The 57,671-nt window shown below is 70.1% G+C and carries 51 protein-coding genes and 2 pseudogenes (2 of these 53 running past the window's edge); 36 read left to right on the top strand and 17 right to left on the bottom strand.

Annotation, left to right across the window (positions count from 1 at the left end):
• The 22 genes and pseudogenes from OG594_RS36250 to OG594_RS36145 all read left to right on the top strand — a co-directional run.
• Nucleotides 1-1,080, top strand: the 3' portion of a protein-coding gene (locus OG594_RS36250; protein WP_266606563.1) for an SCO6880 family protein. It extends 378 nt beyond the left edge of the window; 1,080 of the gene's 1,458 nt are visible here — the last part of the coding sequence; the start codon falls outside the window, past its left edge; the stop codon is at nt 1,078-1,080.
• A gap of 54 nt (nt 1,081-1,134) precedes the next feature.
• Nucleotides 1,135-1,557 (top strand): DUF6238 family protein, encoded by a 423-nt coding sequence (locus OG594_RS36245; RefSeq protein ID WP_252310292.1) that lies wholly within the window; start codon nt 1,135-1,137, stop codon nt 1,555-1,557.
• 25 nt (nt 1,558-1,582) lie between these two features.
• Nucleotides 1,583-3,076, top strand: coding sequence for an ATP-binding protein (locus OG594_RS36240; RefSeq protein ID WP_266606562.1), 1,494 nt, complete (start codon nt 1,583-1,585; stop codon nt 3,074-3,076).
• A 31-nt stretch (nt 3,077-3,107) separates the two neighbouring features.
• On the top strand, nt 3,108-3,326 hold the full coding sequence (locus tag OG594_RS36235; protein ID WP_266606561.1) for a hypothetical protein: 219 nt from the start codon (nt 3,108-3,110) through the stop codon (nt 3,324-3,326).
• A 303-nt stretch (nt 3,327-3,629) separates the two neighbouring features.
• Nucleotides 3,630-3,890: a hypothetical protein gene (locus OG594_RS36230; protein ID WP_266444569.1), complete on the top strand. Its 261-nt coding sequence runs from the start codon at nt 3,630-3,632 to the stop codon at nt 3,888-3,890.
• Between the two features lie 212 nt (nt 3,891-4,102).
• A complete protein-coding gene (locus tag OG594_RS36225; RefSeq protein ID WP_266444566.1) occupies nt 4,103-4,492 on the top strand; it encodes a hypothetical protein in 390 nt (129 codons plus the stop codon).
• 11 nt (nt 4,493-4,503) lie between these two features.
• A complete protein-coding gene (locus OG594_RS36220) occupies nt 4,504-5,268 on the top strand; it encodes a glycosyltransferase family 2 protein (RefSeq protein ID WP_266606560.1) in 765 nt (254 codons plus the stop codon).
• Between the two features lie 2 nt (nt 5,269-5,270).
• Entirely contained in the window at nt 5,271-6,407 is a 1,137-nt protein-coding gene (locus tag OG594_RS36215; protein ID WP_266606559.1) for a hypothetical protein, read from the top strand.
• A gap of 690 nt (nt 6,408-7,097) precedes the next feature.
• Entirely contained in the window at nt 7,098-7,595 is a 498-nt protein-coding gene (locus OG594_RS36210) for a hypothetical protein (RefSeq protein WP_266444560.1), read from the top strand.
• A 106-nt stretch (nt 7,596-7,701) separates the two neighbouring features.
• Nucleotides 7,702-8,118, top strand: coding sequence for a hypothetical protein (locus OG594_RS36205; protein WP_266354004.1), 417 nt, complete (start codon nt 7,702-7,704; stop codon nt 8,116-8,118).
• A gap of 75 nt (nt 8,119-8,193) precedes the next feature.
• Nucleotides 8,194-9,087, top strand: coding sequence for a hypothetical protein (locus OG594_RS36200; protein WP_266354003.1), 894 nt, complete (start codon nt 8,194-8,196; stop codon nt 9,085-9,087).
• A complete protein-coding gene (locus OG594_RS36195; RefSeq protein ID WP_266354002.1) occupies nt 9,084-9,737 on the top strand; it encodes a hypothetical protein in 654 nt (217 codons plus the stop codon). Before OG594_RS36200 ends, OG594_RS36195 begins: the two co-directional genes overlap by 4 nt.
• A gap of 25 nt (nt 9,738-9,762) precedes the next feature.
• Nucleotides 9,763-10,530 carry a hypothetical protein gene (locus OG594_RS36190; protein WP_266606558.1) on the top strand — a complete coding sequence of 256 codons (768 nt, stop codon included), beginning with the start codon at nt 9,763-9,765 and terminating at the stop codon, nt 10,528-10,530.
• A 277-nt stretch (nt 10,531-10,807) separates the two neighbouring features.
• Entirely contained in the window at nt 10,808-11,197 is a 390-nt protein-coding gene (locus OG594_RS36185; protein WP_033221573.1) for a hypothetical protein, read from the top strand.
• Nucleotides 11,194-11,979 carry a DUF317 domain-containing protein gene (locus tag OG594_RS36180; RefSeq protein WP_252310282.1) on the top strand — a complete coding sequence of 262 codons (786 nt, stop codon included), beginning with the start codon at nt 11,194-11,196 and terminating at the stop codon, nt 11,977-11,979. Before OG594_RS36185 ends, OG594_RS36180 begins: the two co-directional genes overlap by 4 nt.
• Nucleotides 11,980-12,135: 156 nt before the next feature.
• Nucleotides 12,136-12,501 carry a hypothetical protein gene (locus tag OG594_RS36175; protein ID WP_252310281.1) on the top strand — a complete coding sequence of 122 codons (366 nt, stop codon included), beginning with the start codon at nt 12,136-12,138 and terminating at the stop codon, nt 12,499-12,501.
• Nucleotides 12,492-13,316 (top strand): DUF317 domain-containing protein, encoded by an 825-nt coding sequence (locus tag OG594_RS36170; protein WP_266606557.1) that lies wholly within the window; start codon nt 12,492-12,494, stop codon nt 13,314-13,316. Before OG594_RS36175 ends, OG594_RS36170 begins: the two co-directional genes overlap by 10 nt.
• Nucleotides 13,317-13,387: 71 nt before the next feature.
• The gene (locus OG594_RS36165; protein WP_252310279.1) at nt 13,388-13,783 is read left to right on the top strand and encodes a hypothetical protein; all 396 of its coding nucleotides are present in this window, start codon (nt 13,388-13,390) and stop codon (nt 13,781-13,783) included.
• Nucleotides 13,784-13,946: 163 nt separating this feature from the next.
• Entirely contained in the window at nt 13,947-15,737 is a 1,791-nt protein-coding gene (locus OG594_RS36160; RefSeq protein WP_252310278.1) for a type IV secretory system conjugative DNA transfer family protein, read from the top strand.
• A 539-nt stretch (nt 15,738-16,276) separates the two neighbouring features.
• Nucleotides 16,277-16,618 (top strand): annotated as a pseudogene (locus tag OG594_RS36155) (hypothetical protein); the annotation flags it as partial.
• The gene (locus tag OG594_RS36150; RefSeq protein ID WP_266353997.1) at nt 16,615-17,853 is read left to right on the top strand and encodes a DNA cytosine methyltransferase; all 1,239 of its coding nucleotides are present in this window, start codon (nt 16,615-16,617) and stop codon (nt 17,851-17,853) included. The pseudogene OG594_RS36155 and the gene OG594_RS36150, both read left to right, overlap by 4 nt.
• Nucleotides 17,853-18,968: a DnaB-like helicase N-terminal domain-containing protein gene (locus tag OG594_RS36145; RefSeq protein ID WP_252310276.1), complete on the top strand. Its 1,116-nt coding sequence runs from the start codon at nt 17,853-17,855 to the stop codon at nt 18,966-18,968. Before OG594_RS36150 ends, OG594_RS36145 begins: the two co-directional genes overlap by 1 nt.
• Nucleotides 18,969-19,540: 572 nt before the next feature.
• On the opposite strand, the gene OG594_RS36140 is transcribed toward OG594_RS36145, so the two are convergent.
• Nucleotides 19,541-20,431: a DUF5655 domain-containing protein gene (locus OG594_RS36140; RefSeq protein WP_266606556.1), complete on the bottom strand. Its 891-nt coding sequence runs from the start codon at nt 20,429-20,431 to the stop codon at nt 19,541-19,543.
• A 543-nt stretch (nt 20,432-20,974) separates the two neighbouring features.
• Between OG594_RS36140 and OG594_RS36135 the strand changes: the two genes are divergently transcribed.
• The gene (locus OG594_RS36135; RefSeq protein ID WP_266606555.1) at nt 20,975-21,865 is read left to right on the top strand and encodes an ABC transporter ATP-binding protein; all 891 of its coding nucleotides are present in this window, start codon (nt 20,975-20,977) and stop codon (nt 21,863-21,865) included.
• The gene (locus tag OG594_RS36130; RefSeq protein ID WP_252310267.1) at nt 21,865-23,490 is read left to right on the top strand and encodes an ABC transporter permease; all 1,626 of its coding nucleotides are present in this window, start codon (nt 21,865-21,867) and stop codon (nt 23,488-23,490) included. The genes OG594_RS36135 and OG594_RS36130 overlap by 1 nt, the downstream gene beginning before the upstream one ends.
• Before the next feature lie 125 nt (nt 23,491-23,615).
• Here the strand turns inward: OG594_RS36130 and OG594_RS36125 are convergent, their stop codons facing one another.
• The 10 genes from OG594_RS36125 to kdpF (OG594_RS36080) all read right to left on the bottom strand — a co-directional run bounded on the left by OG594_RS36125 (nt 23,616) and on the right by kdpF (OG594_RS36080) (nt 34,682).
• Nucleotides 23,616-24,338, bottom strand: a complete 723-nt coding sequence (locus OG594_RS36125; protein WP_252310266.1) for a TrkA family potassium uptake protein — start codon at nt 24,336-24,338, stop codon at nt 23,616-23,618.
• Nucleotides 24,331-25,701: a TrkH family potassium uptake protein gene (locus OG594_RS36120; protein ID WP_252310265.1), complete on the bottom strand. Its 1,371-nt coding sequence runs from the start codon at nt 25,699-25,701 to the stop codon at nt 24,331-24,333. The genes OG594_RS36125 and OG594_RS36120 overlap by 8 nt, the downstream gene beginning before the upstream one ends.
• 166 nt (nt 25,702-25,867) lie before the next feature.
• Nucleotides 25,868-28,408, bottom strand: a complete 2,541-nt coding sequence (locus OG594_RS36115) for a sensor histidine kinase KdpD (RefSeq protein ID WP_252310264.1) — start codon at nt 28,406-28,408, stop codon at nt 25,868-25,870.
• Between the two features lie 5 nt (nt 28,409-28,413).
• The gene (locus OG594_RS36110; protein ID WP_252310263.1) at nt 28,414-29,097 is read right to left on the bottom strand and encodes a response regulator; all 684 of its coding nucleotides are present in this window, start codon (nt 29,095-29,097) and stop codon (nt 28,414-28,416) included.
• Between the two features lie 107 nt (nt 29,098-29,204).
• Nucleotides 29,205-29,840, bottom strand: a complete 636-nt coding sequence (gene kdpC / locus OG594_RS36105; protein ID WP_266445575.1) for a potassium-transporting ATPase subunit KdpC — start codon at nt 29,838-29,840, stop codon at nt 29,205-29,207.
• Nucleotides 29,841-29,861: 21 nt separating this feature from the next.
• Nucleotides 29,862-32,006, bottom strand: a complete 2,145-nt coding sequence (gene kdpB / locus OG594_RS36100) for a potassium-transporting ATPase subunit KdpB (RefSeq protein WP_266444525.1) — start codon at nt 32,004-32,006, stop codon at nt 29,862-29,864.
• Nucleotides 32,003-33,667 (bottom strand): potassium-transporting ATPase subunit KdpA, encoded by a 1,665-nt coding sequence (kdpA, locus tag OG594_RS36095; RefSeq protein ID WP_266606554.1) that lies wholly within the window; start codon nt 33,665-33,667, stop codon nt 32,003-32,005. Before kdpA ends, kdpB begins: the two co-directional genes overlap by 4 nt.
• A gap of 8 nt (nt 33,668-33,675) precedes the next feature.
• Nucleotides 33,676-33,765: a K(+)-transporting ATPase subunit F gene (gene kdpF / locus OG594_RS36090; RefSeq protein WP_018845955.1), complete on the bottom strand. Its 90-nt coding sequence runs from the start codon at nt 33,763-33,765 to the stop codon at nt 33,676-33,678.
• A gap of 240 nt (nt 33,766-34,005) precedes the next feature.
• On the bottom strand, nt 34,006-34,470 hold the full coding sequence (locus OG594_RS36085) for a hypothetical protein (RefSeq protein ID WP_266444522.1): 465 nt from the start codon (nt 34,468-34,470) through the stop codon (nt 34,006-34,008).
• Nucleotides 34,471-34,592: 122 nt separating this feature from the next.
• Nucleotides 34,593-34,682, bottom strand: a complete 90-nt coding sequence (kdpF, locus tag OG594_RS36080) for a K(+)-transporting ATPase subunit F (RefSeq protein ID WP_252310259.1) — start codon at nt 34,680-34,682, stop codon at nt 34,593-34,595.
• Nucleotides 34,683-35,103: 421 nt separating this feature from the next.
• Here kdpF (OG594_RS36080) and OG594_RS36075 point away from each other — a divergent pair.
• The 7 genes and pseudogenes from OG594_RS36075 to OG594_RS36045 all read left to right on the top strand — a co-directional run.
• Nucleotides 35,104-36,135: pseudogene (locus tag OG594_RS36075) on the top strand (HAD-IC family P-type ATPase); the annotation flags it as partial.
• 479 nt (nt 36,136-36,614) lie between these two features.
• On the top strand, nt 36,615-37,085 hold the full coding sequence (locus OG594_RS36070; RefSeq protein ID WP_252310258.1) for a PGPGW domain-containing protein: 471 nt from the start codon (nt 36,615-36,617) through the stop codon (nt 37,083-37,085).
• A gap of 51 nt (nt 37,086-37,136) precedes the next feature.
• Nucleotides 37,137-37,661: an ATP-binding protein gene (locus tag OG594_RS36065; RefSeq protein WP_266444519.1), complete on the top strand. Its 525-nt coding sequence runs from the start codon at nt 37,137-37,139 to the stop codon at nt 37,659-37,661.
• Between the two features lie 268 nt (nt 37,662-37,929).
• The gene (locus tag OG594_RS36060; protein WP_252310256.1) at nt 37,930-38,361 is read left to right on the top strand and encodes an NfeD family protein; all 432 of its coding nucleotides are present in this window, start codon (nt 37,930-37,932) and stop codon (nt 38,359-38,361) included.
• A gap of 3 nt (nt 38,362-38,364) precedes the next feature.
• Nucleotides 38,365-39,447: an SPFH domain-containing protein gene (locus OG594_RS36055; RefSeq protein ID WP_252310255.1), complete on the top strand. Its 1,083-nt coding sequence runs from the start codon at nt 38,365-38,367 to the stop codon at nt 39,445-39,447.
• 733 nt (nt 39,448-40,180) lie between these two features.
• The gene (locus tag OG594_RS36050) at nt 40,181-40,501 is read left to right on the top strand and encodes a hypothetical protein (RefSeq protein ID WP_266353991.1); all 321 of its coding nucleotides are present in this window, start codon (nt 40,181-40,183) and stop codon (nt 40,499-40,501) included.
• A gap of 59 nt (nt 40,502-40,560) precedes the next feature.
• On the top strand, nt 40,561-40,716 hold the full coding sequence (locus OG594_RS36045) for a hypothetical protein (RefSeq protein ID WP_266353990.1): 156 nt from the start codon (nt 40,561-40,563) through the stop codon (nt 40,714-40,716).
• A gap of 418 nt (nt 40,717-41,134) precedes the next feature.
• Here the strand turns inward: OG594_RS36045 and nhaA are convergent, their stop codons facing one another.
• Together nhaA and OG594_RS36035 are read right to left on the bottom strand one after the other, a co-directional pair.
• The gene (nhaA, locus tag OG594_RS36040) at nt 41,135-42,433 is read right to left on the bottom strand and encodes a Na+/H+ antiporter NhaA (RefSeq protein WP_266606553.1); all 1,299 of its coding nucleotides are present in this window, start codon (nt 42,431-42,433) and stop codon (nt 41,135-41,137) included.
• A gap of 250 nt (nt 42,434-42,683) precedes the next feature.
• Nucleotides 42,684-44,225, bottom strand: a complete 1,542-nt coding sequence (locus tag OG594_RS36035; RefSeq protein ID WP_266606552.1) for a sodium:alanine symporter family protein — start codon at nt 44,223-44,225, stop codon at nt 42,684-42,686.
• 635 nt (nt 44,226-44,860) lie between these two features.
• On the opposite strand from OG594_RS36035, the gene OG594_RS47200 reads away from it, so the two are divergent.
• Nucleotides 44,861-45,289, top strand: a complete 429-nt coding sequence (locus tag OG594_RS47200) for a potassium channel family protein (protein WP_323185393.1) — start codon at nt 44,861-44,863, stop codon at nt 45,287-45,289.
• A 57-nt stretch (nt 45,290-45,346) separates the two neighbouring features.
• Here the strand turns inward: OG594_RS47200 and OG594_RS36025 are convergent, their stop codons facing one another.
• The 3 genes from OG594_RS36025 to OG594_RS36015 form a co-directional block, all read right to left on the bottom strand.
• A complete protein-coding gene (locus OG594_RS36025) occupies nt 45,347-50,203 on the bottom strand; it encodes a DNA repair ATPase (protein ID WP_266606551.1) in 4,857 nt (1,618 codons plus the stop codon).
• A gap of 93 nt (nt 50,204-50,296) precedes the next feature.
• Entirely contained in the window at nt 50,297-52,342 is a 2,046-nt protein-coding gene (locus OG594_RS36020; protein ID WP_266444503.1) for a flotillin family protein, read from the bottom strand.
• A 63-nt stretch (nt 52,343-52,405) separates the two neighbouring features.
• On the bottom strand, nt 52,406-53,011 hold the full coding sequence (locus OG594_RS36015; protein WP_252310247.1) for a hypothetical protein: 606 nt from the start codon (nt 53,009-53,011) through the stop codon (nt 52,406-52,408).
• A gap of 203 nt (nt 53,012-53,214) precedes the next feature.
• Between OG594_RS36015 and OG594_RS36010 the strand changes: the two genes are divergently transcribed.
• Nucleotides 53,215-54,708: an FAD-dependent monooxygenase gene (locus tag OG594_RS36010; RefSeq protein WP_266606550.1), complete on the top strand. Its 1,494-nt coding sequence runs from the start codon at nt 53,215-53,217 to the stop codon at nt 54,706-54,708.
• 34 nt (nt 54,709-54,742) lie between these two features.
• Complete coding sequence (locus OG594_RS36005) at nt 54,743-55,333, top strand: TetR/AcrR family transcriptional regulator (RefSeq protein WP_266606549.1); 591 nt, start codon at nt 54,743-54,745, stop codon at nt 55,331-55,333.
• 205 nt (nt 55,334-55,538) lie between these two features.
• Here OG594_RS36005 and OG594_RS36000 read toward each other — a convergent pair whose 3' ends face one another.
• The gene (locus tag OG594_RS36000) at nt 55,539-56,600 is read right to left on the bottom strand and encodes a CdaR family transcriptional regulator (protein WP_266606548.1); all 1,062 of its coding nucleotides are present in this window, start codon (nt 56,598-56,600) and stop codon (nt 55,539-55,541) included.
• Between the two features lie 373 nt (nt 56,601-56,973).
• Between OG594_RS36000 and OG594_RS35995 the strand changes: the two genes are divergently transcribed.
• On the top strand, nt 56,974-57,225 hold the full coding sequence (locus OG594_RS35995) for a hypothetical protein (protein ID WP_252310243.1): 252 nt from the start codon (nt 56,974-56,976) through the stop codon (nt 57,223-57,225).
• A gap of 193 nt (nt 57,226-57,418) precedes the next feature.
• A protein-coding gene (locus tag OG594_RS35990) for a hypothetical protein (protein WP_266606547.1) crosses the window boundary here: on the top strand, nt 57,419-57,671 show its 5' portion. 212 nt of this gene lie beyond the right edge of the window; the window shows 253 of its 465 coding nt (coding positions 1-253); the start codon lies at nt 57,419-57,421; its stop codon lies off the right edge, out of view.

The following is a 57,671-nucleotide window of genomic DNA, read 5'->3' as shown; positions in this document are numbered from 1 at the left end:
TCCGCGATCCACGACCCCCACCGCCAGACCCTCACCGCCGTCGCCCGGGTCAGCTCCCGCGCCTTCGCACTTCTCGATCCGGCAACCCAGAACGCCAACGTGAGCGCCTGGGGCAGGGCGCTCGCCGGCATCGCCCGCACCGGGCACGTCGCCACCGTCCAAGTCCTGGAACGCACCGTGCCCGACTCCGGCGACAGCCTGGCCCGGCACTGGACCGAGCACGGCAACCCTCAGGCCCCCGTGGCCGGACACATCTACTCCGCGCTCGTCGACTCCGCCGGCCCCGCCGCCGCACCCCACGAGGCATACCTGGCCATCGCCCTGGACCTCAAGGCCGCAAAGCGCCTGATCGGCCAGGCAGGTGGAGGACTCCACGGCGCGTTCACCGTCATGGGGCAGACCACGGCGTCCGTCGCCCAGGCCGCCCGCGGCGCCGGGCTCACCGTCACCGGCTGGCTCGGCTCCCGCGAGATAGCCGCCGTGTTGCGCACCGCGTACGACCCCGCCGCCACCGCCCGGCTGCAGCAGTGGTCCTCCACCGGCCGCGCCGAAGCCGACCCGGCCGCCGCCGGCCCTGTCGCCCAAGTCGAGGAGACCGACCGGGTCATCACCGACAGCGCCCGGCACGCGACGTACTGGATCGAGAACTGGCCGCGGACCGAGACGAGTTCGGGCTTCCTGCACAGCATCATGTTCAGCACCGGCGTCCGCCGCAGCTTCTCCCTTGTATACGCGCCGCAGGGCATCGAGTCCGCCCTGCGGGACGTCCAGCGGCGTAAGTCCGCGATCATCTCGGACGCCTCCGAGCGCCGGCGCCGCGGCCAGGTCGAGTCCGAAGCCGACAACGTCGAGTACGCCGACGTCAAGACCCGCGAGAAGCAACTGATCTCCGGACACGCCGACGTCGCCCTGACCGGACTGCTCACCGTCTCCGCGGACACCGACCAGGCCCTGGACGCCGCCTGCGCCCAGCTGGAGACCGCCGCTGCCAGTGCCCAGGTCGACCTGCGGCGGCTGCTCTTCCAGCAGACCGACGCCTTCACCGCCTGCGCCCTCCCCCTCGCCCGCAACACCCTCTAGCCCATCCGCCAGTCCACCCGCCGCCCCCGGCGTCCCCCTCCCACGAGGAGCCCCTTGTCCCCTGACGAACACCCCGTCGGCGACGCCCACCCGTACCTCCGGGCGGCCACCGCCGGCCTTCGCCACCACACCCGCCTCCTCGCCACCCGTGCCGGTCAGCCAAGCGACCGACACCACCTCGACACCCTCCACGCCCACCTCACCGACCTGCACCGCCTCCTGGACCAGCTCGCCGGGCACACTCGGCCCGAGCGACCTGCCTCTGGACGTCACCTGGCCACGGCCCGCACCCGCCTGTGGCAGGCAGCCGACGCCGTCCACGCCGCCTTCCACTTGCTCCCCGCCGCGTCTGACGACACCGGCTGCCACCCTGAGCGGCTCCCGGACGGCCCGCCCGTGCTGACCATCTGCCAGCGGCACCTCGCCGCTTCCCATGTAGTGCGGCGCAAGACCACCCCCGCCGACCTCGCGTCCTGACCGCCACCACCCCGGAAGCATCCTCTTGTCCCACCGCCGCGAAGCCAGCGCGACCCCCCTGTTCACGCCACAAGGCATCGGCCGGGCCCAGCGCCGTGCCCTGCGCAAGCAGACCGCCCGCGCCGAGGCCCGCGCCCGCGCCGCCGCCGGCCCCAGCTCCGAGCAGCAGCCCGCCGAGGCCATCTACCCCGAGGCGGCCTACCCACCCGCAGGGCGGCCGGGCCCCTTCTCCGCCCGCGGCAGCCGCCTCAAGCTCCCCGCCCACCGCATGACCACCGCCGTCGCGAGCGCCGCCTACCCCTTCCTCGCCGAAGGCGGACTCGGCGCCGACGGCATCTACATCGGCAAAGACCTCCACGCGGAGGGCAGTTTCACGTTCGACCCCTTCGAGCTGTACGGAAAGGTCGAGGGCTTCACCAATCCCAACGTGCTGCTGGCCGGTGTGATCGGGCAGGGGAAGTCCGCGCTCGCCAAGAGCCTGGCACTGCGCTCCGTCGCCTTCGGGTACCGGGTGTACGTGCCGTGCGACCCGAAGGGGGAATGGACGGCCGTCGCCCACGCTTTGGGCGGTGCGTCCATCGCCCTCGGGCCCGGGCTCCCCGGCAGGCTGAACCCGCTGGACGCGCCGCCCCGGCCTCCCTCGGTACCGGGGGCGGAGTGGGAGGGGGAGGTACGCAAGCGCCGCCTGCTGCTGCTCGGCTCCCTGGCGCGTACGGTCCTCGGCCGCGACCTGCTGCCGATGGAGCACACCGTCCTGGACGTCGCGCTCGGCACCGCCGTCGCCCGGGCTGCCGCGTCCGGCAGGCCCCCGCTGCTCGGCGACGTCGCCCACGCCCTCGCCGACGGGCCGGGTCTCGACCTGGCCGGCGGCCTTCTCGCCGGGCGCCTCGGAGACGCAGCCCGCGACCTCGCCCACGCCATGCGCCGACTGGTCTTCGGTGACCTGGCCGGGATGTTCGACGCTCCCTCCACCACGGCCTTCGACCCGTACCGGCCCATGCTGTCCATCGACCTCTCACGCCTGGGCGGCACCGACGACGCCGCCCTCGTACTCGCCATGACCTGCGCCTCCGCCTGGATGGAGGCAGCCCTCACCGACCCGTACGGCGGCCGGAGATGGGTGGTCTACGACGAGGCGTGGAGACTGATGCGCCACCCGGCACTCCTGATGCGCATGCAGGCCCAATGGAAGCTGAGCCGCGGCCTGGGCATCGCGAACCTGATGGTGATCCACCGGCTGTCCGACCTACTCACCGCAGGCGACGCCGGCAGCCAGAGCCGGGCCCTGGCCGAAGGCCTGATGGCCGACTGCTCCACCCGCGTGATCTACCGCCAGGAGACCGACCAGCTCGCAGCCGCCGCCGGACTCCTCGGTCTGACCAACGTCGAATCCGGAGCGCTCTCCCACCTCACCCGTGGCCGTGGCCTGTGGAAGGTCGCGGGTCGAAGTTTCGTGGTTCAGCACCAGTTGCACCCCGCTGAACTGCAGCTTTTCGACACAGACGCCCGCATGCATTGACCGCAGAAACGTTCAACCAACCCGGGAACCCATGCCCTCAGCACGCACCGACCTGTCCCTCTTCGCCGCCGCGCTCGCCGCCCGTCTCCCCGGGCAGTGGACGAGCGAATACCAGCGGCATCCCACCTACCAAGACCAGTTCGACACCATCGAACGTCTCTGGGACACCGCTCACGTCGAGTACATCGTCCACCAGTACGTCCTGGGCCACGAGGCCGTACTCCACGGCCCGGACGGCCAGCACCTCTAGGTCAACGACAGGCCGCTGCGGCCCCACCAGTTCGTCGTCGCCCCCCTCAGCCCCGACGTCAAGCCGCACCACTTCGTAGGGGTCGAGGAGCCCAACGGCATCGCGGTCCCCAACGATTCCGTCCGGGCCGCCGCCCACATCGCCCGACGGCTGCTGCCCCGCTACGAGATCGCTCGTCACGCGGTACGCCGCAGCCTCATCGACCGGCCCGGAACCCCGCACCGCAAGGCCCCTCCGCAGGTCGACCAGACCCTCACCCTGACCTGGTACGAGGACGGGGCGCTCGGGACGCCGTACAAGGACGTGCCGGAGGAAGCCAGGGAAGCGCTGTACGTCCACGGATTCCAGTACGTGCCCCACCAGGCCGCGTTCCTCCTCCCCGCCTCCTACGGCGAGGCTGGCCGCGCCGTACGGATCCAGGCCGTCGCACTCCGGCTCGCCGCGCACGGGATCGGCGTGAACCTGCGTCACGCCACTCCTGCCGCCGCGCTCCCGCCTCGCCCACCGGCCGTGGCCCGGCCTGTACCCGCTCTGCCCGCAGCCCCGGCCGCCCGTGCCCGCTGACCACCTGCCCGAAGGAAACCGCCATCAGCACCCGCAGCTTCATCGCCCGTCCCACCGGTACCGGCTACGAGGGCATCTACTGCCATTACGACGGCTACCCCGACAACCAGCTCCCGCTCCTGCTCGGCGCCGCCCGCTACCGCTTCGGCGGTGACCTCGACGCTCTGCGCCGGCACCTCATCGATGGCCCCCACGACTGGAAGGACCTCGGCATGGACCTCCTGGACAGGGCCCCCGACAACGTGCGGGAGCGCCTCGACCCCCACGGCGACCGCGGCCCGAGCGCTCCCTTCGACAACGTCTTCAACGTTGACGGCACCCCCGCGAAGCCGATCCCGGTCACCGACGCCAACGCCGATGCCATGGGCCTGGAATGGGGCTACGTCCTACACGACCACGGCATCGAGGTCATCGCCCTGACCTGGTACGACAGCGGTCCCATTGTGTCCTGGGACACTGACCCCCTCTCCCGGATCTCCGGCACCCCCTCGCTGTGGGACTCGAACCGGCCCGCGCCCATCCAGGCCCCCGCCGCCCCACTGAAGATCACGAAGCCGGTCACCCCGGCACCCGCACCCGCCCGACCGCGGATCACCCGCTGAACGCCCCGCCCATGGACCGCACTCCGGAGAAATCTCTGTCCGCCCCGCAGATCACCGTCGTCATCGCCACCCAGCTCCGCCCCGAGCGCCTGCCCTACCTGCAGGAGATGCACGCCAGCCTCACCCGGCAGACCGTGCCCTGGGAGGCAGTCCTCGTCCTCGACGGCGCCGACCCCGCCCTCGTGCCTGCCCCGATCACCGCCGACCCCCGGATCCGGACCCTCGCCCTGCCTCGCCCGGTCGGCGCCGCCTGCGCCCGCAACCTCGGCCTGAACGAGGTGCGCACCGAGTTCGTGAACTGGGCCGACGACGATGACGTCTTCCCCGACTGGAGCCTGGGCGTACGTCTGGAGACCTTCACCGACGAGCTCGGGGGGGGCGCCGGATACAGCGAGGACTGGCTGCCGGACGGCTCCCGGCGCCTGTGGGAATGCCCGGCCCCGCCCGGCTATCACGCCGCCGGCGACGTGGTGACGTACTGGCCCCGGCCGCAGGACACCATCCCGGTCGGGCCGACGACCATCCTGGCCCGCACCCGCCTCGTGCGCGCGGCGGGCGGCATGGGCGGACTCGTCCAGGGCGAGGACTACATGGCAGCCGTCGGCGTCACCGCGCTGGGCCCCGGCGTGCTGCTCCCGCTGCCCGTCTACCGGTACCGCAAGCACGACGGTCAGATGACCCGCGGCGAGCAGTACGAGGAGCTGGAGCTGGCCGCCCGCCGCCATGCCCACGCGTTCGGGCACGGCCTGCGCAACGCCCTCGCCAGCCGGGCGTGAGCATGGACGACCGCACGACGCCCCGCCCCAGGGGCCTGGCACAGATCATCCTCGCCCTCAGCCCGGCCGACGGCCTGGTCGCCGTCCCCGTGGGCGAGCAGTACCGGTGGGCCAACACCGCTCTTCAGCTCACGCCCGGATTCGAGCGGCGCCCCGACGGCACGTACGCCCTGCGCGACGTGGACAGCGCAAAGCCCAACCTGCTTGCTCTCGCGGAGAACGCGCGCCGACACCGCGTGCTCCTCTTCGGCGGCGCCCGCCCGTACCTGGGCGACTACGCAACCGCGCTGGCCGACGGCCTGCCCGGGACGTGGACGGTGAAGGTCGAGGTCTACGCCCACCCGGTGTGGCAGGAAGACCTCGTCCCGCTCCTGTGGGACGCGGGCGAACTCATCGACTCTGTGGAACACGGCCGCCTCCCGTACGCCGCCCAACTTACAAACGGCGCAGGCATCGAACTCCTCCTGGTCGAACGGCTCGGCAGCGCCCACGACTACCTGCTCGGCGCCTTCGCGAGCGCCTCCTTCGACGACAACTACGCCGACCCGTACGCCCCCCGCTCAGTCGTGCTGCCCTCCGAAGCGGCCCACGCCGCCGGCCTGGTCACCGGCACATTCCTGCCCGCGTACGAGCAGGCCGTCCACGAACGACTCCTGGCCGCCGTCGAGGCAGCACACGGCAGGCTCGAGGAACTCCATGTGAAGTGGAATGCAATCCGGCAGTCCAGCCTCTACAGCGACGGCACCCGCCTGGACCCGGCCACGCCCGGACACACCGAGCAGCAGTACCTCGAAGAGAGCTCCGTGGAGTGGCGCCGCGTGCGCCCCTACGCCGCTGAACTCCTCTCCCGTGTGCGCCCCGTATCGGGCTCCGAGGACTCCGCCCCCCTGGACCGCCTCCACCAGCTCCTTCACCCGGACGCGGCGGAACCCTCGTGGCCGGCGGCACCGTCCTCGCCTGCCGCCCTGCCGCCCAGCACGGCCGAGACCCTCCGCCGATGGCGCACCGACGCGCCGGCCCTGCTGCGGCAGGCCCGCGCCACCCGACCCGGCGGCCCTGCGACCACGGTCCGGCCTGCACTTCCCGCTGCTGCCAAGGCCGCGCCCTCCGTCCCCGGACGAGCGCCCTGCAGTCGATGACCTCCCCCGACCCATCTGGACGCCCCCCATGCAACCGCACTTCCATTTCGGGCTGCACGCCGAGCACGGTGTGGTCGCCCGTCCCACCACAGCCATCACTTCCCACCTCGCGGCCTGGTACCTGGAGCGCGAGCAGTTCGAACCTGTACCGGGCCGAGCGGATCTGTTCCGGCTGACCCAGCCCGATCACGACCTGCGGCGCCGCGCCCGGCAGACCGTCCATGACCTCCGCCGACATGGGTTCACCGTGCATGCGGACCTCTCCCTCGATCCAGCCGAAACGGCCCCAGCGAACGCCCCGGTCCGAGCGAACTCCGCGTCCGAACGGCTGGCTCGCATCGCCCGGGCCGCCGCCGCCCAACCTCCGCAGCACCGCGTAAACACCCCCCAGGTTGCCTCCGCGCCCGTACCCACCCTCGGCGCCCACTCCTCGGCTGCCAGACGAACCCGGTGACCACGACGGGCCCCTCCCCGGCCTGACAGCCACACCGCACCGACACACCCCCTACCCCGATCCAAGGACACCTGCCCTGCCGCCGACCGCCACCATCACCCTCCACCGCACCACTGCCGGCACCCTGACCGGCCACGCATCCGGAGCGCGTCACCAGTGGGCCGAGACCTAACGCTGTGCGACCGGCTCACGCGACCGGTCCAGCCCTCCACCCCTTCTGTTGCAAGGAGTTCTCCGTGGCCATCCCCACGTCCTTTGAGATCGTCCACAGCTGTGGACACACCAACACCCATGACCTGTCGAGCCGTTCGGCGGACCAGCGCGCTGGATACGCCCGCTGGCTCGCCGCCCGGCAGTGCACCGACTGCTGGCGGGCCGATCAGCAGGCGGATGCCGCCAGCACGGCCGAGTGGCTGGCCGCCAAGCGCGCCGAAGAACAGACCGCCGCTGCGGACTGGGCAACCCAGTTCGACATGCCGCCCCTGGAGGGCCCCGAAAAGATCCTGGGCTGGGGCGAGCGCAGCCGCCACCAGCTGGTGACCCGCGCCTACACCGCGCTGGTCGCCGAAGGGACCTGGGACGAAGCCGACTGGGCCCAGTTGGAGGAGCAGGTCCGGCTGCTGACGAGAGCCGGGTGGTGGGTCGACCAGCGCGAGGCTGAGGGGACCGATCTGCCCGAGCTGCTGGAGGCCGCCGACGACCGCGACCGGCCCACGGAGAACCCGTTCCGGTAGGCCGGGCGGCGCGCAATATAGCCGCCGATCCCCGGTTTCGGAAACCGGGGATTCTCCGGACCCTTTGTCTTCCACCGCCGCCCAGCGTCTTCGTGGAAGGACCTCCGTGCCCGAGACCCACCCCGTGTACCTCCCGCCCGACCCGCTCACCCCGGAGCGGGACATCACCCACCAGCACTTCCGCCCAGGCGAGCACGTCGTGGTCCTCAAGGGCGCCGCCGGCGGAGAGCTGTGGGGCGACGCGATGAAGGTCGTGGCCCCCTCCTGGCACACCCCCACCGACGAGAACGGCTGGAGGCTGCTCGACCCCACCGGCGGTGACCGGTCCTACGCCACCGCCCACCCTCGCTACCTGGTGCACCTGTCCAAGCGGTGCCCGGAGTGCCTGATGCACCAAAAGGCGCTCCGGGAGTACCTGGTCAAGCGCCTCGGGGACGCCGAGGAGGCCGTGGACTGCCGCTGGTACTCCCTGACCGCCCACGCCCAGCTCGTCCACGTCGCCGACGCCCGCCCCGGCCGGTGATCACCGCCATCCTGCCACGGCGCGAAGCCGCCGGCCCGCAGCCGCCCTTCGAAAAGCCCGACCCCGAGCGAGACCATGATCATTGAAGTCCACTCCCGCGACGTGACCGCCGACGAAGCCCTCGCAGAGGCGCTCGGCCGCGAGATCAGCATGCAGGAGGGCCTGACCACCGAGCCCGGCGGCACGGTGGTGGCCCACTGGAACCGGCTGGACCACTACACCGACGACGACCGGATATGGGAGTCGGCGAGGTGGGCCGACCATCTCGCCGACCCGTCGCTGGAGCACCCACTCGTCTCCGGGCCCGGCGGCGACCGGCGCGCGATCCTCCACATCACCGCGCACCTGCACCCGCTGGACCGGGAGTTGAACCACGCCGAGTGGTCCGAGATCGGCTATCGGATCGCCCGTGCCGCCGGCATCGCGCCACCCGGCGACGACGCGGCATGCCGGTGGATCGCCGTCCAGGGCCAGCCCGGCCGCCTGGACGTGATCGCCAACCTGATCCGCGCCGACGGCACCTGGAGCACCCCTCCCCGCCGACTCCTGCAGGCCCTGGTCACCGAGGCGCGAAACATCGCGGCCGACCTCCTTCTGCACTCCATCCCCCAGCAGCGTTCCGGCCCCCAGAACCCGCCAGCCGGCCCGGCGGTCACCGCCTCCCCGCGGGTGCCGACCGCGACCAGCCCGCTCGCGGGAATCCTGCGACAGCTCGCCGCCGAGCAGTCCGGCCCGATCGCCGCCGTGCGCCAGCTCGTGGAGGAGGTCGGTCGGCAGGCCGCCGCGCTGTCCGACAACCAAACGGACGCCGCAGCAAGGGACTTGTTCTGGGCAGCCCGCCGCCTGTACGGGCTGCAGGAGCAGCTGGGCGAGATCGCCTCGCGACTCCAGCCTCCCGCGCCTCCGGCCCCCGTTGCGCCGACACTGCCCGTGCAGGCAGCCACCTCGGCCCGTGCGATGGCCCGGTGAACGAGCCTGCCGCCCCGCGCAAGGCGCCGCCCATCACAGTCACCAGGGACGCGGACACCGGACGGATCACCGCCCACGGCGGTGACGGGCTGGCCCACGGCATCCTGGAACGCACGTTCTTCCTGCGTGAGGTCCGCGGGGTCACCTGGCACCCGATGTCGCCGACCGTCGAGCCGGCGGATGAGGCGGCCGTGGCCAAGCTCGCCGTCGCCCGGCTCCAGGCCGCCGGATACCGGGTACAGGCCGACCCGCAGTTCGCGACCTCGACGACCGATCCCCGCTACGTGACGACGGGCCGGTCGATCGCGAACCTCGCAGAGTCCATCCGAGAAGCGGGCAACCCGGCCGAGGTGTCCGACCGTCTGGAGGAGGTGACCGCCGCGCACGACGGCATCCTCGCCTCTCTGGGGCAGCTTCTCCACTCCCTTGCCTCCGTCTACGACGGCCTCGGCGGACCTGCGGACCGGCACGTCGCGGCCCGGGTGCGCTACCTGGCCGAGCACCGGCTCGGTCCCATCACCGCCGACCTGCTGCACACCCGCGCCGAACTCGCCGACCGCACCACGGCCCCGGCCAGGCCAGGAACAGCCCTCCCCGCTGCCGCCCCGCCAGCCTCACCCGCCCCTACCGCCTCCGGACGGACCCAATGACCCCCGCCCCAAGTTCGAGGAGCCCATGCCCGCCCCCCGCCCCCTGCCCGACGACGACGGCCGCGACGTGGAGTCGTTCGCCACCATCCTCTCCGAGGAACTCCCCGGCCACTGGACCGTCCAGTACCACCAGCACGCTGGGCACGAGGAGCAGTTCACCCACGCCGAGAACGTATGGGACCTCAACGAGGTAGCCTCCGCGCTCGCCGAGTACGCCCTGGGCGCCGACGCCCACCTCGTCCGCGACGACGGCATGGGCCTGTACGTCACCGTCCACCCCCGGCATGAGGAGGAGTTCCTCGTCGCCGCCATCGCTCCGGCCGGCGTCGCCCCCGAGGCGTACGCCGGGGTACGCGAGCCTGACGGGATCGCCGTGCCCGCCGACGCCGAGCGCGCCGCCCGCGCCGTCACCGCAGATCTGCTGCCGCGCTACGACATCGCCCTGGCCCAGGTCCGGCACAACGCGATGAACCCCCCGCCGCCCGGGCCCGGCGCGCGGCAGGAGCAGGTGGTGATGACCTGGCTTGAGGACGGTTCGCTCGCCGCGGTCACCACCACCCGTCCCTCAGCCGAGGTCCTTCTCGCTGAAGGGTTCGTCTGGGAGAGCGCAGCGAAGGCGTACGTGCTCGGCGGGGACGACACCCAGGCTCAGGCCCACGCCGTCCGGGCCGCCGGCGCCCGCCTCGCCCGCCTCGGCATCCCCACCGTGCTGCGCGCCGCCGCCCGCCCGGCCGCGGAGGCCACGCTGCCCACGCCACAGCCCGGTGCCCGGACCACCGCCCGAACCCGGTGACCGTGCCCGACCCGCGCCAGACCAACCGCCCCCAGCCATCGGCTGACACTCCTGACGGTCGGCCCCGTGTCCCGCTGCTCAGCGCGGCCCGCCGACCGGCTCTCGCCCGCTTCCTGTTGCGCCGCTACCTGCGCGCCGTCGTCGTCAAAGCCGCAGGCACCGACCGGCCCCGGCCCGCGATGTCACCGCCGCGCCGCGTTGGCGCACCGGCCGCCTCCATCCACCGCCACACCCGCTGACCGCCGTCGTGGGTAACGCACAGCACCCTGGACCGCCCATGACCCCACCCGTCACCGCCGACGCCCTCACCGCGGGCATCACCCTGCAGCTCGACCAGCTATCCGAGCGGCTGTCCCAGGCCGGGCCGCAGCAGGCCGCCCAGATCCTCCGGCAGGTCCTGGATGCCGACAGCGGCGTCCTCGGCAGGCTGTCAGCCCTGGTCGGCACTGGTACCTACGTGACCAAGCACCATGCCCAGAGCGGCGTCTTCCCGGCGGAGATGTGGCTGGCTCTCGGGCGCACCGCCAACACGTTGTACGACCTCGCCCTCGACCTGGACGAACACCAGGAAGTCTTCGAGGAGATCGCCACGCGCCACCCCCTGACCACGTCGCCTCCGACGGCCACGCAGGCCACCGCCCTGGTGGCGCGTGGGAGGCACCGGTGAGCCGACAGCAGCAGTGGACCGGCTGGGGTCAGGCCCAGCAAGCTGAGCAGCACTACCTGATCGAACCGCGCTACCTGGCCGGCGGCGGCGACCTGCGGCATGTCAGCGAGTTCCTGCGCGCTTCGGGCTGGAAGGACATCACCCGCAAGTCCGGCACGACGCTCGCCTTCGACTCGCCCGACCAGATGGTGCGCGTCGCCTACCAGCCGCCGGGCGGCTGGCAGATCCACGGCGCCGCCCAGGGACATCAGCCGGCCTGGCAGGTCACCCTCACCCCGCAGACCCCGGTGGAGATCGTCGCGGGCCTGACCGACGCACTCACCAAGCCGCGCTCGGCGCACGCCCCGAACGTGTGGGCGCCGCTCACCGAGAAGTCGTGGAGCATGCAGCAGGACGACTACTTCGTAGCCCAGAGCCCCGACCGGCACGCCGTCGTGCAGTACGTCAAAGCCGGCGGTGACGGCAGCCAGGACCACTGGTGGGTCGGCGCCCGCAACGAGCACGGGCCTGTGTGGAACGTGCAGGCCACCGCGAGCACCCCGCTGAACCTGATGCAGTCCCTGACCACGGCCTTGGCCGACCCGGAGCCGGTGATGCGCCCGCGCGGACACGTCCCGCTCAGCAACCGGATCCGCGCGACCTCCGTGTCCGTGCGCCCCGACCAGCTCGGCGCCTGGCAGCAGGCCCGTCTCTCCGCCGCCCGCGCCGCCACCTGGGGCCGCAACTGGGTCTCATCCCGTGCCCGGACCAGCAAAGCACCCGGCTATGCAAGAACCCGATGACCGGCCCGGTCCATCGTCGCCCCTCCTCGGCCGCGCCCTTGGGCGACATCTCACCCCGACCACCAGTCCCGGCCCGGCACCCGGCGCCTCCACCGCCCGGTCACGGCCTGATACCCCCGCGCTCCTGAACCGCCTTTCCCCTCCCCGGAGCTTTCGATGACCGACGAACCCACCACCCAGCTGACCGCGGAAGAGGTCCGCGCGTCCGCCCAGACCCTGCACCGCCTCGCCGCCCACCTGCGGACCGGTCCCAGCCTGGCCGATGCCCTTCCCTTGATCGCCGCGCTCGTCGACGCCGATACAGGTACCGCAGCCCGCCTCGGCGAAGCCCTGCGCGGCATCGCCCGCTACCTCGCCCAGGAGACCACCGTTCCCCGCACCGAAATCGTCGAGGCGACCCTGGGCGAGTACATCGAGGCGGCATCCGTCCTGCAGGACCTGCGGCTGCTCGACCTCACCCTGGACCCCCTGCGGACTGCCTCCGTCCGCAGGGCACCCGCCCAGGCGGTCCCGTGGCGGTAAGCCCCACCCAGCGGGCCTCGTACGCCGAGGACCACGCCACGAAGATCCCCTTCGAGACCACGCCCCGCCCCCTCGCCGGGCCCGGCGACCCACGCCACGTCACCCACGCCCTGCTCGCCGCCGGCTGGACCCTCACCTCCGCCCCCGGCGACCTCCGGATCGCCCTGGCTGGCCCCGACGAGGCCCGGCACCAGCTGGTGATCGATCCGTTCGCCTCCGGCTCGCCGTGGCGGATCCAGTCCGTCGACTGGACGTGGAACGCCTCCTTCGACCGGATGGTGCCGGCGGAGATCATCGCCGGATTCACCGACGGCCTTCTCCACGGACCGCGCCGAGGCGACAGCAGTCCGTGGGAGCACATGCAGATGGCCGGCTGGGCCCTGGAGCGCCAGCCGGACGGCACCGGCCAGGCCCGCTCGCCTGCACCGGAGCTGCCGATCAGCGCCGAACTGCGTCCGATCTTCAACGACTGCTCCGACCAAATGGCTTGGCGGATCGTCCAGCCCGACCACACCGGTGCGCCGATCTGGAAGATGTGGATCAGCGGCCCGGTCCCGGACCACCTCATGGCCGGCCTGGCCGAACAGCTCGTCTCGGCCGCCCCCGTCCTGCGCGGCATGTACGACCTCGATCACTACAGCGCCCGGCAGAACCCCAGCCCGCTCACTCCCCAGCAGGCAGTCGAAGCCCACTTCACCCGCATCGACGCCGCCCGGGCACAGGCCCGCGCCCAGCGCCGCACCCACCTCACCACCCGCCTACCGGCCCCGGCCGCCCCGGCAAGTCCGGCGCACTCCCGTACATCCCGCCCCTGAAACCCGAGAAGGCCCGCCCTTGCTCCAATCCGCCCCCCTCCGGCAGCACTGCCGTCCCCGGCCTTCAGGCGATGGTCAGCCGTCTTGCGGCCTTCCTGCGCGCGGCGGATGCGGCGGTCGACGCCTGGGACCTGTACTCCGACGAGCACACCGATCTCGATGGCTGGCCGTACGACCCGGAGAGCTACGACGACCGCAAGGCCGACCGGGACCACGTGGTGTGGAAGGCGTTCGAACCGGTCAGCGAGGAGGCCGGCGTCCTGCTCGACGCCGCCGAGGCCGACCTCGAACGGGTCCCCGCCTCCTCCGTCCAGAACCGTTGGGCCTGGCAACTGACTCAACTGCGCGATGCGCTCGACCAGATAGCGGCCATCAGGACGGAGTGCCGAACCCGCCTCGCTGCCCATCCTCATGCAAGCGCGGAGGCCCGCCAGGCTGCAGTTGACGCCCGTAACGCGGAGGCGTGAAACGCCCTTTACGGCTGGTTCGTCCACGGCCGCGCCGTCCTGGAGATCCATACCACCGCCGTACGCACCGCCGCGGGCCCTCGGATCGAAACCACCACCCACATCCCCCTCAGCCCGGTCGTACGGCTCACCCGCCGCGACCGCCAAATGGAATCGCGCGCCCTTGTCTCAGCCCAGCTCCTCCGCCGACGGCTACGACATAGCCTTCAAGGCCCTTCTCGGGGCCTTCGCCGTCGCCATCCCCCTCACCCACCTCGCCTGGCTCGGCGGGAACCTCACCTCCCTGGCCACCAGCAACGCCTGGGCCGCCTACCGGCCCGCCGACGCACTGATACGTCCCGACCAGCTCTGGCCCGACCTGGGAGAAACGTCCCTGCTGATCGGTGCGCGGATCCTGCCCGTCCTAGCCCTGCTCGCCCTTGCCGCCGCCGGCGGCCTGTGGTGGAGCCGCCACAAGGGCACGCTCGGCGGCAACAAGAAGCGCCGCATCGAGGGCACCGCGAAGGCCAAGGACATCGCACCGGTCCTGGCCACCGCGATCACCGAAAAAGCCCGCAGCCTGCGCCTGAGCCTGAAGGACGCCCAACGCATCGCCCCGTCCGACACCGGGATCCTCCTCGGCAACCTCCAGGGCAGCAAGACCGAAGTCCGGATGGGGTGGGAGGACGTAGCGGTCGCGATCATGGCCCCCCGCTCCGGAAAGACCACCTCGCTGGCGATTCCCTCGATCCTGGCCGCCCCCGGCGCCGTGCTCCTGACCAGCAACAAGGCTGCCGGTGACGCCTATACGGCCTGCTTCGACGCCCGCAGCCGGGTGGGTCGGGTGTGGTCGATGGACCCCCAGCAGATCGCCCACGCACCGCGCACCATGTGGTGGAACCCGTTGGCCGACGCGAAGTCCCTGGAGGGCGCGGGACGTCTGGCCGGCCACTTCCTCGCCGCCTCCGTGGACGCAAGCCAGCAGGGCGACTTCTGGTCCAAGGCCGGCAGCAACGTCCTGAGCCAGCTGTTCCTGGCTGCGGCCCTCGACAACCGCCCGATCACGGACGTGATGCAGTGGCTGGCCTTCCCCGCCGACCGGCGCCCCCTCGACATCCTGCGCGACCACGGATTCACCGCTGTCGCAGCCCAGTTGAAGGGAACGGTCGAGGGTCCGCCCGAAACGCGCGACGGGGTGTATGAGACCGCAAGACAGTACGCGTCCGCCCTACTCAGCGCCGACATCGCCACCTGGGTGACCCCGCAGAAGGACGTCCCGGAGTTCCGCCCGGCCGATTTCGTGGCCTCCACCGACACGCTGTTCCTGCTCTCCAAGGATGGCGGCGGCGGAGCCTCCGCGCTGATCGCTGCGTGCGCGGACTCAGTGATGCGGGCCGCGACCACCCGAGCCGAACGTACCGGCGGGCGCCTCGATCCGCCCATGCTCGCGATCCTCGACGAGGCCGCCAACGTGTGCAAAATCTCCGATTTGCCGGACCTGTACTCGCACCTGGGTTCCCGCGGGATCATCCCGATCACGATCCTGCAGAGCTACCGGCAGGGTCAGAAGGTGTGGTCGGACGCAGGCATGGACGCCCTGTGGTCGGCGGCAACGATCAAGGTAATCGGCGCCGGCATCGATGATCCCGATTTCGCGGACAAGCTCAGTCGTCTGATCGGTGACCACGACGTCGAGACGAAGTCCACCAGCATCTCCGACTCGGGCAAGTCCACCTCGATCAGCATGCGGCAGGAGCGGATCCTGCCCGCGGACCGGATCCGCGCGCTGCCCAAGGGCACCGCCCTCCTCTTCGCCACCGGGCTCCGCCCGGCCGCGCTCGACCTGCGCCCCTGGTACCTCGAACCGGGCGCGGGCGACCTGGCCGCCGCATCCAAGGCAGCCTCGGACGCGATCACCGCGCGGGCAGTCGCCAAAGCCGCCCCTGCGCAAGCCGACTTCAAGAAGGCCGCGTGATACCGCACCTCACACCCGTGCGCTTCCACATTCTAAACAAGGACGGAAAGCAAGGAATGACCCGACGCCAATGCACCGGGGGCCATACAACGCATCATAACGAGCCCCCTGCCCTCGGCCCTCGCCCGGGAAGCCGCTGACTTCCTCACCCAGCAACTTCGCGCGCAACAGGAGCAGGACTTCCGTATCGGCCAGCGGCACCAGCCACTGAAGCAAGCCGCGAATGCGAACATCGTCCGCTTCGCGCACCGCCTCGACTATCGCGTCGACCAGCCCCGCGGCCTCGTCTGGGGCAGGCGCCGGGCTGGCCGCGGGCCCAACCTGACCGGCCCGCCCGGCGCCCTCACAGGGTAGGACGTCAGCCATCGGCTGTTCCCTGCTCGCACCCATGCACGGTTGAACGACTGGCCCCCCTCCAGAGTCACGGTCCTCGTCAACCCACCCTCCCCGCATCGCAGCGCCTCGGGCACCGCCCTCCGCGGGCCCTTCCACGCCCCTACAGAAAGGTCACGGCCCTGTCTCGATTCTCAACAACTCGCCCATTTCACGGAAGTGCTCAATGGCGCAGCATCAGGGACTCCTCTCCCAGTGAATGGACTGACGTCGTCGAATTCGACGCGGCCATCCATCAGGGCAATGCCCGCGCGAACGCGAGCGGCAACCCGCTCCTCGGCCAGGCTTTTCTGCACCGCTCCCGGGCGCCCCTTTCCGAGGCGCCGATCGACCATGTCACCGCAGCAGAATGGGCCGCCCTCCAGCAGGAGAACGACGCTCCGGACGCGGAGGCTCTCGAAGCCGGTGTCGTGGACGGCTGCTCGCCGTGGGCCTGCCGGGGTGAGCAGCCCGAACCGGTCCGGGACGATTTCGGGCTGGCCGTATGAGAGACCTCATCGTGGACCTCTTCGCCGGTCCGGGCGGTTGGGGACATGCCCTGCACGTGCTGGGTGTGCGCGACGTCGGCCTGGAGTGGGACGAATGGGCCTGCAAGACTCGCGCCGCAGCCGGGCAGACCACGATCCGTACCGACGTCGCGCTCTACCCGGTCCGGCCCTTCGTGGGGCGGACCCGCGGGCTGATAGCGAGCCCGCCCTGCCAGGCATGGAGCATGGCCGGCAAACGTCTCGGGCTTGTCGACCAGCCTCTTGTCCACCAGGCCGTTGCCGACCTCGCGGTCGGCCGCGATACCCGGCCCCAGCTGCTTGCCGCCTGCCAGGACCCGCGGTCGCTACTGGCAGCCGAGCCCATGCGATACCTCCATGCCCTCCACACCGTGGGCGAGCCGGAGTGGGTGCTGATGGAGGAGGTGCCCGACGTCGCACCGCTGTGGAAGCAGTACGCCGCCGTGCTGCGCACCTGGGGATTCTCCACCTGGAGCGGCATCCTGAACGCGGCCGACTACGGCGTACCGCAGACCAGGAGGAGGGCGATCCTGATCGCCTCCCGCATCCGTCGGGCCGCCCCGCCCGAACCCACGCACGCCAAGCTCGGCGAGCAGGAATCCCTCTTCGGGCCCGGCCGCCAGCGATGGGTGTCCATGGCCGGAGCCCTGGGCTGGGGCCGCACGGACGGGCCCGTGCCCACGGTGTGCGCCGGCGGCGGACCCGGGGGCGGGCCCGAACCCTTCCCGTCCGGCTCCCGTAAGACGCTGTCCGACGCCCGCGACCGCGGCGCCTGGCAAAGCCCCCCGCCCCGCACGGACCTCTCCCGGAGCTCCAAGACCGGCTCGCCGTGCAGGTGCCGGGAAGGGGCCCGGCCGTCGCCTCGCTGCGCGGCCGGACCGGACTGGGTTCTGCGCAGCAACAGCCAGGCGAATGCGGCCGTCCGCCCCGTGACCGAGCCGGCCGCCACCTTGTTCTTCGGCAACCGCGCCAACGAATGCATCTGGACCACCCGCTCCGCCACAACCCTGGGCTCCGCCGCGGCGCCGGCCATCCGGATCACCGCCGAGGAAGCCGGGATCCTGCAATCCTTCCCGGCGGCTTACCCCTGGCAGGGCACCAAGGGCCAGCGCTTCTCGCAGATCGGCAACGCCGTCCCCCCGCTGCTCGCAGGGCACTTGATCGCGCCGCACGTGGAACGCACGCTCAACCGCGACGACTTCGTCCTGGCGGCGTGATGCCCGACCACGCCCGCGCCGCATCCGAGGAAGATCTCCTCGGGGATCCGGCACCTCTGCCCGTGGTCCACTACGCCGAGCAGGCCCTGCTCGGCGCCCTGCTCCTGGTACCCGACCGCCTGAAGACCATCGGCCCGCTCGAGCCCGAGCACTTCTCCAGCGCTGCCCACGGCAGCCTGTTCGCGGCGATGCGCACGGTGTCCCCGCCCACGCCCGAGGTCCACCGCACCAGCCCGGTGTGGCCGAACCAGCTCCTCGACGCCGCCCAGACCCGCGCCCTGAATGCCGCCTACCTGCACATCCTCATCAGCAACTGCCCCACAGACGCCCATGCCCCGGCCTATGCCCAGATGGTCCGCTCCGGACATGCCCGCCGCCTCCTGCGCCGGCACGCCGGGCTCCTCTCCCAGGCCGCCCGCACCCCGGGGCCCGACCCGGCCGGAACCGTACTGGCCCGCGCCGACGAGCTCGCCGTCTACCTCGACGAGCTGGCCACGGCCTTCCCCTCTCACCGCGGGTCGATGCCCAGGACCCCGGCGGCATCCGGCCCGGCAGCCGAGGCGTCGGCGGAGGCGGAAGACGAGGAACGGATGCTGCTGGCCGCAGCGACCGCCCGCCCCGACGACCTGCCGCGGATGCGCTGGCTACACGAAAGCGACTTCACCGTCCCCGTGCACGCCGCCCTCTTCGCCTGCCTGACGGCCCTCGCCCGCAGAGGGGCGCCCGTGGACCCCATCACCCTGCTGTGGGAAGCCCAGCAACGCGGCCTGCTTAACTTGGGGTTCGGCCCTGACAGGGTCCTCGACCTGGTCTCCTATCCCGCCGGCGCACCGGAGCACTGGGGCCAGAAGATCCTCCAGCGCGCGCTCCTCAGTCAGGCCGTCACGGTCGCCTCCCGAATCGCGACGCTGACGTCGGACGAGGCAACCTCCGTCCACCAACTGGCCACCGGCAGCCGCCGGGCACTCTCCACGCTGTTCTCCGTCCGGAACCGCTGGCACCACGCCACCAACGACCCGGGCGTGAAGCCCCCTTCCCGCCCGTCAGCCGCCCTTCAAAATCCGGCCGTGCGAGCCGGCTCCGCCGCACGAACCCCAGCCCGGCCAAGCCGATGACCATTCCCGCCCCGACCGAAAGCCCCTCATGCCTCATGCCTCCGCCGACGCTCACATCCGCTTCGCCCTCCACCCAGACCACCACCCCAGCCGTCGTCACCACGATCTCCGGCTCCACGAGCGACGCCGCTCGCTCTCACCTGTACGACCTCGGCTTCCCCAGCATCGGACCCGGACACCATGGTCCTCGCCCGCATCGACCACAAGGAGCCGTACTACGCGAACACCGCAGCCAAACAGCTGAGTCGATACCGCTTCACCGTCGAGATCGAGACGGCCCTCCAGGAAAGGATCGACACGGAACGGACCTGGGGCAACCATCCCTTCCCCTGGTGTACCCGCGACGAAGTACGTGAGGTCAGCGCCGAAGCCCAGCGCAGCCACAACGACATCGCCGAAGGCCGCCTGGTCATCCGACACCGGGGATCGTGGGGAAGATGGCGACCTCCACCGCCACGTCCCCGCTCGATCCGTCGAAAGGCCCCGCCGAGAACCCGAATGCCTTCCCGAATTTCACGGACAGCGCGCTCCGCTCGCTCAGGGCGAGGGCCCCAGCGCTCGGTCGCCAGGCCCTACGCCACCGCAACATACGACAGCCGAAACAGGTCCAGCGCGCGCTCCACGTCCTTCTCCGAGTGCAACTGGACCTCCAGGTCACCAGTGCCGTGGTGTCCCAGCCCCGTCACGTCCCTCGTGAAGCCCGAAACGAGGTCGACGGCCGCCGGGGCTGCTTTGAGGTACGCCAGGAGCTTGTCCTGCCTGGCCGTGACGCAGGCGAAGTTCCGCAGCCTCTGGTACGCGTCGTACTGCTTGCGCCGGACCTTCGAGACGTCCTCGCCCAGCCCCAGGAGCACCTCGTCCACCGCTGCCGCAAGCTCCGCCATCGCTCCTGACGCCTGCCGCGCAGGCGCTGGCGCGTCAGCGCCACGACGACGCGGGCGCGGAGACGCTTTGGCCTGCCCGGCGACCGAGGCGACCGTCTCGAGTGCGATGTGGTGCTCGCCGAACAGCCGGTACCGCACCAGGTCGATCGATCTCCGGTGCTCGCGGATCGCGTGGAGGTCGTAGCGGGTGAAATCGCCAGCGACGCAGATCAGCCGGGGCGCGCTCCACAACACCTGCGACGCCGCAGTCACCCCGAGACGCTCGCGGACCAACACCTGGAACTCGGTGCGGTGATCCATCAGCCAGGCCAAGTAGAACAGCCCTTGCGACAGCACGCCGGGGTCAGTGGATCGCTTGTACTCGACGATCACCGGAGCACCGTTCTCATCGAGCCCCAGCGAGTCGATGCGCCCGCCGTGAACGGGACCGGTGCTGTACTCGGAGGCGAGGAATCGAACCCCGAGCATCGTCTCCATCGCCCCCTCGACCAGGCCCTGTACATCGGCCTCAGCCTCAGCCAATCGCGGCATGACCTCAGTCACGCCGTTCTTCGTGTAAAACAGTTTCAGGCTCGACACCCCCCTTGTCGCACGTGCCAGGGGGTAACACACGCAGTCTCAGAGTTATTTCCGCCCAGTCGAGCCCGACCAAGATCCGGACCCATCCCGGACCAGCGCTGCACAACCCAGCCCCGACCGCCACGTCTCCGCAGGTCAGGGCGCCGCGAGGCTTGTACCACCAGCACACGAACCCCCTATGGACCAGACACCGTTCGACGTCCGGTCGTCACACCGCGTGCCCAACGCTTCCGATCGGCAATGCCTCTCGGACAAGTCAGGGACCAGTTGCACCTCGGCACCGTCACTCAATCGGCGACGGCGGCGCCATGGCGCTCGGGCGTACGACAGGCTGGTGCGGCACACATGAGCCCGCCGACTCAAAGCTCGTCAAGGCCCGGGAGCGCCACCGGCTGGCTGGCTCCACCTGGGCGTGCATGTCGCAGTTCGTGCCTGCCGCTTGTCCACCGCAACCAGGCGCGAGTATCTTCACGAGTGGTGTGCCGGGAAGTCTGGTCGGCGGTTAGGGGCCGTGTGCCTGCCGTACCGACTCAGGGGGCCAGCATGGTCTCGCACGCCTTTCGTACCCAATCCCTGACCAAGCGGTACGGCCCCGTCCTCGCGCTGGACGGACTGGATTTGAGCGTCCCGGTCGGCGAGGTGTTCGGCTTCCTCGGCCCCAACGGTGCTGGCAAGTCCACCACCATCCGGTTGCTGCTGGGGCTGGCCCGCCCCACCGCCGGCCGAGCATGGATCTTCGGCACTGACGCGGCTGACGTCGCCGTGACGCACGGGCGCCTTGCGTACGTGCCGGCTGATGTGGCGTTGTGGCCGCAGCTGACCGGCGCAGAGATGCTTGAGCTGCTGGCGCGCACGGGACCCGGTACCGACCGGTCCTACCGGGATGAGCTGGTCGAGCGGTTCGATCTCGACCTGTCCAAGCCGGGGCGGACGTACTCGACGGGCAACCGGCAGAAGGTGGCGCTGGTGGCCGCGTTCGCCACCCGGGCGCCTCTGCTCGTGCTGGACGAACCGACCAGTGGCCTGGATCCGCTGATGGAACGCGAGTTCCGTCGCGCCGTCCGCGAGGCCCGGGACAACGGCCAGACGGTATTCCTCAGTTCCCACATGCTTGCCGAGGTCGAGGCGGTCTGCGACAAGGTGGCGATCCTGCGGGCCGGGCGGCTCGTCGATGTCGCCGCCGTGACGGCGCTGCGACGGCTGCACCGCACGGAGGTGACGGTGTGCTTCAACGGCGCGCCCCCGGATCTGGCACGAGTGCCCGGTGTGGAGGCGGTCGAGGTGACCGGCGCGGCCTCGGTGCGGTTCACCCTCGCCGGCCCGCCCGGGGACGCCCTGCAGGTCTTGGCGGCTGCGGACGTGGTCAGCCTCACGATGCGGGAACCGTCGCTGGAAGAGATCTTCCTCGGCTACTACGGCGGGGAACAGCAGTGATGGCCGTCAGCTCGCCGGCCGAGCAGGCAGCCCCCGACGCCTCGGCGGGGCGGGCGGTCCTCTCCCTGGCTCTTCGGCAGACTCGGCGCGGCGCACTCTTCGTGATCGGCCTGATGGCAGGGATGTCGGCAGTGGCGGTGGCTGCCTACGCAAGCACGGTCAAGGACCCAGCGGATGCGGCAGCCTTGCAGACGCTGGCGGGCAATCCGGCAATCCGCACTCTGTTCGGCGAACCGGTCGCGTTGGATGAGGCTGGCGGGTTCGCCGTGTGGCGCACGGGGACGGCGTTGGCGGTGGTGCTGTCGGTCTGGGTGCTGCTCGCTGCGACCCGGATCACCCGGGGCGAGGAGGACGCCGGCCGATGGGATGTGCTGCTGGCCGGGCGGCTGCCGGTCACGGCCGTGGTGGCATGGCACGTCGCTGTCCTGGTGGCGGCGTCGCTCACCGCGGGCACTGCCGCGTTCGCCGGTCTGGTCGCTGCCGGTGCGGCTGTGAGCGGCGCCGCGGTGCACAGTGCCGCTCTGGGGTTGTGCGGGGTGTTCTTCGCTGCGGCGGGCATGATGAGCGCTCAGGTGTTCGCGACCCGGGCGGCGGCCAGTGGCGCGGCGGTGGCGCTGCTCGGCATCGGCATGCTGCTGCGGATGGTCGGGGACGGGGTCGCCCCCCTTGGGTGGCTGCGCTGGCTGTCGCCTTTCGGTCTGATGGCGCTGGCCCGCCCGTACGACGGGAACCGGATCTGGCCTCTGGTGGTCCTGCTGGCCGCCTGCCTGGCACTCGTCACGGGGGCCGTGGTCGCTGCCGGGGGGCGTGACATCCGCGGCGGATACCTGCGCTCGTCCTCCGGGCGGGCTGCGCGTACGTGGCTGCTCGGCTCGGTCCAGGCGTTCGCGGTACGGCGGCTGGCGCGGCCGCTGGCCGCCTGGTCTGCGGGTGTCGGGGCGTACTACCTACTCATCGGGGTGCTGGCCGTATCCATGACGGATTTCCTCACCGACAATCCGAGGTTCGCCGAACTCGCCGCGCAGGCGGGCTTCACCGGGCTCGGCACGGTCCCGGGATACACCGCGACGCTGTTCGCGCTGCTGGCAGTTCCGGCTGGAGCATTCGTCGCGGTCCGGCTCGCCGCACTCGCCGCAGACGAAGCCAGTCGGCGCCTGACCCTCCTGTACGGCCAGCCGCTCACCCGGGCGACCGTGCTCACTGGCGAGGTCGCCGCTGCTTTGGGCGGCGTCGTCGTGCTCACCACCGTCGCCGGCGTTGCCACCTGGACCGGGACCAGGGCCGTCGGTGCCGACCTCGGCCTTGCCTCCGCGTTGTCCGGCGCCTGGAACGTACTGCCGGTCGCACTCCTCTGCCTGGGCGCCGGTGTACTCGCCCTCGGCTGGGCGCCGCGCGCGGTCACCGTCATCGGATCGTTGCCGGCCGCGGGCGGCTTCCTGCTGAAGGTGCTCGCCGAAGGGTCCGGCCTGCCGGCATGGATCGGCCGGCTCTCCCCGTTCGCGCACCTGGCCGCCGTACCGGACGCCCCCGTCAACTGGCCCGCGGCCTTGCTGATGACTGCCGTCGCCACGCTCGCCGCAGCCGTCGGACTCATCGGCTACCGACTGCGAGACCTCCGTACCTGAACGCACAGTGCACGCGGGCCACGTCCTACCGCACACACGTACGGCGCACACGCGGGGCGTCGCCCTCGGCGCGGCGGTCTCGCCACGCTGCCGGGCGGGCGTCGCCCCGACAGCGGATGGCCGGCTCAGCCGAGTTCGGCGAAGGCTTCCACGTCGCGCGTCTTGCCGGTGACGATGATGACGTCGCCCTTCTCCACGAGGGTTTCGGCGGTGGCGTGGGTGAAGTCCTGGCCGGGCCGCTTGATGCCGACGACGGTGATGCCGTACTTGCTGCGGACCGCGCTCTGGGCGAGGGGGACACCGGTGATCGTGGTCGGGGTGATGGTCTTGACCAGGGCGTAGTCGTCGTCGAACTCGATGAAGTCGAGCATGCGGCCGGTCACGAGATGGGCGACGCGTTCGCCCATCTCGTGTTCGGGGAGGACGACGTGGTGGACCCCGAGGCGTTCGAGGATCTGGCCGTGCTGGCGGCTGATGGCCTTGGCCCAGATGTTCGGGACCCGCTCCTCGAGGAGGTTGGAGGCGATGAGGATGCTGGCCTCTATGTCGGTGCCGATGCCGACCACGACGCTCGGGAAGTCATGCACGCCGAGCTGGTGGAGGACTTCCGGGTCGGTGCAGTCGGCGACGGCGGTGTGCGTGAGGGCGTCACTGTGCTTCTGCACCAGGGAGGCGTCGGTGTCGATGCCCAGGACGTCCCAGCCGCGCCGGGTCAGTTCGTGAGCGAGGGAGCTGCCGAACCGTCCCAGTCCGATGACGGCGACGCGCTGGTCGGAGTGCAGCTGGGCGCCGAGGTCGAGGAGGCGCTTGCGGCGGCGGTGGCGCAGGGAGTTCAGGTAGTTACCCAATGACGGGTCGCTCCTCGGGTAGCTGGTAGCGGCGGGTCCGCTCGCGCAGGGCGAGGGAGGAGACCAGGGTGATGGGTCCGAGCCTGCCGATGAACATCAGCAGGATCAGGATGAGCTGACCGACGGCCGGGATGTCGGCGGTGATGCCGGTCGACAGGCCGACCGTGCCGAACGCGGACACCGCCTCGAACAGCACCGCCTCGGCCGGGGCCTTGGTGACGGTGAGCAGGGCCAGGGTGGCGGTGATGACCAGCCCGATACCCAGGAGGGCGACCGTGAGGGCCTGGCGCAGGGCGTGGGGGGCCAGGCGACGGCCCATCACGGTGGAGTTGGGTTCGCCGCGGACTTCGGCGAGCATGGCGGCGGCCAGGACCGAGAAGGTGGTCACCTTGATGCCGCCGGCGGTGCCGGCGCTGCCGCCGCCGATGAACATCAGTGTGCAGGTGAACAGGATGGTCGAGGCGTTCAGTGCGCCCATGTCGATGGAGTTGAAGCCTGCCGTGCGGCTCATCGCCGAGTAGAAGAATCCGTTGAGGATCTTCTCGTCCCAGTCGAAGGCGCCGAGGGTGCCGGCATTGGTCCATTCCAGCAGGCATGTCATGACCGTGCCCACCAGCAGCAGGACCGCGCTGGTGACGAGGGTCAGCCGGGTGTGCAGGGACCAGTTGCGCCGCCCCGTGGTGCGCCTGCGGGTGCGGTGGCGCAGGAGTTCGAGCAGCACCGGGAAGCCCAGACCTCCCAGGATCACCGCCGCGGCGATCGGCATCGTGAACCAGGGGTCCTGCGCGTAGGGGACGATGCTGTCGGCGTGGAGGCCGAAGCCCGCGTTGTTGAAGGCCGAGACGGCGTGGAAGAAGCCGGAGTACGCGGCCTCGGCGTAGGAGCGGTCGTAGCCGAACCGCAGCCGCAGGGCGAGGAACGCCCCCACGGCGAGCTCCACGGCAAGGGTGCAGCCGGCCACGCCGAGCAGGACGCGCCGTACGTCACCGATTCCCAGGCTCTTCGTCTCCGCGGCGGCGGTGAGCTGCATCCGCAGGCGCAGCCGGCCGGAGACGAGCAGGGCGAGCAGGGAGGCCATCGTCATGATGCCGAACCCGCCCACCTGGATGAGGGCCAGGATGACGCCCTCGCCGAAGCCGCTCCAGTGGGTGGCGGTGTCCACGACGACCAGCCCCGTCACGCACACTGCGGAGGTGGAGGTGAACAGGGCGGTGAGCGGGTCGGTGACCGAGCCGTCGGTGGACGCCGCAGGCAGCATCAGCAGCACCGTGCCGATGGCGATCACCAGGGCGAACGCCGACACCACGCTACGGGCGGGATGCGCGGTGAACAGCCGCCACACCCCGGCCACACGTCCAGCCACTTCGCCCGCCCTCCGACACGGTCCCCGCAACGGGCCCTGCCGTCAGGGATGCGTCAAGGACCGCGGCGGCCCAGAGTACCCGCAGGCAGTCGGACCGGCGCACGGGTGGGGAGGGTGTTCGTACCGGCTCCCTCCTGTCGGCCGTAGCGGATGAGAACGTGAGGCGTCACGTCAGGGCCGCCCGGGGAGCATCGTGGGGCCCCGTCGCCGCTTCGGCGGTGGGAAGGGTGAGGACCATGGTCAGACCGCCGCCGGGGGTGTCCTCCGCTGTCAGGGTGCCTCCGATGGCTTCGGTGAAGCCGCGTGCGACGGCGAGGCCGAGGCCCACGCCGGCTCCGGCGGGGGCGTCTCCGTAGCGCTGGAAGGGTTCGAAGATGCGGTCCTTGGCCTCGTCCGGGATGCCTGGGCCGCGGTCGACGACGCGCAGTTCCACGCGCTCGGCCAGCGCACTGGCCGAGACGAGGACGGGTTGGCCTTCGGGGCTGTACTTGACGGCGTTCTCGACGATGTTGGCGACTGCCCGTTCGAGCAGACCGCGGTCGACCGCGACCATGGGGAGGGTTTCGGGGATGTCGAGTTCGACGCTGTCGTCGGGCACTCCGGCCAGGGCCATCGGGACCACTTCGTCGAGGTCGGTCTCGCGGATCAGCGGGGTGACGGTGCCGGTCTGGAGGCGGGACATGTCGAGGAGGTTGCCGACCAGGGCGTCGAGCCGGTCCGCTCCCTCTTCGATGCCTTCGAGCAGGTCGGCTTGGTCCTCTTCCGACCATTCCACGTCATCGGCGCGGAGGGAGGTGACGGATGCCTTGATTCCGGCGAGGGGCGTGCGGAGGTCGTGGCTGACGGCTGCCAGCAGCGCGGTTCGGATGCGGTTGCCCTCGGCCAGGCGCTGGGCCTCCTCTGCCTGACCGACGAGGCGCTGGCGGTCGAGGACGACGGCGGCCTGGGCGGCGAAGGCGCCAAGGACCCGGCGGTCCTCGGCCGGGAGGACGCGGCCGGTGAGGGCGAGGGCCATGTTCTCGCCGATGGGCATGTCGACGTCGGCGTCCTCGGGTCGCGCGGCCGGAGCGGGTCCGGTGCCGGCCGCGAGGGTCCACGGTTCGACCTCGTTGTCGCGTTCGAGCAGGGCCACCGATTCCATGGCGAAGGTCTCGCGGACCCGTTCCAGCAGGGCGGGCAGGGCGGTTTCGCCGCGCAGGACGCTGCCGGCCAGGAAGGAGAGGATCTCGGCTTCGGCGCGCAGCCGGGCGGCCTGGTGGGTACGGCGAGCGGCGAGGTCGACCACGGAGGCGACGGAGACGGCGACCGCGAAGAAGACGGCGATGGCGACGATGTTCTTGGGGTCTGCGATGGTCCACAGGTGCAGTGGCGGTGTGAAGAAGTAGTTGAGCAGCAGGGACCCGAAGGCGGCCGAGGCCAGCGCGGGGAGCAGTCCGCCGAGCAGGGCTGCGGCCACGGTCAGCGTGAGGAAGAGCAGCATGTCGTTGGTGAGCCCGAGGTCGGGCACGACGGTGCGCAGCAGTACGGTCAGGATCACCGGTCCGGCGATGCCGACCAGCCAACCCCAGATGATGCGGGATCGGCCCAGGCGGGCGCCGCGTGCCACGGGGAGGCCCCGGCCCTTGGCGGCCGCGTCGTGGGTGACGATGTGGACGTCGAGGTCGGGTCCGGACTCGCGGGCGACGGTGGCGCTGACGCCGGGGCCGAAGATGTACTGCCAGGGGCGGCGGCGGCTCACGCCGAGGACGATCTGGGTGGCGTTGACGCCGCGGGCGAATTCCAGCAGGGCGTCGGGGATGTCGTCGCCGATGACGTGGTGGAAGGTGCCGCCGAGGTCCTCGACCAGGGTCCGCTGGACGGCCAGTTCCTTGGGCGAGGCGGAGGTGAGCCCGTCGCTGCGGGCGATGTAGACGGCGAGGACTTCACCGCCGGCGCCCTTCTCGGCGAGGCGTGCGGCCCGGCGGATGAGCTGTCGGCCTTCGGGACCACCGGTCAGACCGACGACGATCCGCTCGCGGGCTTGCCAGGTGGAGCGGATGTTGTGCTCGCCCCGGTACTCCTGGAGGTACTCGTCGACCCGGTCGGCGACCCACAGGAGGGCCAGCTCGCGCAGGGCGGTGAGGTTGCCGGGGCGGAAGTAGTTCGACAGGGCGGCGTCGACCTTGTCGGGTTTGTAGACGTTGCCGTGTGCCATGCGCCGGCGCAGGGCCTGCGGGGACATGTCGACCAGCTCGATCTGGTCGGCCCGGCGGACCACCTCGTCGGGCACGGTTTCCTGCTGCCGGACCCCGGTTATGGCCTCGACGACGTCGCCGAGGGACTCCAGGTGCTGGATGTTGACCGTGGATACGACGTCGATGCCTGCCTGGAGGAGTTCCTCGACGTCCTGCCAGCGCTTGGCGTTACGGGAGCCGGGCACATTGGTGTGGGCGAGTTCGTCCACGAGTGCCACGGCAGGGCGTCGGGCCAGTACGGCGTCCACGTCCATCTCCGTGAAGACGCCACCCCGGTACTCCAGCTCGGCCCGCGGGATCTCTTCGAGTCCGTGGAGCATGACCTCGGTGCGGGGGCGGCCGTGGTGCTCGACGAAGGCGACGACGGCGTCGGTGCCGCGCTCGATCCTGCGGTGCCCCTCCGAGAGCATGGCGTACGTCTTGCCGACGCCCGGGGCGGCGCCGAGGTAGATCCGGAATGTGCCGCGTCTCATGTCGTTCAGCCTTCGAAGCGGTAGCCCATGCCGGGCTCGGTGATCAGGTATCTGGGATGCGCCGGGTCCGCTTCCAGTTTGCGCCGGAGCTGGGCCATGTAGACACGCAGGTAGTTGGTCTTGTCTTCGTACGTCGGGCCCCACACCTCAAGCAACAGCTGACGCTGGCTGATCAGCCTGCCGGGGTGGGTGATGAGGATTTCCAGCAGGTGCCACTCGGTCGGAGTGAGCCGGACATCCCGGCCATCACGCCGAACCTTTTTGGCCACCAGATCCACCGTGAAGTCGCTGGTCGTCACCAGGACCGTCTCCTGCGAAGGCTCAGCGGCCTCCTGGCGGCGGACCGCTGCGCGCAGCCGGGCCAGCAGCTCGTCCATGCTGAAAGGCTTGGTGACGTAGTCGTCGGCTCCGGCATCGAGCGCCCTGATCTTGTCCTCGGAGGTGTGGCGGGCCGACAGGACGAGGATCGGGACGCGGCTCCAGTCCCGTACGCCCTTGATGACTTCGATGCCGTCCATGTCGGGCAGGCCGAGGTCCAGCAGTATGACGTCCGGTTTGCGGGCGGCGGCGAGGCGGAGGGCCGAACTGCCGTCGGTCGCCGACTCGACGTCGAACTTGCGTGCCTGAAGGTTGATCCTCAGGGCGCGGACGAGCTGCGGGTCGTCTTCCACCACCAGGACCCTGGTCATCTGTGTGGCGCCTTCCTTCCGCGGTGGGCGTGCTGGATATGGGGCGGAGCCGGCGGGACACGGAAATCCCGTGTCCCGGCGGCTCCGAAGCCCGTTCAGGCCGGGCATCAGCGCTTGGCCAGATCCTTCAGCGCGAGGTTGAGCTTCAGGACGTTGACGTGGGGCTCGCCGAGGAAGCCGGCGGTGCGGCCCTCGGTGTGCTCCTCGACCAGCTTGGCCGCCTGCTGCTCAGTGAGGCCGTTCTCCTTGGCCACGCGCTTGATCTGAATCTCCGCGTACTCCGGGGAGATGTGCGGGTCGATCGCGGAGGCGGAGCCGGTGACCGCGTCCTTGGGCACCTCGGATTCCGGGACGCCGTTGAACTCGGCCACCTGCTTCTTGGCATCGGTGACCGCTTGCACCAGCCGGGAGTCGGACGCGCCGAGCTGGCTGGAGCCGGTGGCCAGGGGGTTGTAGCCGCTGTTGGACGGGCGCGGCTGGAACCACTTGGGGTCCGGACGCGCTGCCTCTTCCTCGTCATCCGGGTTCTTCTTGGGGAGGTCCCAGCTCTGGCCGATGAGCGAGGAGCCGACCTCTTGGCCATCGGCCTTGACCAAGGAGCCGTTGGCCTTGTCGTGGAAGAGCGCCTGGGCGACCCCGGTGACGGCGAGCGGGTAGAGGATGCCGGTCACGACGGTCAGCACCAGCAGCATCCGCAGCGCGGCGACCAGGAGACGGCCTGTGTTGGAGACGGAGTTGTTCATGGCGATCAGCACGTTCCTAATTCAGGCGAGCCCGGGGATGAGGGAGATGAGCAGGTCGATGAGCTTGATGCCGATGAACGGGGCGATCAGGCCGCCCAGGCCGTAGATCCCGAGGTTGCGGCGCAGCATCTTGTCCGCGCTGGTCGGCCGGTACCGGACGCCCTTCAGGGCGAGCGGCACGAGAGCGATGATGATCAACGCGTTGAAGATGACCGCGGAGAGGATCGCGGACTCGGGCGAGGCAAGGCCCATGATGTTGAGCTTGTCCAGGCCCGGGTAGGCGACCGCGAACATGGCCGGGATGATCGCGAAGTACTTCGCGACGTCGTTGGCGATGGAGAAGGTCGTGAGCGCACCCCGGGTGATGAGGAGTTGCTTGCCGATCTCGACGATCTCGATGAGTTTGGTGGGGTTGGAGTCCAGGTCCACCATGTTCCCGGCCTCCTTGGCGGCCGAGGTGCCCGTGTTCATGGCCACGCCGACGTCGGCCTGCGCGAGGGCCGGGGCGTCGTTCGTACCGTCACCGGTCATCGCGACGAGCTTGCCGCCGGCCTGCTCCCGCTTGATGAGGGCCATCTTGTCCTCGGGCGTGGCCTCGGCGAGGAAGTCGTCCACGCCCGCCTCCTCCGCGATGGCCTTCGCGGTCAGCGGGTTGTCACCCGTGATCATGACCGTCTTGATGCCCATGCGGCGCAGCTCATCGAACCGCTCGCGCATGCCCTCCTTGACGACGTCCTTGAGGTGGATGACACCGAGGACGCGGGCGCCCTTCTCGTCCTCGACGGCGACCAGTAGCGGGGTGCCGCCGGCCTGGGAGATGGTGTCGGTGAGTTCCTGGGCGTCGGCAGCGACCTGGCCGCCCTGCTCCTTGACCCAGGTGATGATGGAGCCCGAGGCGCCCTTGCGGGTCTTCCTGCCGTCCACGTCGACACCTGACATGCGGGTCTGGGCGGTGAACGGGACCCAGGAGGCGTGGGTCAGTTCGCCCTGGTGGCGTTCGCGCAGCCCGTACTTCTCCTTCGCCAGGACGACGATGGAGCGGCCCTCAGGGGTCTCGTCGGCCAGCGAGGACAGCTGGGCGGCGTCCGCGAGCTCGGCTGCGGTGGTGCCCTTGACGGGGACGAACTCCGACGCCTGGCGGTTGCCCAGGGTGATGGTGCCTGTCTTGTCGAGGAGCAGGGTGGAGACGTCGCCGGCGGCCTCGACGGCGCGCCCGGACATGGCCAGCACGTTGCGCTGGACGAGGCGGTCCATGCCGGCGATGCCGATCGCGGAGAGCAGGGCGCCGATGGTGGTGGGAATCAGGCAGACCAGCAGTGCGGTCAGCACGATCATCGACGTCTGCTCGTCGGCGCCCGCGTAGATCGCGAACGGCTTCAGCGTCACCACGGCCAGCAGGAAGACGATCGTCAGGGAGGCCAGCAGGATGTTCAGGGCGATCTCGTTCGGCGTCTTCTGCCGCGCCGCGCCCTCCACCAGGTTGATCATCCGGTCGATGAAGGTCTCGCCCGGCTTCGTCGTGATCTTGATGACGATGCGGTCCGAGAGAACTCTCGTACCGCCGGTGACCGCACTGCGGTCGCCGCCCGATTCACGGATGACCGGGGCGGACTCGCCGGTGATGGCGGACTCGTCGACGGACGCGACACCTTCGACGACGTCTCCGTCGCCGGGGATGATGTCGCCGGCCTCGCACACCACCAGGTCGCCGATGCGCAGCTCCGTGCCCGGGACGCGCTCCTCGTCCTTGCCGACTATGCGGCGGGCGACGGTGTCGGTCTTGGCCTTGCGCAGAGTATCTGCCTGCGCCTTGCCGCGTCCCTCGGCGACGGCCTCCGCGAGGTTCGCGAAGATGGTGGTCAGCCACAGCCAGGCCGTGATGGCCCAGCCGAACCAGTCGGTCGGGTCCAGACACACCAGCACGGTCGTGACGACCGAACCGATCAGAACCACGAACATGACCGGCGACTTGATCATCACACGGGGGTCGAGTTTGCGCACCGCGTCCGGGAAGGACTTCAGCAGCTGCTTGGGGTCGAAGAGACCGGCGCCCACGCGCCCGCTGTCGGGCTTGTGGCCCGTCGGGACGTCGCTGTGCGGCGCCGGGGTCCCGGTAGTGGTGGCGGTGGGCATCGGGTCCTCGTGGTTCTTTACGTTGGTGGTCATGACCCCAGCCCCTCGGCGAGCGGACCCAGCGCCAGCGCCGGGAAGAACGTCAGACCGGTAATGATCAGGATCGCGCCGACGAGCAGGCCGGTGAACAGCGGCTTCTCCGTACGCAGGGTGCCCGCGGTGGCCGGGACGGGCGCCTGCTCGGCGAGCGAGCCGGCCAGCGCCAGCACGAACACCATGGGCAGGAACCGGCCCAACAGCATGCACAGGCCCAGCGCCGTGTTGAAGAACGGCGTGTTGGCACCGAAGCCGGCGAACGCGGAGCCGTTGTTGTTCGACGCGGAGGTGTAGGCGTACAGAACCTCGGAGAAGCCGTGCGCCCCGACGTTGGTCATGGCCTCCTTGCCGTCCGGCAGGGCCATCGCCACCGCCGTGCCTACGAGCACCAGCGCGGGGGTGATGAAGATGTAGCAGGCCGCGAACTTGATCTCGCGGGTGCCGATCTTCTTGCCCAGGTACTCGGGCGTACGGCCGACCATCAGACCGGCCAGGAAGACCGCGATGACCGCCATGATCAGCATGCCGTAGAGCCCGGAGCCCACGCCTCCGGGCGCAATCTCGCCCAGCATCATGCCGAGCAGCAGCACACCACCGGACAGTCCGCCGTAGGAGTCGTGGAAGGAGTTCACCGAACCGGTGGAGGTCATGGTGGTGGAGACCGCGAACAGCGAGGACGGGCCTTCGCCGAAGCGCTGCTCCTTGCCCTCCATGGCGCCGCCCGCCAGCTGCGAGGCCGTGCCGGGATGCGCGTACTCGAGCCAGGTCACCAGAACCACGCCGACGAACCAGATCGTCCCCATCGCGGCGACGATCGCGTAGCCCTGCTTGACGTTGCCGACCATGCGGCCGAACGTGCGCGGCAGCGAGAAGGGGATCACCAGGAGCAGGAAGATCGTCAGCAGGTTCGAGAAGCCGTTGGGGTTCTCAAAGGGATGGGCGGAGTTGGCGTTGAAGTAGCCGCCGCCGTTGGTGCCCAGGTCCTTGATGGCTTCCTGGGAGGCCACCGCGCCCGGCGAGATGCTCTGGGGCTGCCCGGTCACCGTGGTGAGGTCGTGGATGCCGCCGAAGTTCTGGATGGCGCCCGCGGCGACCAGCAGGATCGCGGCGATCACCGAGATGGGGATCAGGATGCGGACGGTGCCGCGCACCAGGTCCGCCCAGAAGTTGCCCAGCTCGCCCGTGCGGGAGCGGGCGAAGCCGCGTACGAGGGCCACCGCGACGGCGATGCCGACGGCTGCCGAGACGAAGTTCTGGACGGCCAGGCCGGCGGTCTGGGTGACGTGGCTCATGGCCGTCTCGCCTGAGTACGACTGCCAGTTCGTGTTCGACACGAAGGACGCGGCGGTGTTGAACGCCTGGTCCGGGGTGATCGCCTCGAAGCCGAGTGACAGCGGCAGGACGTGCTGTACGCGCTGGAGCACATACAGCAACAGCACGCTCACGGCGGAGAAGGCGAGGACCGCGCGCAGGTAGGCGGACCAGCGCATCTCAGCGTTCGGATTGGCGCCGACGCTGCGGTAGATCCACTTCTCGACCCGCAGGTGCTTCTCGGAGGAGAAGACGCGGGCCATGTAGTCGCCCAGGGGGCGGTGCACCAGGGCCAGGGCGGCGATCAGCGCCGCCACCTGGAGCACGTCAGCAAGAACGGGGCTCATATCGGGACTCAGAACCTCTCCGGCTTGACGAGGGCGAGGACGAGATATCCCAGCAGAGCGACGGCCACGACCAGGCCGACGATGTTCTCGGCAGTCACAGCTTCGTCACCCCCTTGGCGATGAGAGCCACCAACGCGAAAACCGCGATCGTGGTGACGACGAAGGCCACATCGGCCATCGTGAGCTCCTGGAGGAAGTGGAAGTAGGGAATCGGCCAGCTGGCCGATCCAGAGCTAACCGCATCCCGGAAGCATCGTTAAGGGGCCTTGACGGCTCCCATACGCCGGACGTGGCGCCTTTGACGGAATCCTTACGCGGCGCGGATACGCAAGCCCTGTTCAGCCCTCGCCGGGCAACGCCGTGTCGAGGGCGGAGCCGGTCAGGTCGGCGAGTGTCGCAGCCACCCGGCGCGCCTGGACCGAAGGCACCGAACCCGGCGTGGGGGCGAGCATGAACCGGCCGTAGTAGTGACCGTTGCCGCTGGCGCGCACTTCGGTCTCGCCCTCGGGCCGGGCGTTGCGTTCCAGATCCCAGGCGCGGCGGCCGACCGACACACTGCCGTCGTGCTCCAGCCGGGGGGCGGCCGAGCAGGGACCCGTATTCGAAGCGGCATCCCCGCAGCTCCAGCAGCTCAGTGAGATCGCCCCGGACGTGGTCCACCACGGCCTCGGGAGATCCGGCGCGCTGGGCGAAACAGCCGCGAGCTCCCCGGCGAGGCGGGTGCCACGGGTGACCACCAGGGCGGCGGCCACCAGCCGGATCAGTGCTTCGCTCGTCTCCGCCAGGCGGCTGCGGAAGGGCACGAGCGCGCGACCAGGAAGGGCAGGAGGAGCTCCCGTCAGTGCGACACGGTCACTCACAAGGTATCGGGGCACGGTCTCCACCCCAGCTCATCCGTCTCGGGACGACCACGAAGAGTGTCGACTCAGAACTTCTCCGGGTTGATCAGGGCTGCCACGAGGTAAGCGAGCAGGGAAACGGCCACGAGCAGCCCGACGACATTCTCCAGATCCATCTGCAATCCGTTCTCTCGGCCAGGCGGGGCGGATGCCCGCAATGCGACGATGCACCCGCGCCGGGTGGACCGCGCCCGTGCTGACGCTGTCTTGTCGGACTTCATACGGAAACCGTCCAGTACTCGCCGGCACCCCGTGACGCGCAGGAACCGGCACCTCCGCGAGCCGGCAAGGCCGGCGGATCCATACCTGTTGACGTGTCACTGACGGAGTCTTGACGGAAGTCACCGCACACCCGTCAAGACCTCGCCAATTGCCGACTCCGGATGCTCGGCATGGCCTCAACGAGCGGTAGGTTCCTGCCCGTTGTGCCGCCAGGGGACCCGCACGTCACGTGACGAGCCGGAGGGGCCCTATGGGACGGGTCCCCGGCGGTGCATCCCTCGTCCGGCCCAGCCGATCCCACCGATAGGTCTCTCCATGCCTCCCGCCGCCACCCGGCAGGTACCTCCCGTCCGGACCCCGTCGCAGGCCCCCGTCAACCGGCCACCCCGCAGACGCCCAGGGAGGCGGCCCCTGCTGGACTCCGTACAGCAGGCGGCTTCCTTCCAGGAAGCCCTGCGCAAGCTGCGTCCCCGTGAACTCGTCAGGAAGCCCGTCCTGTTCGTGGTGGCGGTGGGGTCCGCTCTGACCACCCTCTCGGCGCTGGTTCACCCGTCCGTTTTCACCTGGGTGATCAGTGTCTGGCTCTGGCTGACGGTGATCTTCGGCAACTTCGCCGAGGCCGTCGCCGAAGGGCGCGGCCGGGCTCAGGCCGAGTCGCTGCGCCGGGCGCGCACAGACACCGTCGCGCTGCGCCTACGTCACTGGACGTACGGCCTGAACCTCCGGCATGCCGAGACCGAGGCCGTCTCCCCGGCCGACCTCCAGCCGCTCGATGTGGTCCTGGTGGAGGCGGGGGAGCTGATCCCCGCCGACGGCGATGTGATCGACGGCGCCGCAGCGGTCGACGAGTCGGCCGTCACAGGCGAATCGGCCCCGGTGATCCGGGAGTCCGGCGGCGACCGATCAGGCGTGACGGGCGGTACGACCGTGCTCTCCGACTCGATCGTCGTACGGGTGACCTCGCGCCCCGGGCACAGCTTCATCGACCGCATGATCGCCCTCGTGGAGGGCGCCACCCGGCAAAAGACCCCGAACGAGATCGCGCTCAACATCCTGCTGTCGGCGCTCACCGTCGTCTTCATCCTGGTCGTCTTCGGACTCCAGCCCATGGCCGCACACGCGGGCGCCGCTCAGACCACCACCGTGTTGGTGGCCCTCCTCGTCACCCTGATCCCCACCACCATCGGCATCGCCGGCATGGACCGCCTCGTCCAGCGCAACGTCGTCGCGATGAGCGGGCGCGCGGTCGAGGCCGCCGGCGACGTCAACACCCTGCTGCTCGACAAGACCGGCACCATCACCCTCGGCAACCGGGAGGCGGCCTCCTTAGCGCCGCTCCCCGGGGTGGACCACCCGCCGAGCGGGCCCCGGGGGCGCTGCGTTGTCCCGTCTCACCGCTTGTCGCTATGGGAGTGATCCTCACGATCGCCGGGGCCGCCCTTTACACGACGCCTGGTGAGCGGCCGGAGATCGTCGCCGCCGGCGCACTCGTTCTGTCGGCCATCGCCGCTTGGTGGTGTGCCTCCCGCCAGGGGTGATCACGACCTGACATCGAAGCGTTCGTAGGCGGGTGCGGGGCAGACAACCCGGCCTCCGGTGGATACGGTGTAAGCAACGTGTCAAGAGCTGGCACGCGGTGTGCCGGGAAGTCTGGTCGGCGTCCCTAGGGCAGTGCGCCCTTCTCGCCGACGCCGAAAGCAAACCGCGATGCCCACCGCCCCACGTGGACACTTCCTCCCCCGACCGCCACTCCTCGGTGTCCCACCCCGGACCGGGCGCACCGCTCCCATGACCGAGACAGTCGGCGCGGACGGGTACCACATCTGATGGCCGATGGCGGCACCTCGCTGTTGGCACCGGTGATCGTCATCGCTGCCCTGGTCATCCGGACAGCGCTCACCGAGCTCCGGGATCCGGGCAGTGCCCGGCGGCAGTGGGCATTCGCCGTCAATGCCCGGGCCATGACGGCCGGCGCGACGGTCGCCTCAGCCATCATCTTGATCGGCGGTCAGCGCTTCGGCTGGGCGGCCGCCGCCTGGGCGCTTCTCGCCGGGGCACTCACCGCGTTCCTCACCGGCCGTGACGCTCCCGACCCCACATCCGCAACAGCGCGGAGCAAGGAGCATGCCGTGTCGGAACGGCAGATCGGAAAGGTATTGGCGGCCGTTGGCGCGCCTCTCACCCTGGCCGGAGTGGCGATGCACATCCTGCCCGGCCCCGGATTCCCCTTTCTCATCATCGGCCTGGCCCTGCTGATCACCGGCCTCGCCATGGCCGCCTCAGCCCGCCGCCGATAGCACCTTCACTGCTCTCTCCCCCACCCGACCGTCGACCGGAGCCTGCAAGCCATGACCTGGCAGTGGATCGGGCGAGGTGGCCGCCCGGCAGTAGACCGGCCCGACGTGGACGAGACGGCAGAGGGGACCGAACCGGACACCACGCCGCTCCCCCGCGCTCTGTCACTCTCTGCCGCGTTCGAGGGCAGTGAGCCGATTGCCGGGGCTCGGCTGCTTGCCCGCTCTTTCTTGACCGACGTGCAGAGAGTCCATGGCCTGCGGGTCTCGGACCGCTTTCTGGATCTGGTGGAGCTGGTCGTCAGCGAGCTGGTCACCAACACCCGCAAATACGCGCCCGGCCCCAGCCTGCTGACCCTCCAAGTCCGGAACGGCTGCGTGGATGTGACCGTCTGGGACAGCAACCCGGCCCTGCCGACGATCCTGACTCCAGACCCCACCCGCGTGGGACAGCACGGCCTCGAGATCGTCATGGCCTCCGCCCGGACCTTCCAGGTCCGCCGCGAACCCGTGGGCAAACGGATCACTGCCTCCCTCCCGCTCACCGACGATCCGGCCACGGATGCCGCAGGCGGCTGACGATGAGAGATCGCGGCCTTTCCGATCGGGGCCGACGGAAGCGCACGCCTGCGTAGGAGGCTGCCCTCCTCGAAGGCGTGGACCTCGTCAAGGCTTCAGTCCTCAGCTACGGCGTCACGGAGCGGCCGCCGCCCAAGCCCCGGGCGAGGTTCAGGAAGCGGGTCAGGATCGTGCGGACTGCGCGGCCGGTTCCCGACAGAATTCATGGGTAAAATCTCACAAAAGGTATCAATGGTCGCTCTCCTTCGCTTACGAGGAGGCGTGAGGCATGGATTCCTGGCTGATCTGGCTGATTGCCGCTCTGGCCTTGGGCGCAGTCGAGATCATCACGCTCACTGCCGCGCTCGGGTTGCTGGGGGGTGCAGCGCTGGTCACAGCCGTGTTCGCCGCCGCCGGCTTGCCCCTTCCCTGGCAGTTTCTGGTGTTCGCGGTCGTGTCGACGGTCGGCTTGGTCTTCGTCCGCCCGGTCGCGCTTCGCCGCCTGTCTTCCTCGCCGGACGGGCGCTTCGGCGTGGACGCCCTGATCGGCGGGGCCGCCTACGTGACATCAGAGGTGTCGAAGTGGGGTGGCAGAGTCCGTATCGGCGGTGAGGAATGGACGGCGCGCGCCTACGACGAGACGCTGGTGATCCCTCCCGGCACGACCGTCGATGTCATCGAGATCAAGGGCACCACCGCGCTCGTCTATCCCCGGGAGTGAGCCATGGAGATCTCCGCGTTCCTCATAGCCGGCCTGCTCGTCGCGGTCCTCGCGGTCTTCACCGTGGTGCGGGCGGTCCGGATCGTCCCCCAGGCCCGCGCCCGCAACGTCGAGCGGCTCGGACGCTACCACCGGACCCTGAAGCCCGGGCTCAACGTCGTCATCCCCTACATCGACCGCGTCTACCCGGTGATCGACCTGCGCGAGCAGGTCGTCTCCTTCAAACCCCAACCGGTCATCACCGAAGACAACCTGGTGGTCGAGATCGACACCGTCCTCTACTTCCAGGTCACCGACCCGCGCGCCGCCGCCTACGAGATCAACAACTTCCTCCAGGCGGTGGAACAGCTGACCGTCACCACCCTGCGCAACGTCGTCGGCTCCATGGACCTGGAAAAGACCCTGACCTCGCGCGACACCATCAACAACCAGCTCCGCGGTGTCCTCGACGAGGCCACCGGCAAGTGGGGGCTGAGGGTCAACCGGGTGGAGATCAAGGCCATCGACCCGCCGCAGTCCATCAAGGACGCGATGGAGAAGCAGATGCGGGCCGAGCGGGACAAGCGGGCCGCCATCCTCGGGGCCGAGGGTCAGCGCCAGTCCCAGATCCTCACCGCGGAAGGCGACAAGCAGTCCGCCGTCCTACGCGCCGAAGGCAACCGGACCGCCGAGATCCTCAAGGCCGAGGGGCAGTCGCGAGCCATCGACGAGGTGTTCCAGGCCGTCCACCGCAACGACCCCGACCCCAAGCTGCTCGCCTACCAGTACCTCCAGGCGCTCCCCCAGATCGCGCAGGCACCGGGCAGCACGCTCTGGGTGATACCCGGGGAGGTCACCTCCGCCCTCCAGAACGTCACCCGCGCCTTCAACGAGGTCCTCCCCCAGTCCACCGCCACCCGCGAGGCGTCCTCGGACGATCTCGCCGTCCAGGCGGCGAACGACGCGGCGAAAGCGGCGGAAGCCGCTGCCGAGGCCCTCGCCGACGCCGCAGAGGCCGACAGCGAAGCCGCCAGTGCACTCGCAACACGTCGCAAGGCCGGTGGACGCGGCGACGAGGCAGCACCGCCGCCCGGTCCGCCGAACTGACACCACTTCACGTCGATCACGACGGGACCCGCCCGAAATGCGCCGCCTCCGGTCTCATGCACGGGAGATGTACGAACACAACCGCTCGAACAACTCGGCGGCCTCGTCGACGTGTCCTCCACCGGGTGACTCCTCCAACAGGTAGCGGCATGGCGGGCCGTTGCCCGTTCAGGCGATCAGCAATCACACGCGTGGTCGCGGGCATGCGTGGGTGGCCGGCCGGCAGAGCCCTGCTCAGGGGAAGGACCGGCAGCGAGGCCTTCAGGGGCCCTTCCCGGCGACATGTGCGCAGCGGGAGCGCCCGGCAGGATCCCCCCTGTGCGCCGGCCAGTGATCACGTCCCTGGCCCGGCACCTCGTCCCGACCACCACGGTTCTCGGCGCCCCCTTGCCGACCTGGCTGAGGACCAGCGCCTACGGAGCCAGTCGCCGCTTTCCCCGAGACCGGTCAGCAGAGCGGCGCTGACCGCACATGCCGAGAGGGAGGCGAGTTGGTCGGCAATCAAGCTGATGCCCCAGATGAGCACGGTGACCATGGCCCACCAAGCCGTGAGTGAGTTCCAAGACCGCCGCCCAGACTTCCTGGCACTCCACCGGCTGCTTCACGTATCCCTTACGTCGTCGTCTTGACGGGGCTCTGACGGCAGTTCGGACTGCCATACATTGCCGGAACCCGGCATGAATGCGTCACTTATCGGCCGTCTATCGTGGGCATACGCATCAGAGAGGTGTCCATGAACGGAAATCCGCTGTACCACGGCATCGCGCTGGCGGTAGGCACACTGCTCGTGCTCCCCCTGGCGCTGGCAGTGCTCAGCGGCTGGACGCCGCGCGGGCTCCGGGGGCGGCGGCTGGCCGTTCGTCCCTACGCATGGGCCCTCCTCTGCCTCTATGCCGTGATGCCGCTGAACGCCGTCCCGCGCATGATCGACGCACCCTCGGGCGTCGTCATGGCCTGCACGGGTCTGGGCTTCGGTTTCGTGGTGGCGGCCGCAGCGTGCTTCCTGCGCGCCGAACGGACCTCCCGCAGCGTGAACTCGCGGGCGAAGAGTTGACCGCGATGCCTGGAGGCAGGCTCCTTGGGTGGGTGCGACGCAACCTCACGGAACGCCGTATGGCGGTCGTCCTCGTGATCGTCGGCGTTCCTGTGACGCTGGCCGGCGCCTTGCTGTACGCCCTGCCGGGCCCCGGTTTTCCGGTACTGGTCATTGGCCTCGCCACGCTCATCACGGGCCTGGTCATGCTGGGCTCACGGGCCGGCCACGGCTGAGCCGACAGGAAGACACCCTCGGCGCTCCTGCCAGTCCGCGCCGACCGTGGGGAACGGTGCCCGCTCGCGCGCGGTGTGCTGCCGTTCAACGTCGGGCGGCAGCCGAAAGTGTCTGACGACAACGGTCGTGCGGGAGTCAGTCCGAAGGTGGGCGTCCGCCGCTGGTGTACGCGACCAAGGTCCCCGCCAGCTACGCCCAGGGCAGCGGCCGGCGACCCGGCCGACCGCCAGCTGGCCAGGGCGAGAACACATGCCACCATCGCCCCGGCCGCCCACGCACGCGGATCCCACAGAAATCGCCGCTCTCGACGCCCGGCCCCGGGTTCTCGCAGCTCGGTGACCGCTGTCCTGATCACGAGGGCGGCGATGACGATCGCCGGCCCCAGGAGTGCTGCGCCCGCCTGCACTCTCCTTCGCGTCAGCCGTTGGAGCCGGGCGTGAGGGTGCGCCGGTAGATGTCGGGTATCCCGTCGGCGTCGGCGTCGAGGGTCTCCTCCTCGTACAGACTCCGGTAGATCTTGTTCCTGCGCCGGAGCAGGACGGCGGCGAGCACGGCCGCGGTGAGGGAGGCGATCAGGACGGCGGCCTTGACGTGCTCACCGACCTCTTGGCCGGGGAAGGCCAGTTCGCCGATGAGGAGGGCGACGGTGAAGCCGATCCCGGCCAGGACGGAGAGGCCGAGGACGTCGGCCCATGCGAGGTCGGGGTTGAGCTCCGCCTTGGTGAAGCGGGCGGCGAGGTAGGTGCCGAGGAAGATGCCGAGGACCTTGCCGACGACGAGGCCGATGAAGACGCCGAGGGGCTCGGGGCTGGTGAACACTTCGGCCAGCGCGGGTCCGGAGATGCTGACGCCGGCGGCGAAGAGGGCGAAGAGCGGCACCGCGACGCCTGCCGAGAACGGGTGCACCAGGTGCGATACGCGGGCCCCCGGGGAGATTTCCTCGCCCTTGTCGCGGGTCGTCCGCAGGATGAGCCCCATGGCGACGCCCGCGACGGTGGCGTGGATGCCGCTGTTGTACATCAGGGCCCAGATCGCGATACCGAGCGGTACGTAAAACCACCAGCCGCGGACCCGGAGCCGCTGGAGCAGGTAGAAGACTCCCAGGCCTGCGAAGGCTCCGCCCAGCGCCCAGAAGTTCAGGTCGCTGGTGAAGAAGATCGCGATGATGAGGATGGCGCCGAGGTCGTCGACGACGGCCAGGGTGAGCAGGAAGGCGCGCAGGGCGGAGGGGAGGTGGGTGGAGATGACGGCGAGGACAGCGAGTGCGAAAGCGATGTCGGTGGCCATCGGCACGGCCCAGCCGTCGAGGCTGCCGCCCCCCAGACCGGCGGTGAGTGCGTACAGGGCGGCGGGCACGATCATGCCGCATGCGGCGGCGACGACCGGGAGGGCCGCCGTGGCGGGGGTACGTAGCTCGCCGACGACGAGTTCGCGCTTGAGTTCGATGCCGGCGACGAGGAAGAAGACCGCCAGGAGCCCGTCGGCGGTCCAGTGCCCGACCGACAGTTCCAGCCCGAGGGCGGGTATCCCGAAGTGGAAGTCACGTATCGCCTCGTACCCCCCGCTCCACGGGCTGTTGGCCCAGACCAGGGCCACGACTGCTGCCGCCAGCAGGACGAGGCCACCGATCGTTTCGGTGCGCAGGGCGGAGGCGATGGCCTGGCGTTCGGGCCACGGCATGAGTCCGAAGACGATGCGCGGGCGCGGGTCGATCATTGGGGTGGCCTTCCGGGGCGTCGGCTGGAAATGGGCACACGGCCCCTACATCGCCGACCAGACTTCCCGGCACACCGCGCGTCACCGGCAGCTCGGCTGCCCCATTGACGCGTTCTTTACACCCTATGGGAGATGCCCGGATACCACCAGAGGGGTTCTCACCTGCTGAAACGCAGATGAGTGGGCTCGTACACACCAAGGCGCGAGGTATGTACGAGCCCACTCAGGAGCCGGGCCGCCGGGGGGACGGTCAGACGGTGGTCTTCACCGGCTCCTGGTCTTCGTCCTCGTCGGCTTCGGTGTCCAGGCCGGCGTCGCGGCGGCGGACGAAGTCGAGGAAGGTGTTGAGTTCCCGCTTGACCACGGGGGCCAGCAGGTACAGGCCGATGATGTTGATGACCGCGAGCATGAACAGCACCGCGTCGGCCATGTCGATCAGGGTCTGCAGGGTAAGCAGCGAACCGGCGACCGCGAACAACGTGTAGAAGACCTTGAAGGTCAGCTCGCTGGTCCTGCTGCGGCCGAAGAGGTGCGTCCAGGCCTTCATGCAGTAGTAGCCCCAGGTCAGCACCGTGGAGATGGCGAACAGCATCACCGCGATGGTGAGGATGTACGGGAACCAGGGCAGGACCGTGCCGAAGGCGTCCGAGGTGATCGTCACGCCGCCGACGCCTTCGCCCTTGCGGGCCTCGCCCCAGCTGGCCGGGTTGGCGATGACGATCGTCAGGGCGGTCATGGTGCAGATGACGACCGTGTCGATGAACGGCTCCAGCAGCGCGACCAGGCCCTCGCTGGCGGGGTGCTTGGTCTTGACCGCGGAGTGCGCGATCGGCGCGGAGCCGAGACCGGCCTCGTTGGAGAACGCGGCCCGCTTGAAACCGATGATCAGCGCACCGAGGACACCACCGGCGACACCCTCGGGGTTGAAGGCACCCTCGATGATCGTGGAGATCGCGGACGGTACGGCGGAGACGTTGACGAGGATGACCACGATGCAGGCGACGATGTAGATGCCGGCCATCGCGGGAACGAGCTTGCTGGTGACGGAGGCGATGGAGCGGATGCCGCCGAGGAGCACGATGCCGACGATCGCGGCGATCAGGATGCCGAAGAACAGGGCGCCGGCCGAGGAGCCCATCATGCCGCTCTCGCCGCCGGTGACGGAGACCAGCTGCGCGTAGGACTGGTTGACCTGGAAGAGGTTGCCGCCGAAGAGACCGAAGAACAGGATCATCGCGGAGGCGAGGACCGCCAGGACCTTGCCGAGGGTCTTGCCGCGGGCGCCGAAGCGCTCGGCCAGGCCCTTGGGCAGGTAGTGCATCGGGCCGCCGGAGACGGAGCCGTCGGCGTGCACCTCGCGGTACTTCACGCCGAGGGTGACCTCGACGAACTTCGTCGCCATGCCCAGCAGGCCGCAGAGGATCATCCAGAAGGTGGCGCCCGGGCCACCGATGGAGACGGCCACCGCCACACCCGCGATGTTGCCGAGGCCGACGGTGCCGGAGACGGCCGCGGTCAGCGCCTGGAAGTGGTTGACCTCACCGGCCGACCCCTTCTCGTCGTACTTGCCGCGCACCACGTTCACCGCCAGGCGGAACTTGCGTATCTGCACCAGCCCGAACCAGCCCGAGAAGACCAGGCCGGCCACCACGAGCCAGGCGACGATCAGTGGAAGCTGGGTTCCTCCGACGGGGACGGAGTAGAAGACGATGTCTCCGAGCCACTTGGCGATGGGCTCGAAGAATCCGCTGACGGCTTCGTCTACGGAGGTGGTGATGGTGTCGAGTGACATCAGGCTTTACCTCGATGGCGCAGAACCGGCGCAGTGCGGTGCGACGGTGTGAGTGCGGGCGGGCATGGAGCGAACGCCGTTGTCCGATCGGCGACCCTGGGCGTCTCGATCCGCGGACTCGGACCGTGACCTCCCTGGCCGTGCAGAGCCGGTGCATGCCGGCACTCCGCGATCCGGCGAGGGGTGGTACCGAAAGCGGAGTTGCGCATTCTTAGCACGCTCTTTATGGATTCTTTAGTGACGTGGATCACTCACCAGGGCCCGCGCCCTGGAAACCCAAGGGCTGGTGATGCGATCGTTATCCGGATTTGAGGTTCCACTGAGCGAACGAGCCTGCCTGATCTGCTGCGGTTCGGACCGATAGGTCATTGGGTGAGAGGGCCGCGGCGGGCGAAAGGAGTGTCAGGTGAATGGGATGGTCGACATCGCGGGGCGGCCCTGGTGCTGTTCGTCCTGCGGGATGTCTTCCACACGCTGCTGCATCCGACGAACCACGGCGGTCCGAGCAGGCTGGTCATGACGGGGCTGTGGCGGCTGTCCGCTTCGGTGGCCTCACGCCGTCGTGCGTCCTGACTGGCCGGCCCGATCGCGATGGTCGCTGTCGTAGCGGTGTGGGCGCTGGCCGTGGTCATGGGATGGGCACTGATCTACTGGCCGCACATGCCGCAGGCGTTCACCTACACCGCCGGGCTCTGGTCCCCGCCGAGCACTCGTCGTTCACGGACGCCCTCTACATCTCCTTGGTCAACATCTCGGCGCTCGGCCTCGGTGACATCGCGCCCACCGAGGGATGGCTGCGGATCCTCGCCCCACTGGAAGCCTTCGTCGGCTTCTCCCTGCTGACCGCAACGGTTTCCTGGACACTCGGCATCTACCCGGCGCCGGCCAGCCGCCGGGCGCCGGCACTCAGGCTGTCCCACCTCTCGCGCACGCATCTCACGGCGGAGCAGATCGACACGGACGCGCCCGACGTCATGCTGTCCGCCGCCGTGCTCCGCACCGCGCTGGAGGACCTCGCCGTCATCCTCGACCAGCGCTTCCTCCACACCCAGGGCAGGCTGTAGCAGGTCTTCGTCGCCTTCGCAGACGATCACGGACGCCACTCCGATGCCTGAGGCGACTCACTCCTCGCGGGCCGCATGCCTGCCGTTCGGGCGGATGGGCAGGTGGCGGGAGTCGGTGGCGCGAGTGATGGCATTCTCCACGGCGGCTACCCGGTCGGCGAGCAGGCCGAGTGCGGCCACCGCCCGGCTCAGGGGGTCGTCGCCGGAGCCGCCGAGAGCCTGCGAGCGGACATACGAGGCGGTGATCTCGGCCCAGCGGGTCGCCTGGCCATGGGTGAGGGCACCCCGGAGGGCGGCGAGCTTGAGGAGGTTGGCCTCGGCTCCGGTGGTGAGGGTTTGGGCCTCCGATGTGTAGTGGTCGTCGATCAGCGCGGTCAGTTCGGCGTCGTTCATTGCAGGTGAAATGCGAGCCGCGATCTTGTTCATGTTGCGGTAGGAGCCTTGGAGTCGGAAGGGCGGCTCGGTGCGGCTCGCGTCGGTCTGGGCCGCGGAGGCGATGTAGGCGTCGTTGACCGCGAGGACCGTCTGCCGGGCGGTGAGCAGGTGGCGCAGGACGGCGAGGATCCGGTCCAGTTCGGCCGACGGGTAGGGGTGGGTGAGCCGGTCGCGTCGGGCAGTGGGGTCGTCGTCGGCGAGGCGTACGAGCAGATCCAGGTCGGCGCGGTCTCGGGCGGCGAGTGGGGCGAGGACCGGGTTGGAGGTGAGGGCGTTCTCGACGAAGCTGAGGGCGAAGGCGTCCTCCTTGCCGGTCAGAACGTCCCCGAGGTTCCAGACGTCTGCGCGGTTCGCGAGCATGTCGGGGATGCGGAAGCGTTGCCCCGACTCGGTGTACGGGTTGCCGGCCATGCAGACGGCGAACCGCTTGCCGCGCAGGTCGTGCCCGTTCAGGGTGCGGGTCGCGTCGCACAGCGGGATGAACTTCTGGAGCAGCTCGGGCGAGGTGTGCTGGATGTCGTCCAGGTAGAGCAGCACGTTGTTCCCGGCGGTGAGCGCGAAGGCGATCTTCTCCAGTTCGCGGCGGGCGGCGGCATCCGGGGCCTCGGCCGGGTCGAGGGAGGTCGTGTGGTGGCCGAGGGCCGGTCCGTCCACCTTGACCAGGAGCAGCCCGAGGCGCTCGGCTACGTACTCCAGGAGCGTGGTCTTGCCGTAGCCGGGCGGGGAGACGAGCAGGAGCAGGCCGCTGCTGTCGGTGCGCTTGGCGTCCCCGGCCGCGCCCAGCTGCTTGGCGAGGCTGTCGCCGATGAGGGGGAGGTAGACCTCGTCGACGAGGCGGTTGCGGACGAAGGAGGACATGACCCGGGGCCGGTACGCGTCGACGCGCATCTGGGTGCGCATCGACGCGAGGAGGGTGCTGCGGCGCTGCTGGTAGGTACGGAAGCCCGGGACGGCCTCGGCCGCGAAGTCAGTGGTACGGGAGAGGAATTCGTCCAGCCTCAGGTTCAGGGAGCGCCCGGTGATCTGCGGATGGGTGCCGAGCAGGCCGGTGACGGTTGCCGTGGTCTCGCCGGTGACGTCGTAGCGCTCCAGGGAGGGGCACAGTTCGACGGCCGCGGCCTCGGCGATGTCGCCTGCGTCGATGTCCTCGCCGCAGGCCGCCGCGTAGGAGGTGAGCCAGCCCTCGACGAGGTGCCGGCGTACGGCCGGGTCGGGGAGTGCGGCCAGGTCCTGCTCGTACGGCGATGCCCCTACGCTGCGGTGGAACTTCTCGAGGAGGATGCGGGCCGAGGCGGACACCGCGAATCCGGCGGGACCGGAAACCAACTCCTCGAAGAGGTATTCGGCAGCGCGGCCGACATCGGCCTCCTCGGTGAACCGGGTTACCTCGGAGGTGAGTTCGGCCAGCAGTCCGTCGATGGCGGGGGTGAGCCCGAAAGTCTCGCGAGCCCTGGCCAGGGACACCGCGCGACGGGCGAAGTGGTCACGGAAACCCTCCGTCGTGCCGTGGGCCCAGAACAGAGCGGCCGCCGCGCGCTCGCGCGGAGGGTAGCGCAGCAGTCCGGCGCTCTCGCGCAGCCTCAGCAGCACGGTGAGGATCGCGGTGGCGTCGTGGTCGTGGACGCCCCTCTCGTAGCCCTCGTCGTACGCGGCTTCGGCGGCCTGCCGTACGAGCGTGGGCAGGTCAGCGGCGGCGAGGGCATCGGCGCCGTGCTCGGCCAGCAGCCGCGCGGCCAGGTGCTCCGCCCGGTACACCCGGGGTGACTCGGACGGCAGCAGCCGACCCCAGTAGGGCCGGGTGGCGGCGAACTCCGGGTCGGTGACCGGGTGGCGGTAGTCGGTGCCGTTCAGGGCGAAGGCCAGGCCGTCCTGGTGCGGTACGAGGGTCAGCTCGGGGGCCTGGCGGGTGACGGCGAAGCTGTGGCGGCCCAGGCGGATCGTGTCGCCGCCGTCCGTGAACAGGTCGCCGCGGTCGCGCAGGGCACGTCCGGCCTCCTGGCGGGCGGCCAGCAGGCGGCCCGCCAGTTCCTCCGCCCTGACCGAATCGCCGAGCTGCCGCAGTTCGTCGGCGGTGCGGCGGACCTTGGCCGCCATCGGGTCCGAGGCGAAGTATGTGTTGATCTCGTCGAGGTTCTCCAGCCCCGATGCCCGGCGGGTGACCGTCTCCAGAACCCGGCGCGCGGACTCGGAGAGGGCTTCGGCGCGCCGGGCGCGGGCGTCCCGGAGGGTCTGCTGGCGCGAGGAGAACGCGTCGTGGATCTCGGTCCGCTTCTCGGTGATCTCGGCGAGGAATCCGTCGTGCTCGGCGAAGCGCGACTCCAGGTTCTCCAGTTGGAGGAGCAGTCGGGCGAGCTGGGCCTCGCAATCCTCGGGCGTGGCGGCGGCGGCCAGAGCGCCGGTGACGGCCTGGCCCAGGAGCGCGAACTCGGCTGCGAACTCGGCCCGCCCTTCGCGGTCGAGGAGTTCTCGGCGGCGGGCGCCGAGCGTGGCGCGGGCCCGGTTCACGGACCCGAGGACCTCGGCGATCCGCTCCAGGATGGTGGTGCGTACGGTCGCGTCACCGATGTCCAGGCCCGCGACGACCTCGACGAGGGTCTGGAGGCCGAAGGTCCGCTCCTCCAGCCGCTCCTCGACGGGGACGGCCTCGGCGACGGTGGTGATGCCCTCGGCGTCGGTGGTGAGCTGTTCGGCCTCGGCGTGATGGGCGGTGAAGGCGTTCTCGCGGTGCAGGAAGGCGACGGCACGCTGGGCCGTGGAGGTGATGTCGCCCTCCACGTTGGCGGCCAGGGCCTCGATGCCGTCGGTGTCCGCGTACCGCATCTCCTTGAGGGTGATCAAACGACCCTGTGCCCGGCGCAGTTCGGTGATGCGGTCGATCCACTCCTCGGCGGTGGCCGGGGCCTCGCCGCGGATACGGCGGATCAGCCGGGCGATCGACTGAGCGGATTCGGCGAGGGCGTCGGCAGCTTGCCGGGTGAGGACCTGGACGCTCTCGAATTCCTCCAGTACGTGTGCGGTGGTGGACCGGACCTCTTCGAGGGGGCCGCGCAGGTCCCCGGTCTCGGCGTCGCCGAGCCAGGGGAACCGGTCGGCGGCCCGGACGCAGGCGGCGAGCAGCGTCTCGTACACCGCCCCGGAGTGCGTGGCTTCGGTCTCTGTGGCTTGGCGTGCGATGGAAAGGCAGTCGGCGATGCCCCGCACCAGGTCGGCGTTGCCGATGCGGGCGAGCGGGCCGTTTCCGGAGGATGAGGCGTAGGTGTCGGAGGTGTAGGGGGTGTGCCAGATCTGCACGGAGTGCATACGGGCGGGCTCGGCGACGCCGGCGCGCAGGACGACGAGAGCGCCGTCGTCGAACAGGGCATGGCCGTGGCAGGAGATGGGGGCGGCGACCTCCTTGCGGATGAGGTTGTAGGAGAGCAGCAGGCCGCGTCCTTCTGCGCGGGCGTGGAAGGTGAAGAGGACGTCCTCGCCGTTGGGAGCGCACACGGCCTTCTCGAATTCCAGGTCCGTCGTGTCCGTGTCGAAGGTCTTCACGGTGCCCGACGCGAGGCAGTAGCCGCCGGGGAAGACGATGCCCTCGTCGTCCGGCAGCCGGCGGCAGGACTGGCCGATGCCGTCGAGGCGGACAACGGTGTTCGTGACGGTGTTGAAGACCAAGTGACGGCTGGTCTGCTCCTTGTAGGGGCGGATCCGCAGCAGGATCAGCGAGCCCACGGTGGCGTAGGCGATCTCGGCATCGGCGAGGGACTGCAGCGGCTCGTCGACCGGCTCGCGGTGGATGCCCTCGCCGGTCTCGGTGTCGTCGACGGTCTTGACGGTGAGCGCCCCGCCGACAGTCGAGACGAAGAGCCGCCCCCCGATGGAGGTGTGAGGGTGGCGGCCCAGAACGTGGTCGTCCCGGGTGGTCTCCCGCCACTCGACGTCGTGAGCGGGCGGGAAGACGTGGTCGCGCTCGCCCTGGGCATCCAGGAACCGTGCCTCGCCGGACGGGGTGAGGGACCAGCGCAGGACGCGGATGTCCTCGGCCTGCTCTCCGGTCTGGAAGACGGCCAGCAGCTTGCCGTCGACGTGGCGGAGCTGGAGCAGGCGCGCGGCCTGGTAGTAACGGTGCAGCGCCCCGAACTCCCGGATGAAGCCCGGGTCGTCGAGGAGGCCGGGCGCGGCACCCTCGGGGAGCGGGCTCAGGTCGCGGTCGTACAGGGCGAGCACGTCCCCGACGGACATCTCCCGCCCCTGGCTGGGGGCGCCGTTGAAGCCGAAGAGCAGCACGTCCCCGATGGCGGCGATGTCGCGGGGTACACGACGGTGCTCGGTGCGGATGCGCTCGGAGCCCGAAAGCGTGAGCCCGGCTCCGCCGAACTCGGCGATCCTGACGGTGTTGAGGGCCTCCGCGCGCCGGGCCAGCTCGCCGGCCTGCGCCGCCAGCCGGTCGCGCAGCACCTCGGACGTACGGGCGTCCATCGCCGTGGCCGTGGTCATGTGTTCCAGCTCCCTCGTATGCAAAGTGGTGCTCTTCCGGAGCCGCCGACCCCTCCGCGGCGGCTCCGGAACGTGACCGCACCCCCGTGGCGGTCAGCTCTTGGCGGTGCCGTTCAGGCCGGCGAGTGCGGTCACCGGCATGTCGGCCAGGCCCAGCTGCCGGGCTTTGGCCATCAGCTCGTCCAGCTGCCCCGATCCGGTCGGCATGAGCTTCATCAGCAGGGCCGAGACGGTCAGGTTCTGCACGTCGGACGTGGACACCGAGCCCAGTGCCTTCGTGAGGTCTTCCGTGAAGGAGCCGGAGCCGTCCAGCCAGGGCCCGGCCAGGGTCTGGGCGGTCTGGGAGTTGTCCATGAACCCGTCCACGGCCCGGCCCATCGACATCGCTCCGACGATGCGGTCGAAGAACGCCGACTCGCCGCCGATGATGCTGATGTCGGCGCTTTCCAGCCCGGTCGCCAGGACGGTTGCCTGGGCTTCTGCGACCTGGCGCTGCATGTCCAGCCCGGCGAGCCGGATCTCCTTCTCCGCCTCCAGCCGCAACCGGTACTCCTCGTGGCCGCGCGAGGCCTCGTCGAGCGCGGCCATGGCCGCCGCCTTCTCGGTCAGGCCTTCCGCCTCCGCCTTCAGCTTCTCGCCGATGGCGGTCGCCTCGGCGAGTGCCATCTCGCGGGCGCCGTCGGCCTCCGCCTTGAGCCGCGCCGTCGTGGCTCCGGCCTCGGCCCGGCCAGCCTTCTCGATCGCGTCCGCTTCCTTCTCCCGTACGGCGACGGCGGCCAGGCCCTCGGCGGCGGCCTCCGCCTGGATGCCCTCCGCGAGGCGGATCTTGGCGCGGGCGTCGAGATCGGCGGTCTTGTTGCGGGCCTCGGCGAGGGTGAGTTCCTCGGCCGCCCGGTGCACAGCCGCCTGCTCGGCCGCTTCCGCCGCCTTGATGTCCTTGACCAGCTTCTCCTGGGCCTGCGCCTCGGCGGCGATGACGACGGCCTGCCGCTCCCGCTCGGCCTCCTCCACCGTCCGCAGCCGCTTGATGGACTCCTCCTGCTCGGCGACCGTACGGTCCACCGCGATCCGCTCCCGCACGACCTCGGCGATGTCCCGCTTCTCGGTCTCGACCTCCTTGTCGGCAGCGATCCTTGTCAGCTGCGTCTCCCGCTCCCGCGCGATGACCTCCAGCAGACGGTCCTTCTCGATCCGCTCGTTCTCGATGGCGATGACCCGCTCGCGGTTCTTCTGCGCGACGGCCACCTCGCGAGCCTGGTTCTCGCGCTGGATGCCGAGCTGCTCCTCCGTCTTGAGGAAGGCGCTCTGCGCCCGCAGCCGCTCCTCCTCCACCACTCGCGCGGTCTCCGCTTCCTCCCGCGCCCGCACCGTCTCGATCTCGCGGCGCTGTTTGATCTCCGCGTCCGCCTGGCGGCGCTCCAGCTCCAGGATCGCCTCGCGGGCGTCGACGTTCTGGCGGGTGAGTTCCTTCTGCTCGTGCTGGCGGAACTCGTTGGTACGCACGCTCTCGACGGCCGTCAGCTCGGTGATCTTCCGGATGCCCTGGGCATCCAGGATGTTGCCGGCGTCCAGCTGGGCGAGGGGGGTCTGCTCCAGATAGTCGATCGCCGCATCCTCCAGGCTGTAGCCGTTCAGATCGGTGCCGATGATGTGGATGATCCGGTCGCGCAGTTCGTTGCGCATCGTGTAGAGGTCGGTGAAGTCGAGCTGCTTGCCGACCGTCTTGAGCGCCTCGGAGAACTTCGCGTTGAACAGCTCCTGCAGGGTCGCCTTGTCCGAGGCCCGCTGGGTGCCGATGGCCTGGGCGACCTTGATGACGTCCTCGACGGTCTTGTTGACGCGGACGAAGAACGAGATGCGGATGTCGGCGCGGATGTTGTCCTTGCAGATCAGACCGTCGCGGCCGGTCCGGGAGATCTCGATGGTCTTCACCGAGATGTCCATGATCTCGGCCTTGTGCAGTACGGGCAGCACGACCTGACCGGTGAAGGTCACATCGACCTTCCGCATCTTGGAGACGATCAGGGCCTTGCCCTGCTCGACCTTGCGGAACAACCGGGTCACCACGAGCAGAGCCGCGATCACGAGGACGAGAACGACGATGACGAGCGTGCCAAGGCCCAAAGAGATGGCATCCATGAGGAGTCCCCACGTGAGAAGTCGAAGCTGAGAAGCCCGGGAAGGCTGAGAAAGAGCGGCGGATCAGCCGCGCGGGTCGAGCGCCGCATCGAAGGGCGCGACCCAGAAGAACTCGCCTGCGTCGTCGTACGCGTAAAGCAGCGCGGTGCTGCCGAGCGTGAGCGGGTCGCTGCCGTGCTGGCGTACCTGGACGATCGAAGTGGCGCCGTCCCCTGCCGCGACCTCGGCCTGGCCGAAGACCGCGTCCACCCGCCCCGTGCGAATAACGCAGGTCAGACCGACGAAGTCCAGCCGGGACGGACCGGGTTCGTCGGGAAAGAGCTTGGCCAGGGGCCGTACGACGTGTCGGGTCACGCGCCAGGACACGAAGACCGAAGCGAACAGCAGTGCGACGCCGAGGAAATGGACCAGCGCGCCGGGCCACCCTGTACGGGCAAGGAGCACGGAGCCGGTGAGGCTCGTGAACCAGGCCAGGCCGATCAGCAGCGAGGCCGACACCGTGACGGGCACACCGCCGATGCCGAGAGCACTGCTGCCGGAATCGGCACCGACACCGTCGTGATCCGCGGCCCCGCACAGCACGAGCAGCCAGAACCCGAAGACAACGACCAGGGCGGCCGTGAACGGCACGGTGGGGAAGCCCAGAACGGCCCTGATGAACTCGTCCACGCCTCCCCCTCCCTTCAGGCACCCGGCATCAGGTGCGTGGGCCCGTCCGGCCCCGGCCCATCCTGCCCCGACGGGAGCCCGCCGCACATTGCCGATCACCGGCAGTCTTTACGCCGCTTTGACGCCGATCGCAGGGTGGTGCGGGCGACAGGAGCTGACGTTACTGTCTAACTTAAGTTAGTGACTAACGAGAGGTGGCTGTCATGCCCACGATGACCGTTGTGATCGCCGGTGCCGGGCCGACCGGACTGGCGACGGCCTGCGGACTACGCGCGGCGGGAGTCTGCGTCCGGGTGCTGGACAAGGCGCCTGGACCGGCTCCGACCTCGCGGGCCCTGGGCCTTCAGCCTCGCGGGGCAGAGGTGCTCGACCGTCTCGGGGCGCTTGGCGACCTGCCCGAGCGGTCGGTGCGCATCGCCCACGTCACCACGTACGTGGACGGCAGGCCCCTGGCCAGACTCCCCGTGGGACAGCCCACGAAGCTGGTGACCAGGCCCGGCCTGCTCATGTCCCAGGCCGAGGTCGAGGCCCGGCTCCGGGACCGCCTGGCCGAACTCGGTGTCGAAGTCGAATGGGGCCGCGAGCTGCTGGGGGTGCGCCAAGGCTCGGACCGGGTCGTCCTCCGCCTTGGCGACGCTGAGGAGCGGGCCGACTGGCTGGTGGGGTGCGACGGCGCGCACAGCCGCGTACGCAAGGCCGCCGGGATCGGTTTCCCCGGCGTGCCCGTCGTCGAACGCTTCCTGCTGGCCGATGTCACGGCACGTCTGCCGATCCCCAGGGACACGGTCGCGGTCTGGCTGCGCGGAGACGCGATGCTGGGGGCGTTTCCGCTTCCGGGGGAGAACGTGTGGCGCCTGATGGCGCCCGCAGCGGCCGGATCCGCCGCGGACCCGATGGAGACGCTGACGAAGCTGCTCCTGCACGAGGCCGGCATTCCCGGCACCGCCGTGCGCGAGGTCCTCTGGACCTCCACGTTCCGGATTCACCGGCGCCTCGCCTCGTCATACCGCCAGGGCAGGATCCTGCTCGCCGGCGACGCCGCGCACATCCACAGCCCCTTCGGCGGCCAGGGCATGAACACCGGCCTCGGCGATGCGGAGAACCTGGCCTGGAAGCTTGCCCTGGTCGCCTCAGGGCGGTCCGGCGACGGCCTGCTCGACACATACGAGGCCGAACGCAAGCCCATCGCACGCGAGGTACTCGCATCCACGACCGCCATGACCGGCGTGGTCCTCGGACAGACCACGTGGGCGCGGGCCTTGCGTGATCACGTCTTCGTCCCCCTGCTCAACCGGCCCGCAGTCCAACGCCGGCTCTGGGAGAAGTCCTCCCAGCTGACCCTGACCTACCGCAAAGGCCCGCTCGGTACCGGCCGTCAGCGCCCCGGCTCCGCCCCGCGCCCGGGCGACCGCGTACCCGACCTCGCCTGCACCCGCCAGGACGGCACACCCACCCGCCTGTACGAGGAACTGCGCACGGGCTGGGCCCTGCTCACGCCCAGAGCGGCACCCGCGGCCCAGGGAGCCGTCGCCCTGCGGCACCTCGGCGTCGGCGGCCTGACCGCGCTCACCCTGCCGGGAAGCCGACAGCACAGCCTGCTGGTACGACCGGACGCCCACCTGGCCTGGCACGGAACATCGCCGGCCGCCCTGGACAGGGCACTGGCACGCATACTCGGGAACGGCACAATGCAGTGAGCGAGCACCGAGAACGCCCGGAGGCAGCAGGCCCATGAGTACGTCCCCCACGCCGGCTCCCGGACTGCGTGAACGGAAGAAGGCGCAGACCCGCCGGACGATCCAGGAACAGGCGCTGCGCCTGTTCCTGGACCAGGGCTACCAGAACACCACCGTCGAGGAGATCTCGGCCGCGGCCGGAGTCTCCCACATGACGTTCTTCCGGCACTTCCCCACCAAGGAAGCCGTCGTGGAGTCCGACGACTACGACCCGCTGATCGCCCGGCTCATCGAGGAGCGACCGCCTCACGAGGACAGCCTCACCGCCGTCTGCAACGCCCTCAGCCAGGGCCTGGAGACGGTGTACGCCACTGGCAAGGACGCCCTGCTCATCCGCACCAGGCTCATCTTCGAGACACCGGCCCTGCGCGCCCGTACCTGGGACAACCAGTACGCCACGCAGCGGCTGTTCGCCGAGGCTCTCAGGTCACGCAACCCCGCCGAGAGCGACCTCTCCACCCGGGTCGTGGCGGCGGCCGCCCTCGGCGCCGTGACAACGGCCCTCGCCGCCTGGGTCCAAAGCGATGGCGCCCTCGACCTCCCCGCCCTGGCCGACGAGGCGTTCCGTGCCTTGCGCCCATCCTGACGGGTACCAGCCCGTGCGGCCGTGCCCCGCGTGCAGCACGGCCCGACGCTGCCAGGAAGCACCTCACCCACCAGTGCGGCGGTGGCTGCGCCCGCGAGCAGCGCCCCCGCTGGTCGCAGTCGGCGAAGTCATCTACCGACCGGCGCTGTCAGGGTGCCTCGCCCTCCGTACGACCGGGAATGGCCAGCTCGGTCGACGGCCGCTGTCACGCCACCGTATCCGGCCAGCCCAGTAGGCGAGCGCCGATCACCGCGGTCTGCAGGGTGTAGCGGTTGTGCGGATCCGCCGGGTCGGCTGCGGTGAGGGTGTGGATGCGCTCCAACCGGTAGGTGAGCGCGCGCACGCTCAGCGAAAGCCGCCGCGCCGCCTCGGTCGCCACGCAGCCGCTGTCGAAGTACGCGGTGAGCGTGTCCAAGAGCGGCTGGGCACCGCCCCGGGCCTGCCGCAGCGGGCCGAGGACACTCTCCACCAGTTCGGCCATGGCCTGCCGGTCCCGGGTCAGGACCGGATAGACCAGCAGGTCGGCCGAGTGCAGCACTGGCCCCTCCAGACCCATCCGCTCCGCGAGATCGAGAGCGTTGAGCGCCTCCTCGTACGCGTGCACGACGCCGCCCGCACCGGAGTGTGACCGGCTTATCGCGACGCGTCCGCCGTCCGTGGCCGCGTACGCCTGCTTGGCGAAATAGGCCAGGACGTCCGGCTGGTCACCGGGAGCCACGCAAATCAGCCTGCCGTCCTTCGTGGTCAGAAGGATCTGCCGGTTGCCGAACCGGGCCAGGACGGTCTCCTCGATCCCGCGGGCCACGGGGTAGCCGTCGCCGTACGGCTCGGACCCCTCGGCGACCGCCACCGCGTGGGCCTGCGAAAGCCGCAGCCCGAACCGCTCGGCCCGCTCCGCCAGCCGGCCCAGGTCACTGCGACCGTACAGCAGGTCGTCGACGAACTCCCGGCGCGCGGCCTCCTCCTGCCGCACCGCCTGGTGCTGCGCCCTCTCGTACCCCTCGGCGAAAGCATCCACCGCCTGTTCGACGGCGGCCAGCAGCGGACCCACCGACCCGGACGGCAACCGCGGATGCACCTCCCGCGCTGCCGCCAGATGGTCCCGAATCAGGCCACGCAGCGCCAGTCCCGCGTCCGCCGCCCGGGCACCCTGAGCCCTCCGTGACTCCAACTCGTCGCGGGTGAGCCGACGCCCCGTGGCGCAGGCGTCGAGCAGAATCTCAGCGCACCCCACCACGTGCTCTGTTGGCGCTGCCGCCTCGGCCATGTCGCTCCCCCGATCTCACGCCTGTTGACGCGCCTTTGACGCAGGGACCAGGGTGACACGCGCTGAGCGGGGCGCCGCCATCGGCATCAGGATGACGTAAAAGCTGCCGGTCACCGGCAATGCGCCGCCGCACACGGAACGGGCAGGATCAGATCACGAGAGGAGAGCAACACCGCCCGGATGCCGGATGGCGGAAGCGGGGAGGATCTGGGCTGGTGGCGGATTTCGCACAGGTGATGGCGCGGCACACGGGTGGCGGTCTCAGATCCACACCCCAAGTGTGCTCGCCAGGACAGGGGTCGCCTGCGACAGCAGAGATATCCGTGCCGAACCCCCTCCAGATCGCTCAACCAGTCGACAAGGGATCCAGCAAATGCGTTACGACGACGAACCCGTCTTCAGGCGAAGCAAGTGGGGGACGAACCGCTACTACTACAACCCCAATAATCCCATCGGGCTGGCGCTCATCGTGATCACCCTGGTCTTCACCGCCACGATGGTGATCCTCATTGTCAACCGGGCCGGCCCCTTCAAACGGGAGACCGCCAACACGCCGTGGAGCCCACCGCTATACACCCACTCCTGGCCGCCGCCTTCCAGCGCTCCGACGCCCTGGCCCACATAACGCGCAAAGCAACCGTGAAGAACCGCGCCAGGGAGCCGATCAGCTGCGGTGGCGCCCCGCTCGAGAGGGCCGGCTTCCGCCGTGTACGTGCACCAGAGGCGGCGAGCCTCTGCGAGAAGGGCCAAGCCGAACATCCTCCCTGAGAGGGCGGCCCCATGGAGACCAGCACCTCGCACGACATCAGGGAGGAGCATTGAAGACCGAGCCCGTGTTCGTACGGCACGAGCGCACCAAACAGTACGTGTACAATCCGCGCAGCCGTTTGGGCCGCGCCCTCATCGTCCTCACGCCGATCGTCGCGAGCAGTGTTCTGTACTCGCTGTACAGCGGCTGGCACTGGAGCGAGGGCGAGCTTCGTACGGCCGTCCACCGAGCCGCTGACGCCCTGAACGCCAAACCCCAGTACGCGAGCCCCGAAGCACCCCAGGACTACCTGATCCGCAACG

It is taken from the genome of Streptomyces sp. NBC_01214 (genome assembly GCF_026340975.1).
Classification (GTDB): domain Bacteria; phylum Actinomycetota; class Actinomycetes; order Streptomycetales; family Streptomycetaceae; genus Streptomyces.
The sequence above is the reverse complement of the archived record's forward strand: the minus strand, read 5'-3'. Positions and strand labels throughout refer to the sequence as shown.

What these genes read in the sequence shown, in the direction of transcription:
- OG594_RS36060 (WP_252310256.1), top strand. Translation starts at nt 37,930, where the DNA reads ATGGATTCCTGGCTGATCTGGCTGATTGCCGCTCTGGCCTTGGGCGCA.
- OG594_RS36050 (WP_266353991.1), top strand. Translation starts at nt 40,181, where the DNA reads ATGAACGGAAATCCGCTGTACCACGGCATCGCGCTGGCGGTAGGCACA.
- OG594_RS36025 (WP_266606551.1), bottom strand. Translation starts at nt 50,203, where the DNA reads ATGACCACGGCCACGGCGATGGACGCCCGTACGTCCGAGGTGCTGCGC.
- OG594_RS36070 (WP_252310258.1), top strand. Translation starts at nt 36,615, where the DNA reads ATGGCCGATGGCGGCACCTCGCTGTTGGCACCGGTGATCGTCATCGCT.
- OG594_RS36115 (WP_252310264.1), bottom strand. Translation starts at nt 28,408, where the DNA reads ATGAGACGCGGCACATTCCGGATCTACCTCGGCGCCGCCCCGGGCGTC.
- kdpF (WP_252310259.1), bottom strand. Translation starts at nt 34,682, where the DNA reads ATGGATCTGGAGAATGTCGTCGGGCTGCTCGTGGCCGTTTCCCTGCTC.
- nhaA (WP_266606553.1), bottom strand. Translation starts at nt 42,433, where the DNA reads ATGATCGACCCGCGCCCGCGCATCGTCTTCGGACTCATGCCGTGGCCC.
- OG594_RS36200 (WP_266354003.1), top strand. Translation starts at nt 8,194, where the DNA reads ATGATCATTGAAGTCCACTCCCGCGACGTGACCGCCGACGAAGCCCTC.
- OG594_RS47200 (WP_323185393.1), top strand. Translation starts at nt 44,861, where the DNA reads ATGGGCACTGATCTACTGGCCGCACATGCCGCAGGCGTTCACCTACAC.
- kdpA (WP_266606554.1), bottom strand. Translation starts at nt 33,667, where the DNA reads ATGAGCCCCGTTCTTGCTGACGTGCTCCAGGTGGCGGCGCTGATCGCC.
- OG594_RS36020 (WP_266444503.1), bottom strand. Translation starts at nt 52,342, where the DNA reads ATGGATGCCATCTCTTTGGGCCTTGGCACGCTCGTCATCGTCGTTCTC.
- OG594_RS36150 (WP_266353997.1), top strand. Translation starts at nt 16,615, where the DNA reads ATGAGAGACCTCATCGTGGACCTCTTCGCCGGTCCGGGCGGTTGGGGA.
- OG594_RS36175 (WP_252310281.1), top strand. Translation starts at nt 12,136, where the DNA reads ATGACCGACGAACCCACCACCCAGCTGACCGCGGAAGAGGTCCGCGCG.
- OG594_RS36065 (WP_266444519.1), top strand. Translation starts at nt 37,137, where the DNA reads ATGACCTGGCAGTGGATCGGGCGAGGTGGCCGCCCGGCAGTAGACCGG.
- OG594_RS36220 (WP_266606560.1), top strand. Translation starts at nt 4,504, where the DNA reads ATGGACCGCACTCCGGAGAAATCTCTGTCCGCCCCGCAGATCACCGTC.
- kdpB (WP_266444525.1), bottom strand. Translation starts at nt 32,006, where the DNA reads ATGACCACCAACGTAAAGAACCACGAGGACCCGATGCCCACCGCCACC.
- OG594_RS36055 (WP_252310255.1), top strand. Translation starts at nt 38,365, where the DNA reads ATGGAGATCTCCGCGTTCCTCATAGCCGGCCTGCTCGTCGCGGTCCTC.
- OG594_RS36225 (WP_266444566.1), top strand. Translation starts at nt 4,103, where the DNA reads ATGGACCTCCTGGACAGGGCCCCCGACAACGTGCGGGAGCGCCTCGAC.
- OG594_RS36235 (WP_266606561.1), top strand. Translation starts at nt 3,108, where the DNA reads ATGCCCTCAGCACGCACCGACCTGTCCCTCTTCGCCGCCGCGCTCGCC.
- OG594_RS36035 (WP_266606552.1), bottom strand. Translation starts at nt 44,225, where the DNA reads ATGTCACTCGACACCATCACCACCTCCGTAGACGAAGCCGTCAGCGGA.
- OG594_RS36010 (WP_266606550.1), top strand. Translation starts at nt 53,215, where the DNA reads ATGCCCACGATGACCGTTGTGATCGCCGGTGCCGGGCCGACCGGACTG.
- kdpC (WP_266445575.1), bottom strand. Translation starts at nt 29,840, where the DNA reads ATGAACAACTCCGTCTCCAACACAGGCCGTCTCCTGGTCGCCGCGCTG.
- OG594_RS36185 (WP_033221573.1), top strand. Translation starts at nt 10,808, where the DNA reads ATGACCCCACCCGTCACCGCCGACGCCCTCACCGCGGGCATCACCCTG.
- OG594_RS36005 (WP_266606549.1), top strand. Translation starts at nt 54,743, where the DNA reads ATGAGTACGTCCCCCACGCCGGCTCCCGGACTGCGTGAACGGAAGAAG.
- OG594_RS36000 (WP_266606548.1), bottom strand. Translation starts at nt 56,600, where the DNA reads ATGGCCGAGGCGGCAGCGCCAACAGAGCACGTGGTGGGGTGCGCTGAG.
- OG594_RS36130 (WP_252310267.1), top strand. Translation starts at nt 21,865, where the DNA reads ATGGCCGTCAGCTCGCCGGCCGAGCAGGCAGCCCCCGACGCCTCGGCG.
- OG594_RS36145 (WP_252310276.1), top strand. Translation starts at nt 17,853, where the DNA reads ATGCCCGACCACGCCCGCGCCGCATCCGAGGAAGATCTCCTCGGGGAT.
- OG594_RS36110 (WP_252310263.1), bottom strand. Translation starts at nt 29,097, where the DNA reads ATGACCAGGGTCCTGGTGGTGGAAGACGACCCGCAGCTCGTCCGCGCC.
- OG594_RS36045 (WP_266353990.1), top strand. Translation starts at nt 40,561, where the DNA reads ATGGCGGTCGTCCTCGTGATCGTCGGCGTTCCTGTGACGCTGGCCGGC.
- OG594_RS36165 (WP_252310279.1), top strand. Translation starts at nt 13,388, where the DNA reads ATGGTCAGCCGTCTTGCGGCCTTCCTGCGCGCGGCGGATGCGGCGGTC.
- OG594_RS36215 (WP_266606559.1), top strand. Translation starts at nt 5,271, where the DNA reads ATGGACGACCGCACGACGCCCCGCCCCAGGGGCCTGGCACAGATCATC.
- OG594_RS36135 (WP_266606555.1), top strand. Translation starts at nt 20,975, where the DNA reads ATGGTCTCGCACGCCTTTCGTACCCAATCCCTGACCAAGCGGTACGGC.
- OG594_RS36190 (WP_266606558.1), top strand. Translation starts at nt 9,763, where the DNA reads ATGCCCGCCCCCCGCCCCCTGCCCGACGACGACGGCCGCGACGTGGAG.
- OG594_RS35995 (WP_252310243.1), top strand. Translation starts at nt 56,974, where the DNA reads ATGCGTTACGACGACGAACCCGTCTTCAGGCGAAGCAAGTGGGGGACG.